This window comes from Terrabacter aeriphilus (genome assembly GCF_039542985.1).
GTDB classification, from domain to species: domain Bacteria; phylum Actinomycetota; class Actinomycetes; order Actinomycetales; family Dermatophilaceae; genus Terrabacter; species Terrabacter aeriphilus.
The window spans coordinates 57,672-114,656 of sequence record NZ_BAABIW010000001.1 but is presented as its reverse complement, the minus strand read 5'-3'; the positions used below and the strand labels follow the sequence as shown (position 1 = coordinate 114,656).

General features: G+C 73.5%; 54 protein-coding genes, 1 tRNA gene and 1 riboswitch (2 of these 56 running past the window's edge). Of the genes, 7 read left to right on the top strand and 48 right to left on the bottom strand.

What is annotated here, in order from left to right; genetic code table 11:
- The 16 genes from ABD979_RS00520 to hisI all read right to left on the bottom strand — a co-directional run.
- Positions 1–529: the start of a branched-chain amino acid ABC transporter permease gene (locus ABD979_RS00520; RefSeq protein ID WP_345505461.1), read on the bottom strand. The gene continues 578 nt to the left of window position 1, outside the view; the window shows 529 of its 1,107 coding nt (coding positions 1–529); it begins with the start codon at positions 527–529; the stop codon falls past the left edge of the window.
- Positions 526–1,515 carry a branched-chain amino acid ABC transporter permease gene (locus ABD979_RS00515; RefSeq protein WP_345505460.1) on the bottom strand — a complete coding sequence of 330 codons (990 nt, stop codon included), beginning with the start codon at positions 1,513–1,515 and terminating at the stop codon, positions 526–528. The genes ABD979_RS00520 and ABD979_RS00515 overlap by 4 nt, the downstream gene beginning before the upstream one ends.
- Positions 1,516–1,625: 110 nt before the next feature.
- Positions 1,626–2,768, bottom strand: a complete 1,143-nt coding sequence (locus tag ABD979_RS00510; protein ID WP_345505459.1) for a branched-chain amino acid ABC transporter substrate-binding protein — start codon at positions 2,766–2,768, stop codon at positions 1,626–1,628.
- Positions 2,769–2,910: 142 nt separating this feature from the next.
- The gene (locus ABD979_RS00505) at positions 2,911–3,594 is read right to left on the bottom strand and encodes an ANTAR domain-containing response regulator (protein ID WP_425583874.1); all 684 of its coding nucleotides are present in this window, start codon (positions 3,592–3,594) and stop codon (positions 2,911–2,913) included.
- Between the two features lie 65 nt (positions 3,595–3,659).
- A tRNA-Leu gene (locus ABD979_RS00500) sits at positions 3,660–3,742 on the bottom strand.
- Between the two features lie 27 nt (positions 3,743–3,769).
- Positions 3,770–5,227 (bottom strand): pyruvate kinase, encoded by a 1,458-nt coding sequence (gene pyk, locus ABD979_RS00495; protein ID WP_345505458.1) that lies wholly within the window; start codon positions 5,225–5,227, stop codon positions 3,770–3,772.
- 78 nt (positions 5,228–5,305) lie between these two features.
- Positions 5,306–6,763 (bottom strand): glutamate synthase subunit beta, encoded by a 1,458-nt coding sequence (locus tag ABD979_RS00490; RefSeq protein ID WP_345505457.1) that lies wholly within the window; start codon positions 6,761–6,763, stop codon positions 5,306–5,308.
- Positions 6,756–11,321, bottom strand: a complete 4,566-nt coding sequence (gene gltB, locus ABD979_RS00485; RefSeq protein ID WP_345505456.1) for a glutamate synthase large subunit — start codon at positions 11,319–11,321, stop codon at positions 6,756–6,758. The genes ABD979_RS00490 and gltB overlap by 8 nt, the downstream gene beginning before the upstream one ends.
- A 202-nt stretch (positions 11,322–11,523) precedes the next feature.
- Entirely contained in the window at positions 11,524–12,507 is a 984-nt protein-coding gene (gene lgt / locus ABD979_RS00480; protein WP_345505455.1) for a prolipoprotein diacylglyceryl transferase, read from the bottom strand.
- Positions 12,504–13,304: a tryptophan synthase subunit alpha gene (gene trpA, locus ABD979_RS00475; RefSeq protein ID WP_345505454.1), complete on the bottom strand. Its 801-nt coding sequence runs from the start codon at positions 13,302–13,304 to the stop codon at positions 12,504–12,506. Before trpA ends, lgt begins: the two co-directional genes overlap by 4 nt.
- Positions 13,301–14,560, bottom strand: a complete 1,260-nt coding sequence (gene trpB, locus ABD979_RS00470) for a tryptophan synthase subunit beta (protein ID WP_345505453.1) — start codon at positions 14,558–14,560, stop codon at positions 13,301–13,303. Before trpB ends, trpA begins: the two co-directional genes overlap by 4 nt.
- A 2-nt stretch (positions 14,561–14,562) precedes the next feature.
- Complete coding sequence (gene trpC / locus ABD979_RS00465) at positions 14,563–15,390, bottom strand: indole-3-glycerol phosphate synthase TrpC (protein ID WP_345505452.1); 828 nt, start codon at positions 15,388–15,390, stop codon at positions 14,563–14,565.
- Positions 15,391–15,395: 5 nt separating this feature from the next.
- Entirely contained in the window at positions 15,396–15,665 is a 270-nt protein-coding gene (locus tag ABD979_RS00460) for an HGxxPAAW family protein (protein ID WP_345505451.1), read from the bottom strand.
- Positions 15,666–15,729: 64 nt separating this feature from the next.
- Positions 15,730–16,314: a Trp biosynthesis-associated membrane protein gene (locus ABD979_RS00455; protein ID WP_345505450.1), complete on the bottom strand. Its 585-nt coding sequence runs from the start codon at positions 16,312–16,314 to the stop codon at positions 15,730–15,732.
- Positions 16,311–17,894, bottom strand: a complete 1,584-nt coding sequence (locus tag ABD979_RS00450; protein ID WP_345505449.1) for an anthranilate synthase component I — start codon at positions 17,892–17,894, stop codon at positions 16,311–16,313. The genes ABD979_RS00455 and ABD979_RS00450 overlap by 4 nt, the downstream gene beginning before the upstream one ends.
- Positions 17,895–18,171: 277 nt before the next feature.
- A complete protein-coding gene (gene hisI, locus ABD979_RS00445) occupies positions 18,172–18,564 on the bottom strand; it encodes a phosphoribosyl-AMP cyclohydrolase (protein WP_345505448.1) in 393 nt (130 codons plus the stop codon).
- Between the two features lie 31 nt (positions 18,565–18,595).
- On the opposite strand from hisI, the gene ABD979_RS00440 reads away from it, so the two are divergent.
- A complete protein-coding gene (locus ABD979_RS00440) occupies positions 18,596–19,327 on the top strand; it encodes a hypothetical protein (RefSeq protein WP_345505447.1) in 732 nt (243 codons plus the stop codon).
- Between the two features lie 87 nt (positions 19,328–19,414).
- On the opposite strand, the gene ABD979_RS00435 is transcribed toward ABD979_RS00440, so the two are convergent.
- The 3 genes from ABD979_RS00435 to ABD979_RS00425 are packed head-to-tail and all read right to left on the bottom strand — an operon-like array spanning position 19,415 to position 24,127.
- On the bottom strand, positions 19,415–21,220 hold the full coding sequence (locus ABD979_RS00435; protein ID WP_425583882.1) for an ABC transporter ATP-binding protein: 1,806 nt from the start codon (positions 21,218–21,220) through the stop codon (positions 19,415–19,417).
- Positions 21,221–21,222: 2 nt separating this feature from the next.
- On the bottom strand, positions 21,223–23,049 hold the full coding sequence (locus ABD979_RS00430) for an ABC transporter ATP-binding protein (RefSeq protein ID WP_345505445.1): 1,827 nt from the start codon (positions 23,047–23,049) through the stop codon (positions 21,223–21,225).
- Between the two features lie 52 nt (positions 23,050–23,101).
- Complete coding sequence (locus ABD979_RS00425; protein ID WP_345505444.1) at positions 23,102–24,127, bottom strand: GNAT family N-acetyltransferase; 1,026 nt, start codon at positions 24,125–24,127, stop codon at positions 23,102–23,104.
- Between the two features lie 25 nt (positions 24,128–24,152).
- Here ABD979_RS00425 and ABD979_RS00420 point away from each other — a divergent pair, with 25 nt between their 5' ends.
- Positions 24,153–24,794, top strand: a complete 642-nt coding sequence (locus ABD979_RS00420; protein ID WP_345505443.1) for a TIGR03085 family metal-binding protein — start codon at positions 24,153–24,155, stop codon at positions 24,792–24,794.
- Positions 24,795–24,832: 38 nt separating this feature from the next.
- On the opposite strand, the gene hisF is transcribed toward ABD979_RS00420, so the two are convergent.
- Entirely contained in the window at positions 24,833–25,606 is a 774-nt protein-coding gene (gene hisF / locus ABD979_RS00415) for an imidazole glycerol phosphate synthase subunit HisF (protein WP_345505442.1), read from the bottom strand.
- A gap of 55 nt (positions 25,607–25,661) precedes the next feature.
- On the opposite strand from hisF, the gene ABD979_RS00410 reads away from it, so the two are divergent.
- The 4 genes from ABD979_RS00410 (at position 25,662) to ABD979_RS00395 (ending at position 32,237) form a co-directional block, all read left to right on the top strand.
- Positions 25,662–26,249 (top strand): nucleoside/nucleotide kinase family protein, encoded by a 588-nt coding sequence (locus ABD979_RS00410; RefSeq protein ID WP_345505441.1) that lies wholly within the window; start codon positions 25,662–25,664, stop codon positions 26,247–26,249.
- Positions 26,250–26,251: 2 nt separating this feature from the next.
- A complete protein-coding gene (locus ABD979_RS00405; protein ID WP_345505440.1) occupies positions 26,252–27,448 on the top strand; it encodes an MFS transporter in 1,197 nt (398 codons plus the stop codon).
- A gap of 113 nt (positions 27,449–27,561) precedes the next feature.
- Positions 27,562–31,710, top strand: a complete 4,149-nt coding sequence (locus tag ABD979_RS00400) for an IPT/TIG domain-containing protein (RefSeq protein ID WP_345505439.1) — start codon at positions 27,562–27,564, stop codon at positions 31,708–31,710.
- Between the two features lie 47 nt (positions 31,711–31,757).
- Complete coding sequence (locus ABD979_RS00395; RefSeq protein WP_345505438.1) at positions 31,758–32,237, top strand: group II truncated hemoglobin; 480 nt, start codon at positions 31,758–31,760, stop codon at positions 32,235–32,237.
- Here the strand turns inward: ABD979_RS00395 and ABD979_RS00390 are convergent.
- From ABD979_RS00390 to pnuC, 9 genes are read right to left on the bottom strand one after another with little or no spacing between them, the layout of a single operon-like run.
- Entirely contained in the window at positions 32,225–32,803 is a 579-nt protein-coding gene (locus ABD979_RS00390) for a flavin reductase family protein (protein WP_345505437.1), read from the bottom strand. The genes ABD979_RS00395 and ABD979_RS00390 overlap by 13 nt on opposite strands.
- Before the next feature lie 5 nt (positions 32,804–32,808).
- Positions 32,809–33,324 carry a PH domain-containing protein gene (locus ABD979_RS00385; protein ID WP_345505436.1) on the bottom strand — a complete coding sequence of 172 codons (516 nt, stop codon included), beginning with the start codon at positions 33,322–33,324 and terminating at the stop codon, positions 32,809–32,811.
- Entirely contained in the window at positions 33,321–34,166 is an 846-nt protein-coding gene (gene hisG, locus ABD979_RS00380; RefSeq protein ID WP_345505435.1) for an ATP phosphoribosyltransferase, read from the bottom strand. The genes ABD979_RS00385 and hisG overlap by 4 nt, the downstream gene beginning before the upstream one ends.
- A gap of 11 nt (positions 34,167–34,177) precedes the next feature.
- On the bottom strand, positions 34,178–34,441 hold the full coding sequence (locus ABD979_RS00375) for a phosphoribosyl-ATP diphosphatase (protein WP_345505434.1): 264 nt from the start codon (positions 34,439–34,441) through the stop codon (positions 34,178–34,180).
- A 45-nt stretch (positions 34,442–34,486) separates the two neighbouring features.
- The gene (gene ribH, locus ABD979_RS00370; protein ID WP_345505433.1) at positions 34,487–34,957 is read right to left on the bottom strand and encodes a 6,7-dimethyl-8-ribityllumazine synthase; all 471 of its coding nucleotides are present in this window, start codon (positions 34,955–34,957) and stop codon (positions 34,487–34,489) included.
- Positions 34,954–36,195: a 3,4-dihydroxy-2-butanone-4-phosphate synthase gene (ribB, locus tag ABD979_RS00365; RefSeq protein ID WP_345505432.1), complete on the bottom strand. Its 1,242-nt coding sequence runs from the start codon at positions 36,193–36,195 to the stop codon at positions 34,954–34,956. The genes ribH and ribB overlap by 4 nt, the downstream gene beginning before the upstream one ends.
- Complete coding sequence (locus ABD979_RS00360) at positions 36,192–36,797, bottom strand: riboflavin synthase (RefSeq protein ID WP_345505431.1); 606 nt, start codon at positions 36,795–36,797, stop codon at positions 36,192–36,194. The genes ribB and ABD979_RS00360 overlap by 4 nt, the downstream gene beginning before the upstream one ends.
- A gap of 10 nt (positions 36,798–36,807) precedes the next feature.
- On the bottom strand, positions 36,808–37,905 hold the full coding sequence (ribD, locus tag ABD979_RS00355) for a bifunctional diaminohydroxyphosphoribosylaminopyrimidine deaminase/5-amino-6-(5-phosphoribosylamino)uracil reductase RibD (protein ID WP_425583872.1): 1,098 nt from the start codon (positions 37,903–37,905) through the stop codon (positions 36,808–36,810).
- 2 nt (positions 37,906–37,907) lie between these two features.
- Positions 37,908–38,666, bottom strand: a complete 759-nt coding sequence (pnuC, locus tag ABD979_RS00350; protein WP_345505430.1) for a nicotinamide riboside transporter PnuC — start codon at positions 38,664–38,666, stop codon at positions 37,908–37,910.
- Between the two features lie 121 nt (positions 38,667–38,787).
- Positions 38,788–38,916, bottom strand: a riboswitch (FMN riboswitch).
- Between the two features lie 142 nt (positions 38,917–39,058).
- On the opposite strand from pnuC, the gene ABD979_RS00345 reads away from it, so the two are divergent.
- On the top strand, positions 39,059–39,655 hold the full coding sequence (locus tag ABD979_RS00345) for a DUF6058 family natural product biosynthesis protein (protein ID WP_345505429.1): 597 nt from the start codon (positions 39,059–39,061) through the stop codon (positions 39,653–39,655).
- A gap of 15 nt (positions 39,656–39,670) precedes the next feature.
- On the opposite strand, the gene ABD979_RS00340 is transcribed toward ABD979_RS00345, so the two are convergent.
- The 19 genes from ABD979_RS00340 to carB form a co-directional block, all read right to left on the bottom strand.
- A complete protein-coding gene (locus ABD979_RS00340) occupies positions 39,671–40,198 on the bottom strand; it encodes a DUF4825 domain-containing protein (RefSeq protein ID WP_345505428.1) in 528 nt (175 codons plus the stop codon).
- Between the two features lie 113 nt (positions 40,199–40,311).
- Positions 40,312–40,968 carry a ribulose-phosphate 3-epimerase gene (rpe, locus tag ABD979_RS00335; protein WP_345505427.1) on the bottom strand — a complete coding sequence of 219 codons (657 nt, stop codon included), beginning with the start codon at positions 40,966–40,968 and terminating at the stop codon, positions 40,312–40,314.
- A gap of 49 nt (positions 40,969–41,017) precedes the next feature.
- Positions 41,018–42,523: an RsmB/NOP family class I SAM-dependent RNA methyltransferase gene (locus ABD979_RS00330; protein ID WP_345505426.1), complete on the bottom strand. Its 1,506-nt coding sequence runs from the start codon at positions 42,521–42,523 to the stop codon at positions 41,018–41,020.
- Positions 42,516–43,484 (bottom strand): methionyl-tRNA formyltransferase, encoded by a 969-nt coding sequence (gene fmt / locus ABD979_RS00325; RefSeq protein ID WP_345505425.1) that lies wholly within the window; start codon positions 43,482–43,484, stop codon positions 42,516–42,518. Before fmt ends, ABD979_RS00330 begins: the two co-directional genes overlap by 8 nt.
- Position 43,485: 1 nt before the next feature.
- A complete protein-coding gene (gene def, locus ABD979_RS00320) occupies positions 43,486–44,031 on the bottom strand; it encodes a peptide deformylase (RefSeq protein ID WP_345505424.1) in 546 nt (181 codons plus the stop codon).
- Between the two features lie 46 nt (positions 44,032–44,077).
- On the bottom strand, positions 44,078–45,385 hold the full coding sequence (locus ABD979_RS00315; RefSeq protein ID WP_345505423.1) for an MFS transporter: 1,308 nt from the start codon (positions 45,383–45,385) through the stop codon (positions 44,078–44,080).
- On the bottom strand, positions 45,382–45,957 hold the full coding sequence (locus ABD979_RS00310; RefSeq protein WP_345505422.1) for an ArsR/SmtB family transcription factor: 576 nt from the start codon (positions 45,955–45,957) through the stop codon (positions 45,382–45,384). Before ABD979_RS00310 ends, ABD979_RS00315 begins: the two co-directional genes overlap by 4 nt.
- A gap of 57 nt (positions 45,958–46,014) precedes the next feature.
- Positions 46,015–46,557, bottom strand: coding sequence for a dihydrofolate reductase family protein (locus ABD979_RS00305; RefSeq protein WP_345505421.1), 543 nt, complete (start codon positions 46,555–46,557; stop codon positions 46,015–46,017).
- Positions 46,558–46,625: 68 nt separating this feature from the next.
- The gene (locus tag ABD979_RS00300) at positions 46,626–47,888 is read right to left on the bottom strand and encodes a saccharopine dehydrogenase family protein (RefSeq protein WP_345505420.1); all 1,263 of its coding nucleotides are present in this window, start codon (positions 47,886–47,888) and stop codon (positions 46,626–46,628) included.
- A 37-nt stretch (positions 47,889–47,925) separates the two neighbouring features.
- Positions 47,926–49,971, bottom strand: a complete 2,046-nt coding sequence (locus tag ABD979_RS00295; RefSeq protein WP_345505419.1) for a primosomal protein N' — start codon at positions 49,969–49,971, stop codon at positions 47,926–47,928.
- Positions 49,972–49,987: 16 nt separating this feature from the next.
- The gene (metK, locus tag ABD979_RS00290; protein WP_345505418.1) at positions 49,988–51,211 is read right to left on the bottom strand and encodes a methionine adenosyltransferase; all 1,224 of its coding nucleotides are present in this window, start codon (positions 51,209–51,211) and stop codon (positions 49,988–49,990) included.
- Between the two features lie 113 nt (positions 51,212–51,324).
- Positions 51,325–52,584 (bottom strand): bifunctional phosphopantothenoylcysteine decarboxylase/phosphopantothenate--cysteine ligase CoaBC, encoded by a 1,260-nt coding sequence (gene coaBC, locus ABD979_RS00285; protein ID WP_345505417.1) that lies wholly within the window; start codon positions 52,582–52,584, stop codon positions 51,325–51,327.
- A gap of 8 nt (positions 52,585–52,592) precedes the next feature.
- On the bottom strand, positions 52,593–52,856 hold the full coding sequence (gene rpoZ / locus ABD979_RS00280) for a DNA-directed RNA polymerase subunit omega (protein WP_020143994.1): 264 nt from the start codon (positions 52,854–52,856) through the stop codon (positions 52,593–52,595).
- A 67-nt stretch (positions 52,857–52,923) separates the two neighbouring features.
- Complete coding sequence (gene gmk, locus ABD979_RS00275) at positions 52,924–53,562, bottom strand: guanylate kinase (RefSeq protein WP_345505416.1); 639 nt, start codon at positions 53,560–53,562, stop codon at positions 52,924–52,926.
- On the bottom strand, positions 53,562–53,879 hold the full coding sequence (gene mihF / locus ABD979_RS00270; RefSeq protein WP_345505415.1) for an integration host factor, actinobacterial type: 318 nt from the start codon (positions 53,877–53,879) through the stop codon (positions 53,562–53,564). Before mihF ends, gmk begins: the two co-directional genes overlap by 1 nt.
- Before the next feature lie 122 nt (positions 53,880–54,001).
- Positions 54,002–54,808 (bottom strand): orotidine-5'-phosphate decarboxylase, encoded by an 807-nt coding sequence (gene pyrF, locus ABD979_RS00265; protein ID WP_425583881.1) that lies wholly within the window; start codon positions 54,806–54,808, stop codon positions 54,002–54,004.
- Positions 54,809–54,852: 44 nt separating this feature from the next.
- On the bottom strand, positions 54,853–55,860 hold the full coding sequence (locus ABD979_RS00260) for a dihydroorotate dehydrogenase (protein ID WP_345505413.1): 1,008 nt from the start codon (positions 55,858–55,860) through the stop codon (positions 54,853–54,855).
- The gene (locus ABD979_RS00255) at positions 55,860–56,750 is read right to left on the bottom strand and encodes a dihydroorotate dehydrogenase electron transfer subunit (protein WP_345505412.1); all 891 of its coding nucleotides are present in this window, start codon (positions 56,748–56,750) and stop codon (positions 55,860–55,862) included. Before ABD979_RS00255 ends, ABD979_RS00260 begins: the two co-directional genes overlap by 1 nt.
- Positions 56,747–56,985: the end of a carbamoyl-phosphate synthase large subunit gene (carB, locus tag ABD979_RS00250; protein ID WP_345505411.1), read on the bottom strand. The gene runs 3,097 nt beyond the window's last position; only the last 239 of its 3,336 coding nucleotides appear in the window; its start codon lies off the right edge, out of view; it ends in the stop codon at positions 56,747–56,749. Before carB ends, ABD979_RS00255 begins: the two co-directional genes overlap by 4 nt.

The window sequence follows — 56,985 nt, the reverse complement described above, 5'->3', positions numbered from 1 at the left end:
TGCTCCAGTCGAGGCTCGGCACCTCGAAGAGCTCGACCCCCGGCGGCTTCGGGATGTCGGAGATGCCCTGGGCACCGCCGAGCCACTGCGAGTTGACGAGCGTCAGGCGCACGATCTCGCCGAAGCCGAGCGTCACGATGGCGAGGTAGTCGCCGCGCACGCGCAGGGTCGGGGCACCGAGGATGATGCCCGAGACCATCGCGACGACGATCGCGATGGGGACGACGACGACCCAGGACAGGCTGCCGTGCTCGGCCGTCAGGACGCCGACCGTGTAGGCGCCGACGGCGTAGAAGCCGACGTAGCCGAGGTCCAGCAGGCCCGCGTAGCCGACGACGATGTTGAGCCCGAGTGCCACGAGGACGTAGGTGGCGACCGTGAAGAGCACCCCACCGAAGTCGGAGCCCTCCGTCGTGACGAACGGGATGTTGAGCAGCGGAAGCAGGAAGAGGAAGACGGCGAAGACGACCCAGAGCAGGATCTTGACGACGCGGGGCAGGCCGTCGACGCGCTCCTTGAAGCCACTCATGCGCGTGCCTTTCCGAGGGACTCACCGAGCAGGCCGGTGGGCCGGAAGAGAAGGATGAGGACGAGCAGGACGAAGGCCACGACGTCCTTCCACTGCGATCCGACGATGGCCGAGCCGTAGTTCTCGGCCAGCCCGAGGACGAAACCGCCGAGCAGCGCGCCGCGCAGGTTGCCGATGCCACCGAGGACGGCGGCCGTGAACGCCTTGACGCCGAGGATGAAGCCGGCGTCGTAGCGCGTGATGCCGATCTTCAGCATGTAGAAGACCGCCGCCGCACCGGCCATGACACCGCCCACGAGGAAGGTCACCTGGATGACGCGGTCGCGGTTGACGCCCATCAGGGCCGCGGACTCGGGGTCCATGGCGACGGCACGGATGCCGCGGCCGAGGCGGGAGCGCTTCACGAACTGGTCGAGGATGACCATGATGGCGATGGCGCCGACGATGACGAAGATGTCGACGTTCGTCACGTTGTAGCCGCCGACGCTGAAGATCGGCTGTGGCGCGATGATCGTCGGCATGCCGGCGTTGTTGCGCGAGTTGCGCACGTAGTCACGCAGGTTGTCGTCGAGCCCCACCCAGCCGGCGATGCGGCTGCGCAGGCCCATCAGCTCGGAGAGCACGAACGAGGCACCGATGGCCGAGATCAGGGCGATGAGCGGTGGCGCGTTGCGCTTGCGGAGCGGACGGTAGGCGACCCGTTCGAGCAGGACGGCGATGAGGCCGGACATCGCCATGGCCGCGACGAACATCATTGCGACCCAGAAGATGACCTGGCCCACGCCGGCGCCGGACGCGCCGCCGAGGAACATCACGACCCAGAGGGCCGCGAACGTGCCGAACATGAACACCTCGGAGTGCGCGAAGTTGATGAGCCGCAGCACGCCGTAGACGAGGGTGTAGCCGAGCGCCACGAGCGCGTAGACCGCACCGATCGTGAGGCCCGTGATGGTGTAGGCGAAGAAGTTGTCGATCAGGTTCTGCATCCAAGACCTCCTGGGCCGGGTGCGGAGGGCGGGTCAGGGAACGCGCGTCAACCGAACGAGGGGCGGTCGGAGCGTACTGCTCCGCCCGCCCCCCGTTCTGGTCGTTCGCGTTACTTGATCTCGCCGTCGGAGACGATCTTGCCGCCCTCGACCTTGTAGGCGAAGACCTTGATGTCGGCCGACTCGCCCTTGGCGTCGAACTTGAGCTGCTTCGTCACGCCCTTCTTGTCGTAGGCCTTGACGAAGTCGACCATGCTCGCGCGGTCCTTGCCGGCGGCGATGCCGTCGAGCAGGATCGTGGCGGCGTCGTAGCCCTCACCGGAGTAGGTGTTGGGGTCCTCGTTGTACTTCGCCTTGTACGCGGCCTGGAAGTCTGGGGCGACGTCCGCGGGGACGCACGGGCAGGTGATGATGGTGCCCTCGGCGGCGTCCTTGGCGTTGTCGATGTAGGACTGGTCCTTGACGCCGTCGGCCACGACGAACGTGCCCTTCCAGCCGGCGTCACGCAGCTGCTTGATCATCGGGGCGGCCTCGGGCGAGTACCCACCGAAGAAGAGCGCGTCGGCGCCCGAGCTCGTCACCTTGGTGACGGAGGCGCTGAAGTCGGTCTGCTTCTGCTGGATCGTGTCGTTGCCGATGACCTGGCTGCCGAGGTCCTTGCGGACGATGTCGGCCAGGCCCTTGCCGTACTCGGACGCGTCGTCGATGACGAAGGTCTTCGTGGACTTGAGGGTGTCCTTGATGTACTTCGCGGCCGCGGGGCCCTGCGTGGCGTCGTTGCCGAGCGCACGGAAGAAGGTCTTCCAGCCGTTGTCGGCGAGGGCCGGGTTCGTCGCGGACGGCGTGATGGTCACGAGACCGGCCTCGTTGAAGGCGGGGTCGGCGGCCTTGGACTCACCGGAGAACGCGGGGCCGACGATGCCGACGACCTTCTTGTCGTCGATGGCCTTCTTGGCCAGGGCGGGGGCCTGCGTCGGGTCGCCCTGCGAGTCGTAGTTCTCGAGGGTGACCTTGCAGTCCGCGTGCTTCTTGTTGTAGTCGTCGAGGGCGAGGTTCACGCCGTTCTGGATGTAGATGCCCAGGTTGGCGTTCGGGCCGGTGAGGGCACCGAACATGCCGATCTTGTAGTTGCCGCAGGCCGCGGCGCCACCGCTCGCGGCCGGCGCGGCGGTGTCGCCACCCTTGGTGCCACACGCACCGAGGGCCAGCGCTGCGACCGCGAGCGGCACAGCGAACTTGAGGGTCGAACGCACGGGTGTCCTCCTGATGTCACGCATCCCTCGGTCGAGGGCTGACTCGGAGACTAGGCCAGTGCCCCCCGGCTGGTCACGGAATCCGGGCGATCGGTGACCGTGTCGTGACCTCACCGCCGCACGATTTGCGGCGCAGGGGACATCAGGAGGTCGGGAACCCGTTGATGACGGCCTCGGCGACCTCTTTCATCCCGAGCCGGCGGTCCATGGCCGTCTTCTGGATCCACCGGAAGGCGTCCGACTCGCTCAGCTTGAGCTGGGTCATGAGGACGCCCTTGGCCCGGTCGACGAGCTTGCGCGTCTCGAGCCGCTCGCCGAGGTCGGCGATCTCGGACTCGAGGGCCTTGAGCTCCTGCCAGCGGGACGTCGCGATGTCGATGGCCGGGCGCAGGTCGTCGGCCGTGAACGGCTTGACGATGTAGGCCATGACACCGGCGTCGCGGGCGCGCTCGACGAGCTCGGTCTGCGAGAAGGCGGTGAGCATGATGACCGGGCACAGCTTCGCCGCGTGCAGCTGCTCGGCGGCGCTGAGGCCGTCGAGCACCGGCATCTTGACGTCCATGATGACGAGGTCGGGCTTCAGCTCGGTGGCGAGCTCGACCGCCTGCTCGCCGTTGCTCGCCTGGCCGACGACGTCATAGCCCTGCTCGCCGAGCATCTCGACGAGGTCGAGGCGGATCAGGGCCTCGTCCTCGGCCACGAGGATGCGCGTCGCGGCGGTGGACGCGGAGGCCGGAGCGGCCGGCGTCGCGGGGGCGGTGGGGGCGGGCTTCGGGGCGGCGCCCGCCGCGGAGGTGTCGGTGCTCTCGGTGCTCTCAGTGCTCACGGGGAGAGCCTAGCCGGGCGCACGTTTCGGGCGCGTTTCGGGAGGGTTCCCGCGGGCGTCAGGAGTGCCGAGGGCGGGACTCGAACCCGCACGGCCTTGCGGCCAGAGCATTTTGAGTGCCCCGTGTCTGCCATTCCACCACCCCGGCCGGAGTGCGGCCGCCAGCATACCGGCGTCAGCCGGTGACCTCCTCCGGCCGGTAGGCGGGAGCGGCCCGGTTCACGGCGTCGCCGACGCGGTGCACGCGCAGGGCGTTGGTCGAGCCCGGGATCCCGGGGGGCGAGCCGGCGACGATGACGACGCGGTCGCCCTCGGAGACGCGGCCCTCGGGGATGAGCTTGAGGTCGACCTGCATGGCGAACTGGTCGGTGTGCTGCATGCGCGGCACGAGGTAGGTCTCGACACCCCAGACGAGGGCCAGGCGCGAGCGCACCCGCGGCTCGGACGTGAAGGCGAGCATGGGCAGCCGGGGCCGGATGCGCGCCATCCGGGTGGCCGAGCCACCGGTCTCGGTGAAGATGATGAGGAACTTCGAGCCGACCACCTCGCCGATCTCGACCGCGGCCTTGGTGACCGCGCCGCCGACCGTCTTCGGGTTCGTCGTCATGCGGACGATCTTGTCGAAGCCGTTCTCCTCGGTGGACTCGATGATGCGCGCCATGGTGCGCACCGAGTCGATCGGCCAGGCGCCGACGGAGGTCTCCCCCGACAGCATGAGCGCGTCGGCCCCGTCGAGCACCGCGTTCGCCGCGTCGGAGGCCTCGGCGCGCGTCGGGCGCGGGTTCTCGATCATCGACTCGAGGACCTGCGTGGCGACGATGACCGGCTTGGCCTCGCGGCGGCACAGCTCGATGGCGCGCTTCTGCACGAGCGGCACGTCCTCGAGCGGCATCTCGACGCCGAGGTCGCCACGGGCGACCATGACGCCGTCGAAGGCCGCGATGATGTTCTCGAGGTTGTCGACGGCCTGTGGCTTCTCGATCTTGGCGATGACGGGGATGCGGTCGCCGAACTCGTCCATGATCGCGTGCACGTCGTCGATGTCGTCGGCCGAGCGGACGAACGACAGGGCGATCATGTCGACGCCGAGGCGCATGGCGAAGCGGAGGTCCTCGCGGTCCTTCTCCGACAGGGCCGGCACGCTGACGGCGACGCCGGGCAGGTTGATCCCCTTGTTGTTGCTGACGACGCCGCCGATGACGGTCTCGGTCAGCACGTCGGTGTCGGTGACCTCGACGGCCCGCAGCATGACCTTGCCGTCGTCGATGAGCAGGACGTCGCCGGGGGTCACGTCACCCGGCAGGCCGGCATACGTCGTGCCGACGATGCTGTCGTCGCCCTCGACGTCGCGGGTCGTGATGGTGAAGCGCTGACCGGGGGTGAGCGACACCGGGCCCGACGCGAAGCGACCGGTGCGGATCTTCGGACCCTGGAGGTCGACGAGGATGCCGACGGCACGGCCGGACGCGTCACCCGCCGCCCGCACGTCGCGGTAGACCTGCTCGTGCACGGCGTGGTCGCCGTGCGAGAGGTTGAGCCGGGCGACGTCCATGCCGGCGTCGACGAGGGCCCGCAGCTGCGCGGGTGACGAGGTCTTGGGACCGATGGTGCAGACGATCTTGGCGCGGCGCATGGGTCAACCTTATGGGTGCTGTGACGTGAGTCACCACGCGGGGTGGTACCCCCGCCGTGGGGTGGGGGAAGCGGCAGGTCAGACGGTGAGCGGCCGGTCGGCGGGACCGATCGGGCGCGGCAGGGAGCTCGACCCGGTGAGCCAGGCGTCGACCCCGGCCGCAGCCGCCCGGCCCTCCGCGATCGCCCAGACGATGAGCGACTGGCCACGGCCGGCGTCGCCGGCGACGAAGACGCCGGGCACCGAGCTCATGAAGTTCTTGTCGCGCCGCACGTTGCTGCGCTCGTCGAGGTCGACGCCGAGCTGCTCGACGACCCCGGCGCCCTGCGGGCCGAGGAAGCCCATCGCGAAGAGGACGAGCTGGGCGGGGATCTCCCGCTCGGTGCCCGGCTTCGACGTGGGCCGGCCGTCGACCATCTCGACCTCGGTGAGGCGCAGCGCCGCCACGTTGCCGTCGTCGTCGCCGACGAACTCCGTCGTGCTGACGGCGTAGATGCGCTCGCCACCCTCCTCGTGCGCGCTCGCGACGCGGTAGAGCATCGGGTAGGTCGGCCAGGGCTGGCTCGAGGGGCGGTCCTCCCCCGGCTGCGGCATGATCTCGAGGCTCGTCACCGACGCCGCGCCCTGGCGGTGCGACGTGCCGATGCAGTCCGCACCGGTGTCGCCGCCGCCGATGACGACGACGTGCTTGCCGGTCGCGACGACCTGGTCCTCCACGTGCTCGCCGAGCGCGGCCCGGTTGCCCTGCGGCAGGAAGTCCATGGCCTGGTGGATGCCGCCGAGGCTGCGTCCCGGGACGTCGAGGTCGCGCGGCACGGTGGCCCCGAGCGCGAGCACGACGGCGTCGTAGCGGTCGCGCAGCTGGCGCCCGGTGATGTCGACGCCGATGTCCATGCCGTTGCGGAAGCGGGTGCCCTCGGCCTCCATCTGCGCGAGGCGGCGGTCGAGGACGGCCTTCTCCATCTTGAACTCCGGGATGCCGTAACGCAGCAGGCCGCCCGGCTTGTCGGCGCGCTCGAAGACCGCGACGGTGTGGCCGGCGCGCGTCAGCTGCTGCGCGGCCGCGAGGCCGGCCGGACCGGAGCCGACGACGGCCACGGTCTTGCCGGAGAGCCGCTCCGGCGGCAGCGGGTGCACGAGCCCCTCCTCGAAGGCGCGCTCGATCGTCGTGACCTCGATCTGCTTGATCGTCACGGCGGGCTGGTTGATCCCGAGCACGCAGGCCGTCTCGCAGGGCGCGGGGCAGAGCCGCCCGGTGAACTCCGGGAAGTTGTTCGTCGCGTGCAGCCGCTCGATGGCGTCGGTCCAGTCACCGCGCCACGCGAAGGTGTTCCACTCGGGGATGAGGTTGCCCAGGGGGCAGCCGGAGTGGCAGAAGGGGATGCCGCAGTCCATGCAGCGACCGGCCTGCCGCTGCAGCTCGCCGGCCTGCTGCTCCTCGTAGACCTCCTTCCAGTCGCGGATGCGCACCGGGACGGGTCGGCGGGTGGGCAGCTCCCGCTCGCGGGTGTTGAGAAAGCCTTGGGGGTCAGCCACGGGAAGCCTCCATGATCCGGTTCCACACGTCGGGGCCGTCGAGGTCGAGCCCTTGGGCCTCGGCCTCGGCGCGCACGTCGAGGACGCGCTGGTAGTCGCGGGGCAGCACGAGCGTGAAGCGCTCACGGGCCGCCGACCAGTCGGCGAGCAGGGCTGCGGCGACAGGGGACTCGGTCCACCGCACGTGTTCCTCGAGGAGCTCGCGCAGCGACGCGTCGTCCTCGTCGCGCAGCGCGAGCAGGTCGACCATCTCGCGGTTGACGAGGTGCTCGTCGAGGTCGAGGACGTGGGCCACGCCCCCCGACATGCCGGCTGCGAAGTTGCGGCCGGTGCGGCCCAGCACGACGGCCGCGCCGCCGGTCATGTACTCGCAGCCGTGGTCGCCGACGCCCTCGACGACGGCGAGTGCGCCGGAGTTGCGCACGCAGAAACGCTCGCCCACGATGCCGCGCAGGAAGATCCGCCCGGTCGTCGCGCCGTAGCCGATGACGTTGCCGCCGATGACGTTCTCCTCGGCGACGAGCACGGCGTCGCGGTGGGGCCGGACGACGACGCGCCCGCCCGACAGGCCCTTGCCGACGTAGTCGTTCGTGTCGCCGAAGAGCCGCAGCGTGACGCCCGCCGGGAGGAAGGCGCCGAACGACTGCCCGCCGGAGCCGGTCATCGTCAGCTCGATCGTGTTGTCGGCGAGGCCGTGGGGGTGGGCCTTGGTGACGTGGTGCCCGAGCATCGTGCCGACGGTGCGGTTGACGTTGCGCACAGCGATCTCGCTGCGCACCTGCTCGCCGCTCTCGATGGCCGGCAGGGCGCGGCTCAGCAGCTCGTTGTCGAGCGCCTTGTCGAGGCCGTGGTCCTGGGTCGCCGACTGGTGCAGGGTGCCACCGGTCGGGTTGTCGGCCACGGCGAGGATCGGGCTGAGGTCGAGCCCCGAGGCCTTCCAGTGCGCGACGGCCTTGTCGATGTCGAGGCTGCCGACCTGGCCGACGGCCTCCTCGATCGAGCGGAACCCGAGGGAGGCGAGGTGCTCGCGCACCTCCTGGGCGATGTACTCGAAGAAGGTCTCGACGAACTCCGGCTTGCCGGAGAAGCGGGCCCGCAGCTCGGGGTTCTGCGTCGCGATGCCGACCGGGCACGTGTCGAGGTGGCAGACGCGCATCATGACGCAGCCGGAGACCACGAGCGGGGCCGTGGCGAAGCCGAACTCCTCGGCGCCGAGCAGCGCCGCGACGACGACGTCGCGGCCGGTCTTCAGCTGGCCGTCGACCTGCACCACGATGCGGTCGCGCAGACCGTTGAGCACGAGCGTCTGCTGCGCCTCGGCCAGGCCGAGCTCCCACGGCGCGCCGGCGTGCTTGAGCGAGGTGAGCGGCGAGGCGCCGGTGCCGCCGTCGTGGCCGGAGATGAGCACGACGTCCGCGTGCGCCTTGGACACGCCCGCCGCCACGGTGCCGACGCCGACCTCGCTGACGAGCTTGACGTGGATGCGCGCGACCGGGTTGGCGTTCTTGAGGTCGTGGATCAGCTGCGCGAGGTCCTCGATGGAGTAGATGTCGTGGTGCGGCGGCGGCGAGATCAGCCCGACGCCGGGCGTCGAGTGCCGCGTCTTGGCCACCCAGGGGTAGACCTTGTGGCCGGGCAGCTGGCCGCCCTCGCCGGGCTTGGCGCCCTGCGCCATCTTGATCTGGATGTCGTCGGCGTGCGTGAGGTAGAGGCTCGTGACGCCGAAGCGCCCCGACGCGACCTGCTTGACGGCCGAGCGGCGCTCGGGGTCGAGCAGGCGCTCGACGTCCTCACCGCCCTCGCCCGTGTTGGAGCGGCCGCCGAGGTGGTTCATCGCGACGGCGAGCGTCTCGTGCGCCTCCTGCGAGATCGAGCCGTAGCTCATCGCGCCGGTGTTGAAGCGCTTGACGATCTCACTGACCGGCTCGACCTCCTCGATCGGCACGGGGAGCCGGCCCGTGACGCCCGTGGGACGGAAGCCCATCAGGCCGCGGAGCGTCATGAGCCGCGAGGTCTGGTCGTCGACGCGCTCGGTGTACTGCTTGAAGATGTCGTAGCGGCGCTGGCGCGTCGAGTGCTGGAGGCGGAAGACGGTGTCCGGGTCGAAGAGGTGTGGCTCGCCCTCACGGCGCCACTGGTACTCGCCGCCGACCTCGAGCACGCGGTGCGGCTGCTGCACGCCGTCCGGCGGGTAGGCCCGCGCGTGCCGCTCGGCCGTCTCGCGGGCGAGGACGTCGAGGCCCACCCCGCCGAGCTGGCTCACGGTGCCGGTGAAGTAGCGGTCGACGAGCGCCTGCGACAGGCCGATGGCCTCGAAGACCTGTGCCCCGCGGTACGACGCGACGGTGGAGATGCCCATCTTCGACATCACCTTGAGCACACCCTTGCCGAGCGCCTTGATGAGGTTGGCGACCGCCTTCTCGGGCGTGACACCCTCGATCTCGCCCGAGCGCACGAGGTCCTCGACCGTCTCCATCGCGAGGTAGGGGTTGACGGCGGCGGCGCCGAAGCCGATGAGCAGGGCCACGTGGTGCACCTCGCGGACATCGCCCGCCTCGACGAGCAGGCCGACCTGGGTGCGGGTCTTCTCGCGGATGAGGTGGTGGTGCACGGCCGCGGTCAGCAGCAGCGACGGGATGGGGGCGAGGTCACGACCCGAGTCGCGGTCGGACAGCACGACGAAGCGCGCGCCGCGGGAGATCGCCGTCGAGACCTCGGCGAAGATCTCCTCGAGCCGGTCGCGCATGGCGGCCGCTCCCCCGGTGACGTCGTAGAGCCCGCGCACCACGTGGGTCGCGTAGCCGGGCAGGTCGCCGTCGGCGTTGATGTGCACGATCTTCGCGAGCTCGTCGTTGTCGATGACCGGGAAGTCGAGCACGAGCTGGCGGGCGTGGCTCGGCGTGGCCGAGAGGGCGTTGCCCTCCGGGCCCATGTAGGTGCCGAGGGAGGTGACGAGCTCCTCGCGGAGCGCGTCGAGCGGCGGGTTCGTCACCTGCGCGAAGAGCTGGGTGAAGTAGTCGAAGAGCAGCCGCGGTCGCGCCGAGAGGACGGCGATGGGGGTGTCGGTGCCCATCGAGCCGAGCGCCTCGGCGCCGGAGCGCGCCATCGGCGTCAGCAGGATCCGCAGCTCCTCGGCGCTGTAGCCGAAGGTCTGCTGGCGGCGGACCACGGACGCCGCCGTGTGCACGATGTGCTCGCGCTCCGGGAGGTCCTCGAGGCGGATGAGACCGGCGTGCAGCCACTCGGCATACGGCTTGGCGGCGGCGAGCTGGGTCTTGATCTCCTCGTCGCCGACGATGCGGCCGTGCTCGGTGTCGACGAGGAACATCTTGCCGGGCTGGAGGCGCCCGCGGTGCACGATGGTGGCCGGGTCGAGCTCGAGCACGCCCGACTCGGACGCGAGCACGACGAGGCCGTCGTCGGTGACGGTGTAGCGACCGGGGCGCAGGCCGTTGCGGTCGAGCACGGCGCCGACGAGGGTGCCGTCGCTGAAGCAGACGTTGGCCGGGCCGTCCCACGGCTCCATGAAGGTCGAGTGGAACTCGTAGAACGCCTTGCGCGCGGGGTCCATCGTCGCGTGGTTCTCCCACGCCTCCGGGATCATCATGAGCACGGCGTGCGGCAGCGACCGGCCACCGAGGTGCAGCAGCTCGAGCACCTCGTCGAAGCTGGCCGAGTCGGACGCGTCGGGGGTGCAGATCGGGAAGACCCGCTCGAGGTCGCCGGGGATGATGTCGGAGGTCAGCAGGCTCTCGCGGGCGTGCATCCAGTTGCGGTTGCCCTTGACGGTGTTGATCTCGCCGTTGTGGGCGATGAAGCGGTAGGGGTGCGCGAGCGGCCACGACGGGAAGGTGTTCGTCGAGAAGCGCGAGTGCACGAGCGCGAGCTCGCTCGCGAAGCGCGGGTCGGACAGGTCGGGGAAGAACGGCTCGAGCTGGCCGGTCGTCAGCATCCCCTTGTAGACGATGGTGCGCGAGCTGAGCGAGGCGAAGTAGACGTCGACCTCGTGCTCCGCGCGCTTGCGCAGGCAGAACGCGAGCCGGTCGAGCCCGAGCGCGACCTGGCGCCCCATCGAGCTGCTGACGAAGAGCTGCTCGAAGAACGGCATGCACTCGCGCGCGACGGTGCCGACGAGGTCCGCCTCGACGGGCACCTCGCGCCAGCCGAGCACCTTGAGGTTCTCGGCGACGGCGAGCTCCTCGATGCGGGCCTTGGCCACGGCCCGCTCGGCGGGGTCCTGCGGGAGGAAGGCGATCCCGGCGGCATACGCCCCGTCGTTGGGCAGCGTGAAGGGCACGGTCGCGCGGAAGAACGCGTCGGGGATCTGCGTCAGGATGCCGGCGCCGTCGCCGACGAGCGGGTCGGCGCCCGTGGCGCCGCGGTGGTCGAGGTTGCGCAGCGCCGTGAGGGCGTGGTCGACGATGTCGTGGCCCGCCGTCCCCCGCATCGTCGCGATGAGGGCGACGCCGCAGGCGTCGTGCTCGAGCTCGCGCCGGTAGAGACCGGAGTTCTCCGGGTGGGCACTGAACAGGCCCCGGGTGCGGGTGTGCGGCGACATCTTCACCGTCCTTCTGCTGGGCCTGCGGCGAGGAGGCGCGCGCGACCACATGACATGACTGAGGGCATGTGGACGGCGCTGGCCACAGGCGTTGGCGACGACGATATCGGAGCGGCCGCCCGTCCTACCTGTTGATACGCCGGATTCCGCATCGTGAGACGTCGTGCTCGGGTGGTGTGCCGCTCCCCCCGTGTGGGCGATCTCAGGACTGGGCGGGACGCTCCGCGTCGGCCTCGGCCCGCGCGCCGTCGTTCGACCCGTCGGCGGCCTCGGTCACCGCAGGATCTGCGGCGGGCGGGTCGGCCGGTGCGGAGGGCGCGGGCGGCTGCGGCAGGCGCCCGAAGCGCCGCCAGAGGTAGAGCCCGAAGACGATGACGAGCAGGCTCACCCAGGTGTTGACGCGGTGGCCGAGGATGAGGTTGGCCGAGTCGCTGCGCATGCTCTCGATGACGAAGCGCCCGATCGGGTAGCCGATGACGTAGGCGGCGAAGACCTGGCCCGCCTTGAGGTCGAGACGGCGGCCCATCCAGACGAGCACGGCCGCGAGCAGGAGGCACCAGAGGGCCTCGTAGAGGAACGTCGGGTGGAAGTAGCCCTTGACCACCGGGTTGCCCGCGGCGTCGACGACGGCACGCCCGGCCGAGGTGTCCCACTCGTAGATGCGCAGCTTCCACGGCAGGTCGGTGGGGCCGCCGTAGATCTCGTTGTTGAACCAGTTGCCGAAGCGACCCATGGCCTGGGCGATCGCGAGCCCGGGGGCCGCGGCGTCGACGAAGTCGCGGAAGGAGACGCCGTTCTTGCGGCAGCCGATCCACGCGCCGAGCGCGCCGAGCATGACGGCGCCCCAGATCCCGAGCCCGCCCTCGTAGATGGCGAAGGCCTTCCACGGGTCGCCGCCCTCGCCGAAGTACGGCTGCGGCGTCGTGATGAGGTGGTAGATGCGCCCGCCGACGATGCCGAACGGCACCGCCCAGGCGGAGATGTCGATGGCGATGCCGGACCGGTGGCCGCGCGCCTCGAGGCGCCGCTGCGTCAGCCAGACGGCCACGACGATGCCGGCGAGGATGCACATGGCGTACCCGCGGATCGGCAGCGGGCCGAGGTGCCACACGCCGACGCTGGGCGACGGGATCTCGGTCGGCAGGGCGGCCGGGAGAGCGGCCGGCAGCGCGGCGAGCAGGCTCACGCCCGGCTCCGGCGCACGCCGTCGGCGAGCTCGCGGGCCAGGGCGCCGAGCGCCTCGAGCCCCTGCTCCTCGGACTCGGCCTCGGTGAGGCACCGCACGAGCGCCGAGCCGACGATGACCCCGTCGGCGTAGCGGCCGACCTCGGCCGCCTGGTCGCCGGTGGAGACGCCGAGGCCCACGCAGACGGGCAGGTCGGTGTGCTCGCGGGTGCGCGAGACGAGGGCGTCGGCGGCCGCACCGACGCTGGCGCGTGCCCCCGTGACACCCATGACGGCCGTCGCGTAGACGAAGCCACGGCACCGGGACGTCACGGCCTCGAGGCGCTCGGGCGTCGAGCTCGGCGCGACGAGGAAGACCTTGTCGAGGTCGTGCGCGTCGGCCGCCGCGATCCAGTCGGCGGCCTCGTCGGGGATGAGGTCGGGCGTGATGAGACCCGCGCCACCGGCCGCTGCGAGGTCGGCGGCGAACCGCTCGACGCCGTAGCGCATGACCGGGTTCCAGTAGGTCATGACGAGGGCGCCGGCGCCCGCGCCGGAGACCTCGCGGGCGGCCGTGAAGATGTCGGTGAGGTGCACGCCGTTCTCGAGGGCCCGCACGGCGGCGTCCTGGATGACGGGGCCGTCCATGACGGGGTCGCTGTAGGGCACCCCGATCTCGACGATGTCGACGCCGGAGTCGACGAGCACCTTCATCGCCGCGATCGAGCCCTCGACGGTCGGGAAGCCGACGGGCAGGTAGCCGACGAGGGCGGGTCGGCCCTGCTCGCGGCAGGCCTCGATGATGCCGGCGACGCTCACTGCTGGACCCCCGCGCCCTTGGCTCCGTCGTCGTCGGGCAGCTGCGGCGTCCCGTCGTCGGCGATGAGCCCGAACCACTCGGCGGCCGTGTGGACGTCCTTGTCGCCGCGCCCCGAGAGGTTGACGAGGAGCACGGCGTCGGGACCGAGCTCGCGCCCGACCTTCATGGCGCCGGCGAGGGCGTGCGCGCTCTCGATGGCGGGCAGGATGCCCTCGGTGCGCGACAGGAGCGAGAAGGCCTCCATCGCCTCGTCGTCGGTGATGGGGCGGTACTCGGCCCGGCCGGACTCGAGCAGGTGCGCGTGCTCGGGACCGACGCTGGGGTAGTCGAGACCGGCGGAGACGCTGTGCGACTCGACGGTCTGGCCGTCCTCGTCCTGCATGACGTAGGTGAAGGCCCCGTGCAGCACGCCGGGGATGCCGGCCGAGAACCGCGCGGCGTGCTTGCCGGACTCGACGCCCTCTCCCCCGGCCTCGAAGCCGATGAGGCGCACCGAGGCGTCGTCGATGAAGCGGTGGAAGATGCCCATCGCGTTGGAGCCGCCGCCGACGCAGGCGAGCACGGCGTCGGGCAGGCGGCCGACGAGGTCGAGCACCTGCTGGCGCGCCTCGACGCCGATGACGCGGTGGAAGTCGCGGACCATCTCGGGGAACGGGTGCGGCCCGGTCACGGTGCCGAGCACGTAGTGCGTCGTCGCGACGTTGGCGACCCAGTCGCGGAAGGCCTCGTTGACGGCGTCCTTGAGGGTCTTGCTGCCGTTGTCGACGGGCACGACCTCCGCGCCGAGCAGGCGCATGCGGGCGACGTTGAGCGCCTGGCGCTCGGTGTCCTTGCGGCCCATGTAGACGACGCAGTCGAGCCCGAGCAGCGCGGCCGCGGTGGCCGTCGCGACGCCGTGCTGCCCGGCGCCGGTCTCGGCGATGACGCGCGTCTTGCCCATCCGCTTGGTCAGCAGCGCCTGGCCGAGCACGTTGTTGATCTTGTGCGAGCCGGTGTGGTTGAGGTCCTCGCGCTTGAGGATGACGCGCGCGCCGCCGCAGTGCTCGGCGAACCGTGGCACCTCGGTGATGATGCTCGGCCGACCGGTGTAGGTGCGCTGCAGCCGCTCGAGCTCGCCGACGAACTCGGGGTCGACGACGGCCTTGCGCCAGACCTCCTCGAGCTGCTCGAGCGCGGGGACGAGCGCCTCCGGGACGTAGCGTCCGCCGAAGCCGCCGAAGCGGCCGTATGCCGGCACGTTGGATGTCGTGGTCATGCTCACTCTCCTGCCGCGCCGGGGCGGGCCGTGGCCCGGACCGCGGACGCGGCGTCGATGAAGGCGCGGATCGCGGCTTCGGGGGCACCGTCCTTGACGAGCGCCTCGCCGACGAGCACGGCTCCGGCGCCCGCGCGGACGTAGGTCGCCACGTCGGCGGGGCCGGTCACGCCGGACTCGGCGACGCCGACCACACCGTCGGGGATGCGGGGCAGCAGTTCGGTGACGGTGCGGGGGTCGACCTCGAGGGTCTTGAGGTTGCGCGCGTTGACGCCGACGAGGGCCGGCCCGAGCGCGAGGGCCCGCTCCAGCTCGGCGGCGTCGTGCACCTCGACGAGGGCCGTCATGCCGAGCTCGCGGGCCTGGTCGTGCAGGTCGCGCATGAGCGCGTCGTCGAGCGCCGCGACGATGAGCAGGACGAGGTCGGCGCCGTGGGCGCGCGCCTCGGTCACCTGGTAGGCGTCGACCATAAAGTCCTTGCGCAGCAAGGGAGTCCGCACGGCCGCCCGCACCTCGTCGAGGTCGGCGAGGCTGCCGGAGAACCGGCGCTCCTCGGTGAGGACGCTGATGGCGCTCGCCCCGCCGGCGGCATACGACCTCGCCAGCAGGCCGGGCTCGGGGATGTCGGCGAGCGCGCCCTTGCTCGGGCTCGACCGCTTGACCTCCGCGATCACCGCGACGCCCTCGGCGCCCCGGATGCCGGGCATCGGGTCGAGGGCCGGGGCGACGGCCGCGAGCCGGCCCTCGAGCTCGGTCAGCGGCAGTGCGGCGCGACGGCGCCCGAGATCCTCGCGGACGCCGCCGATGATCCCGTCGAGAACCGTCGCCACGGGGCTCAGCTCTTGCCGAGGGTGGGGGCGCCGGCCTCGTCGGGGGCGTCGACGAGCGAGCCCGACTGCGCGTGGCGGGCCGAGCCGCCGTAGCCGGCCATCGACATGACGCGACCCGTGACGGCGCCGGCGACGATGACGACGGCACCGACGATCCCGAGCACGACGTTGGGCAGGAGCACCGCGACGGAGGCGATGGCCGAGCCGATCAGGATGATTCCCACGGCCGTCCAGGCCGCGACGCTGTGCCCGTGGTCCTCGTGCTGCTCTTCCATGGCGTCCTCTCTGGTCCGGTCGGCGGCACGCGTGCGCGCCGACCCGTTCGTGGCCTTCATTCTGTCAGGTCGCGTGGGGGTCGTCGCGCAGGGTCGGGTCACCGCCCTCGCTCAGCTCGTCCCACGTGGTGCGCACCTCGCCCCGCGGGCCGCTCGCGGGCTTGTCGCCGCGCTCGTAGCGACTCGACAGGCCCGCCCAGGACCTGCTCGACATCGCGGTCAGCACCGCGCCGACCACGAGCAGGAGCGAGAGGACGGCGGCCGCCCACACCCAGGCGGTGCTCGAGCCGGTCGCCGCCGGTGCGGTCGTGCGGGCCAGCTCGCGCGCCACGGCGTCGGCGACGGTGGCGACCGGGCGCAGCGCGACGAGCACCGTCATGGCTGCCGCGCCGGCGGCGGCGAGCACGAGCGCCCCCGCCGCGACGGTCCGGATGACGCGGCCGCCGGTCATGACGCCGAGCAGCGCCACGACGCACACCGCGAGGAGCCCGACGACGCCGGGCGCCGCGGCGCCACCGGTCACCGACGTGGCCGCGCTGCTCAGCACGTCGCGCGACTCGCCCGTCGCCCACGGCTGGGTGCTCGCGCCGAGCAGCAGCGCGGCGGGTCCGAGGACGGCGAGCGCCGCCGCCTTCTTCGACAGCGTCATGCGCCCCGGCCCCCGAGCGGGCGCAGGCCGGCCGCGGCGGCCACCGCGCGCAGGGCCGCGGCCGCCTTGGTGACCGTCTCCTCGAACTCGAGGTGGGGCACCGAGTCGGCGACGATGCCCGCTCCCGCCTGCACGTGGGCGCGCCCGTCCTTGATGAGCGCGGTGCGGATCGCGATGGCCATGTCGAGGTCGCCGGCGAAGTCGAGGTAGCCGACGACGCCGCCGTAGAGGCCGCGCCGCAGGCCCTCGTACTCGTCGATGAGCGCCATGGCCCGCGGCTTCGGGGCGCCGCTCAGGGTGCCGGCCGGGAACGTCGCGACGAGCGCGTCGTAGGCGCTGCGGTCCTCGCGCAGCTCACCGACGACGGTCGACTCGATGTGCATGATGTGGCTGTAGCGGCGCACCGACATGAAGTCGACGGTGTCGACGGTGCCCGCCCGGCAGATCCGCTGGAGGTCGTTGCGGGCCAGGTCGACGAGCATGAGGTGCTCGGCGCGCTCCTTGGCGTCGCCGAGCAGCTCCTCCGCGAGGTGGGCGTCGTGGTCCGGCGTCTTGCCCCGGGGGCGGGAGCCGGCGATGGGGTGGGTGATGGCCTGCCGGTCGGTCACCTTGATGAGCGCCTCGGGGCTCGAGCCGACGACGTCGTAGGCCGAGCCGTCGGGGTGCGGCAGGCGCAGGAGGTACATGTACGGGCTCGGGTTGCTGACCCGCAGGGCGCGGTAGACGTCGAGCGCGTCGGCGGGGCAGGGCACTGTGAACCGCTGCGAGACGACGATCTGGAAGGCCTCGCCGGCGCGGATCGCCTCCTTGGCCTGCTCGACCATGGACTCGTACTCCGACTGCGTGTGGCTGCTCGTCGGGCTGCTCGCTGCGGGCTCGATGGTGGCGACCGTGCTCGGGGCGGGGGCGGCGAGCTGCTCGACCATCCGGTCGAGCCGGGCCACCGCGTCGGCCCACGCGTCCTCGATGCGCTCGTCGGTGGCGTCGTGGTTCACGGCGTTCGCGACGAGCAGCAGGGAGCCGTCGCTGTGGTCGAAGACGGCGAGGTCGGTGGCGAGCATCATCGCGAGCTCGGGCAGGTCGAGCTCGTCGCGGCCGCCGTCGGGCACCCGCTCCCAGCGGCGCACGGCGTCGTAGGTGATGGCCCCGACGAGGCCGCCCGTCAGCGGGGGCAGCCCCGGGATGCGCGGCGTCGCGAGCGCGGCGACGACGTCGCGCACGGCGGCCGTGGGGTCGCCGTCGGTCGGCAGCCCGACCGGCGGGTCGCCGATCCAGTGCACCCGGCCGTCCCGCTCGGTGAGGGTCGCGGCGCTACGGGCGCCGACGATCGAGTAGCGCGACCAGACACCGCCGTGCTCGGCCGACTCGAGCAGGAAGGTGCCGGGCGCGTCCTGCGCGAGCTTGCGGTACACCCCGACCGGCGTCTCGGCGTCGGCGAGCACGCGGCGCACGACGGGGATGACGCGCCGGTGCTCGAGCGCGAGCTCGGTGAACACCTCGAGACTGGGCCAGGTCTGCCCCCACGTGAGGTCCGCGTGGGGCGTCGACGCAGCGGCGAGCGAGGTGTTCGAGTCGGGCACCGCCCCATTCTGGCCCACGGCATCACCCCTCGCCGCCACCCCTCCACCGTCGAGAGGCCATTGTGTGCGGGTGCATCACCGTCGAGAGGCCATTGTGTGCGGGTGCCTGACCGTCGAGAGGCCATTGTGTGCGGGTGCGTGACCGTCGAGGGGCCAGTTGTGGCGCGACGGACCGATATCCGAGCGGAGTCGTCAATGGTGGCCCCTCGACGGGTGAAGACCCGCGAAGTCTGGCCTCTCGACGGGTGAAGGCCCGCGAAGTCTGGCCTCTCGACGGTTAAGGGGTGGGTTGGGGTTCGCCGACGGTGGCCGGGAGGACCCGCGCGTCGAAGCAGGTGCGGTCACCGGTGTGGCAGGCCGCGCCGACCTGGTCGACCGTGACGAGCAGCGCGTCACCGTCGCAGTCGAGGCGCACGCCCTTGACCCACTGCGCGTGCCCGCTCGTGTCGCCCTTGCGCCAGTACTCCTGCCGGCTGCGCGACCAGAACGTCACCCGCCCCTCGCCGAGGGTGCGGCGCAGCGCCTCGTCGTCCATCCAGCCGACCATGAGCACGTCGCCCGTGTCGTGCTGCTGGACGACGGCGGCGACGAGGCCGTGCTCGTCGCGTTTGAGCAGTCCGGCGATCTGCGGGTCGAGCACGGGGTCGGTCGCATCGGTCGCATCGGTCACAGGGCCATTCTGCCGGTCGTACGCTCGGGCCGTGACCACGAGCCGGTATGCCGACGGCGCGCTGCTGCTGCCCAGCCCGCTCCTGCCCGGGCACGTCATGGACGACCTCGCCGTGTCGCTCGGCCGGGCCGGCCTGCCGGCCACGGTGGCCGCCCCGGACCTCGCGCCGGGCGAGGGCCCGCCGGACCTCGTCGACCGGTGGGCGCGGCAGGTGCGAAGCGGCACCGTCGTCGTCGCCCACAGCAACGCGGGCTACCTCGCACCGCACGTGCGCAGGGCCGCCGGCACGGGCGGTCCCGTCGTCTTCGTCGACGCGGCCCTGCCGCCGCCGTCGGGCCACCACCGCCTCGCACCGCCCGCCCTCCGCTCGTGGCTCGGCGAGCTCGCGGAGGACGAGGGCCTGCTGCCGCCGTGGACGCGCTGGTGGCCGAGGGAGGACCTCGAGCAGGCGCTTCCCACCGGGCAGTTCGACGACCTCGACCGCACGTGCCCCCGGCTGCCGCTGCGCTGGTTCGACACCACCCTGACCGCCCCGCCGGGGTGGGCCGCGGAGCCCGACGCCTACCTGGCGTTCGGCACGACGTACGCCGACGAGCGGGCGTTCGCCGCCCGCCGGGGGTGGCCGGTCGCCGACCTCGACGGCGGGCACCTGCACCTGCTCGCCGAGCCGGATGCCGTGGCCGACGCCGTCCTCGCCCTCGTGGCGCAGCTGTCGCGGGGCGCCGGCGCCCCGACACCCCCGCCCCGGCAACACACCGAGTAGGTCGCAACACACCGGCATCCGTTCCCGGTGGGTTGTGACCTCCACGGTGTGTTGCGAGCGGGCGCGCTCCCGGGATGGCCCGGCGCGTCAGACGGCCTGCTGCTGGGCCACCCAGGACTCGTGGAGCCTGGAGTAGACACCTCCGAGGCGCACGAGCTCGGTGTGGTGGCCGCGCTCGACGATGCGACCCGCGTCGACGACGATGACCTCGTCGGCCGCCTGGGCCGTCGAGAGCCGGTGCGCGATGGCGATGGACGTGCGGCCGCGGGTCAGCGAGTCGAGGGCGCGCTGCAGGCGCACCTCGGTGCTGGGGTCGACGGCCGACGTCGCCTCGTCGAGCACGAGCAGGTCGGGGTCGGCGAGGTAGGCCCGCGCGAGGGCGACGAGCTGGCGCTCCCCCGCCGACAGCGACTCGCCGCGCTGCCCGACGTCGGTGCCGAGGCCGAGCGGTAGGGTGGACACCCAGGCGTCGAGGCCGAGCTCGGTGAGGGTGAGCCGCACGTCGTCGGCGCTCGCCTCGGGCCGGCCGAAGCGGATGTTCTCGAGCAGCGTGCCGTCGAAGAGGAACCCCTCCTGCGGCACGAGCACGACGCGCGAGCGCAGCGACGAGAAGCGGACCGTGCCGAGGTCGACGCCGTCGAGCCGGACGACGCCGCTGCTCGGGTCCATGAGTCGCGTCAGCAGCTTGGCGAGCGTCGACTTGCCCGACCCGGTCTCCCCCACGATGGCGACCCGGCTGCGCGGGGCGATCGTCAGGTCGATGTCGTGGAGCACGGGCTCCCCACCGGGGTAGGCGAACCCGACTCCGTCGAACTGCACGGTGATGGGGCCGCGCGGCAGCGTGACCCCGTCGTCGCCCGGGTCGGAGACGTCGGCGGGCGTGTCGATGATGCCGATGACGCGACGCCACCCCGCGACGGCGTTCTGCATCTCGTTGAGGATCTCGGTCGCCTGCTGCACGGGCTGCGTGAAGAGGTTGACGAGGAAGAGGAACGCGAGCAGCTCGCCGAGGGTCAGGCTGCCGCGGGCCGCGAGCACCGTGCCGACGACGAGGACGACGGCCGTCGTGAGCCCCGACACGAGCTGGCCCGACGTGAAGGCGACGACGGAGCGCGCCTGCGCGCCGATCGCGGCCTTGCGGTGGGCCTCGATGGCCGTGTCGATGCGCTCGGCCGTGCGCTCCTCGACGCCGTAGGCGCGGATCGCCTGCGCCCCGACGACCGCCTCGGAGATGGCGCCGAGCATGTCGCCGACCCGCTCGCGCACCCGGGTGTAGGCCCGCCCGACGATGCCCTGGAACTTGCGGATGATGACGAAGAGCGGCACGAAGCAGAGCCACACGACGAGGCCGAGCAGCGGGCTGTAGACGACCATGAGCACCGTCGCGAGCGTGATCTGCGCGAGGTTGATGAGCAGCATGAGCCCGCCGAACTGCACGAACATCGAGATCGTGTCGACGTCGGAGGTCACGCGGGAGACGAGCGAGCCGCGCCGCTCGGTGTTCTGGGTCAGCATCGCCAGGTCGTGGATGTGGCGGAAAGCCTTGAGCCGCAATGTGGCCAGGCCGTTCTCGGACGACCGGAAGAGACGGATGTTGACGAAGTAGGCCGAGAACGCCGTCACGACGACGCCGACGAGCGCCACCCCGATGTAGGCCGCCACGACGCCGGTGTCGGGGCCGCCCTCGGCGAGGATGCCCTCGTCGGTGATGCGCTGCACGACGAAGGGCACGAGCACGCGCCCCAGCGTCGAGAGCACCGCGAGCAGCACGGTGACCCCGATGCCCTTGCGCAGCTCCGGCGAGAGCACGACGCCGCGCTTCAGCGTCTGCCACGTCGTCATCTCGGTGCCCGTCGCGACACCGTGGTGCTCGACGACCTGCTGGGAGCGCATGCTCATCGGGAGACCTCCTCGTCCGCCGCGATCGCGTCGCGCTCGGCGGCCTCGCGGGCGTATGCCGTGACGAGCCGTTCGTAGCCGACGCACCGCCCCAGCAGCTGGGCGTGCGAGCCGTGGTCGACGACGCGCCCACCCTCGAGGTAGACGACCTCGTCGGCGAGCAGGATCGTCGCCATCCGGTAGGCGACGACGAGGACGGTGGTGCCGCTGCTCGCCTCGCGCAGCCGACCGAGGATGGCCTGCTCGACGCTGGGGTCGACGGCCGACGTCGCGTCGTCGAGGATCAGCAGCTGCGGCTGGCGGATCACCGCGCGGGCCAGGGCGATCCGCTGGCGCTGGCCGCCGGAGAGGCTGGCGCCGCGCTCCCCCACGTGGGTGTCGAGGCCCTGCGGCAGCTTCTCGACGAAGCCGGTGCCCTGCGCCACGTCGAGGGCCCGCCACACGGCGTCGTCGCCGTGCTCGGCGCCGAGCGTGATGTTGCCCCGCACGCTGTCGTCGAACATGAAGGTCTGCTGCGCCACGAGGGCGGCGACCTCGCTGACCCCGCCGTGCCGCACCTCGCGCAGGTCGACGTCGTCGACGAGCACCGCGCCGCTGTCGGGGTCGACGAGCCGCATGACGAGGTTGGTCAGCGTCGACTTGCCGCTGCCCGTGGGCCCGACGACGGCGACCGTGGCGCCCGGCGCCACGTCGAGCGTCACGTCGACGACGGCGGGGTTGAGGTCGGCGTCGCCCGCCTCGTCCTCGATCTCGTAGGCGTAGGCCAGGCGCTCGGCCTGCAGGTGGCTCGCGGCGCCGGTCGGCAGCGACCGGTCGCCGAAGGCCATGCTCCCGGTCGCGTCGAGGACCGCGGAGACGCGGTTCCACCCGACGACCGCGCGGGGCAGCTCGGCGAGCACCCAGCCGAGGGCCCGCACCGGGAAGGCGAGGATGGAGAAGAGGTAGGCGATCTGCACGACCTCCGCAGCCGAGAGCAGGCCGCTGCGCACGCGGAGGGTCCCGACGAAGAGCACGGCCAGCGTGCCGACCGTCGGGATCGCCTCGATGGCCGGGTCGAAGCGCCCGCGGGTGCGGCCGACCTCGATGTTGGCGTCGCGCAGCTCGTGCGTGACCGCCCGGAAGCGCTCGGCCTCGTGGTCCTCGCGGCCCAGCGACTTGACGATGAGGGCGGCCTCGAAGCTCTCGTGCGCGACCTCGGACACGTCGGCGCGCAGCTGCTGGGCGCGCGTCACCCGCGGCGACATGGCGCGCTGGAAGGCGACGTTGGCGAGGAAGAGCATCGGGAAGACGGTGAGGCCGACGACCGCGAGCCACGGGTCGACGACGACCATCTGGACGATGCCGAAGACGAGCATGACGATGACGCCGAGGGCCATCGGCAGCGGCGCGAAGATGTTCCACGTCGCCTCGACGTCGGCGTTCGCGTTCGACAGCAGCTGCCCGGACGGGTGCCGGTGGTGCCAGCGCAGCGGCAGCCGGAGGTACTGGCGGGTGACGCGGCGGCGGTACATCGCGCCGAGGTTGTACATCGCCACGCCGCCGGCGATGCGCCGGCCGATGACGCCGACGATGGTCGTCAGCACGACCGCCGCCATGACCCCGCCGATGAACCACAGCTGCCCGGCCGTGACGTGCCGCGCCGCGATGGCGGGGGTCACCGCCTCGCGCACGACGTAGCCGATGGCGGCCGCGGTGAGGCTCGTCATGACGCCGTAGACGACGCTGCCGAGCACGGCGAGGGAGAACCAGCGCGGCTGGCCCTTGATGCCTCGGCCGATGACGGCGAGACCCTCCCGCAGGGTCGAGGTGGGCGGGACGTTCACGGTGCGCTGCTCCCCTGGTGTCGTGCCGATGTCGTGCCCGGTGCTCGACCCCTCAGCCTCTCACGTCACGCGCCCAGAGCCACTCCGCCCCCGGCTCGCCCGATGTCCCGCTCCCGGTCTCCTCGACCCGGGTGAACCCCAGCCGGGCCAGCACCCGGTGGCTCGGCACGTTGCCCGGCTCCGTGTGCGCCACGACCGACAGGCCGGCGGCCTCGAGCGAGCGCACCATGGCGGAGAGCACGTCGGTCATGAGCCCACGGCTGCGGGCCTCCGGCACGAGGCCGTAGCCGATCTCGACGACCCCGTCCTCCGGCGGCCCGAAGCAGCCGATCGAGCCGACGGCGAGCCCGTCGCTGCGCCGCACGACGTGCCGCGGGGACCACGCGTCGGGGTCACCCCTCATCATCCCGACGGCGTCGAGGTCGTCCTCGCGGGGGTAGCCCTCCGCCCAGTCGGCGCGCCGTTCACCCGCCCGCATGGCCACGGCCTCCGGGCCCGTGATCGGGACCAGCCGCGCCTGCCTCGTCTCGACCGGCCCCGCACCGATGGGCTGCGCGGGTGCGCCCGTGCGCACCCAGTGGCGCAGCACGCCGTCGCGCTCGTCCTCCAGCATGCCCCCGCGCGAGCGGATGGTGCGCGTGGACGCCGTGTTCTCGGCGTCGCACGTCACGAGCACCGGGTCGATGCCCCGGGAGGCGGCGAGCGCGAGCGCGAGACCCAGCGCCTCGCCCGCGACGCCCTGACGGCGCGACCCGGGCGCGACGGCATACCCGATGTGCCCGCCCTCGACGAGGAGCGAGGGGGTGAGCCCGTGGCGGACCGCGATGGTGCCGACGACCCGACCGTCGCGCACGATCCACCGGTTCGACGACGGCACGCGCCCCTCGGGCAGGGCCTCGTCGGGCCGCTCCATCCGGCCCAGCCAGTCGACCCACTCCTCGAACGCCTCCGGGTCGCGCAGGACGTCGCGGTCGCCCGGCCGGTAGCTCGACCCGTGCATGGTCTCGTCGCCGAAGTCGTCGACCATCGCCCACCACGAGTCGGCGAGGTCGACGGTCGGACGCACGAGCTCGATCACCGGGCGATCCTGACAGGATGGGCCCATGACGCGCCACGCCCTTTCCGAACGCCTCCTGCTCTGCGACGAGCTCGACCGGCTCGGCCCCGACGCGCCGACGATGTGCGAGGGCTGGGCGACCGGTGACCTCGCCGCGCACCTCTACGTCCGGGAGCACCGCCCCGACCTCGCCGCGGGCGTGCTGCTGCCCTTCCTGTCGGGACGGCTCGAACGCGAGCAGCGCCGGCTGGCGCACGGTGACCACGCCGCGCTCGTCCAGCGCGTGCGCGGTGGGGCGCCCGCGTGGAACCCGATGGCCCTGCCGAAGGTCGACGAGCTGGCCAACCTCGTGGAGTACTTCGTGCACCACGAGGACGTGCGCCGCGCGCAGCCGGACTGGCGCCCGCGCGACCTCGACCCCCGCCTGCAGGCCGCGCTGTGGTCGGCACTGCGGCGCACGGCCCGGCTGATGTTCCGCCGGTCGGCCACCGGCATCGTGCTCATCGCCGAGGGCCACGGCCGGTATGCCGCCAAGCTGCCCGACGAGCACGGCACCGTCGTGCTCCGCGGCACGCCGGCCGAGCTCGTGCTCTACGCGTACGGTCGCACGTCGGTGGCCCGGGTCGAGCTCGAGGGCGACGCCGACGACGTCGCCGCCCTGCACGACGCCGAGCTCGGCCTCGGCTGAGCTCCCGGAGCGCGCGTCCGCCCGCTCCGGCGCGGCGGTCAGCGCACGGTGATGCCGGCCGCGCGCAGCGCGTCCTTGACCTCGCCGACCGTCAGCTCGCGGAAGTGGAAGACGCTCGCGGCCAGCACCGCGTCGGCACCGGCCTCGACGGCGGGGGCGAAGTGCTCCACCCGGCCGGCGCCGCCGCTGGCGATGACGGGCACCGAGACGGCCGCGCGCACCCGGCGGATCAGCTCGAGGTCGAAGCCGTCCTTGGTGCCGTCGGCGTCCATCGAGTTGAGCAGGATCTCCCCCGCGCCGAGCTCCGCGGCCCGCGCGCACCACTCGACGGCGTCGAGGTCGACCGGCGTGCGCCCGCCGTGGGTCGTCATGACGAAGTCGTCGGTCGGCGTGCCGTCGTCGGCGCGACGGCGCCGCACGTCGGCCGACAGCACGAGCACCTGCGCGCCGAAGCGCGCCGCGATCTCGGCGACGAGCTCGGGGCGGGCGATGGCCGCCGTGTTGACCCCGACCTTGTCGGCGCCGGCCCGGAGCAGCCGGTCGACGTCGTCGACGGTGCGCACGCCGCCGCCGACGGTGAGCGGGATGAAGACCTGCTCGGCCGTGCGGCGCACGACGTCGTAGGTGGTCTCGCGGTCGCCGCTGCTCGCCGTCACGTCGAGGAAGGTCAGCTCGTCGACGCCCTGCTCGTCGTAGAGCTTGGCGAGCTCGACCGGGTCGCCGGCGTCGCGCAGGTTCTCGAAGTTGACGCCCTTGACGACGCGCCCGGCGTCGACGTCGAGGCAGGCGATGACTCTCGTGGCGACCGGCATGCCGACAAATCTAGGGCAGCGCCCGGGGCGCCCCCGGGTGGGTAGGGTCGCGCGCATGTGGGACGAGGTGACGCGGGAGCCCCGCCGGGAGCACGTCGAGGCGGTCGTGGCGCACGCCCTGCGGTCGGTTCCGCGGTGCGGCGACGTCGTCGTCGTCGCCCTCGACGGCCCGAGCGGTGCCGGCAAGACGACCCTGGCCCGCGGCGTCGAGCTCGCGCTCGCCGCCCACGGGCCGGTCTCCGTCGTCCACATGGACCACCTGTACCCCGGCTGGGACGGGCTGTCCGAGGCGCCGGGGCTGCTCACCACCGAGGTGCTCGAGCCCCTCTCGCGGGGGGAGCGCGCGGCATACCGGATCTGGAGCTGGGTGCGCGAGGAGTGGGCGGGCACGCGCGACGTGCCGCCGTGCCGCTTCCTCGTCGTCGAGGGGTGCGGCTCGAGCGTCGGCCCCGCGCGGCCGTATGCGGCGCTCGCCGTCTTCGTCGACGCCGACGTCGCGCTGCGGCACCGTCGCGGCGTCGACCGCGACGGCCCGGCGTACGAGCCCCAGTGGCAGCGGTGGGCCGACCAGGAGACGGCGCTCTTCGGTGCCGACTCGACGAGGGCGCGCGCCGACCTCGTGCTCGACACATCTAGTCTCTGAGAGTGCTGCGCCGAGACCGCGTCCTCCGCCCCCTGCCGCCCGTCTGGGTCATGGCGGTGGCCCTCGTGGCCGTCGCCGCCAACCTGCGGGTGGCGATCACGAGCGTGCCGCCGCTCCTCGACGCCATCTCGGCCGACCTCGGCCTCAGCCACGCGGCGGCCGGCGCCCTGACGACGCTGCCGGTCCTTTGCATGGGCCTCTTCGCGCCGGTCGCGAGCCGCATCGCGCACCACACGGGCGCGGCCGGGGCGGTGCTGCTCGCGGTGCTCAGCATCCTCGCCGGCACGCTGAGCCGCTTCGCCGGTGGCCACGTCGTCGTGCTCTACGCCGGCACCTTCCTCTGCGGCGTGGGCATCGCCGTGGCGGGCACGCTGCTGCCGCGGCTCGTCAAGACCTACTTCCCGCCCGAGCGCACGGGCCTCGTGACCGGCCTCTACATGCTGGCGATGATGGGCGGCGCCGCGCTCAGCTCGGCCGTGGCCGTGCCGCTCGCCGACCGGCTCGGCAGCTGGCAGGCCTCGCTCGGGTCGTGGAGCGTGCTGGCGCTCGTCGGCGCCCTGGCCTGGGGCCCGTTCACGGTGCGCGCCAACCCGCACCACACGCCGGGCGAGGAGGGGCCCGGCCGGCTGCCGTGGCGCTCGTCGACGGCGTGGCTCGTGGCGGGCTACCTCGCCCTGCAGTCCTGGTGCTTCTACTCCGCCGTGACGTGGCTCGCGCCGACCTACGTCGAGCAGGGCTGGTCGCGCGCGTCGGCCGGCTACCTCGCCGCGGCCTTCAGCGGCGCGCAGATCGTCTCGGGCCTGCTCGGGCCCGTGCTGAGCGACCGCGCGAGCGACATGCGCCGGCTGCTCCTGCCGGCCGCGGTGCTCGGCGTCATCGGCTCCGTCGGCATCTGGCTCGCCCCGACGGCCGCCCCGTGGCTCTGGGCCGTCGTCACCGGCCTCGGCCAGGGTGCCGCGTTCTCGCTCGCGCTCGTGCTCCTCGTGCGCTACGCCCGCACCCCCGAGGCGAGCGGTCGCCTCACCGGCATGGCCTTCCTCATCTCCTACGGCATCGCGTCGGTGGGGCCACTCGCGATGGGCCTGCTCCGTGACGTTACCGGCGGGCTCTCGCCCGTGTGGGGCGTGCTCGCGGTGATCGGCGTCGTGCAGGCCCTCGTCCTGCTCCGCCTGCGGCCGGACCTCCGCCGCGTCGAGTAGGCCGGTGACGCCGGACCTCTGAAACAGAGCAATTCGGACGAAAGCGCATACAAGGGACGATTTTCCTGGGCACAATGCTCGCCGGACGTGCGAACCTGCCTAGGAGACGACGGATGCTGCCCCGCCCCACCCGATCCACCGCCCCCGCCCCGGGAGGCCACCGACGAGCGGCAGGGCGCACCCTCTCCGTGCTGCTCGCGCTCGCGATGATCGCCGGGGTGCCCGGTCTCGTCGGGGCACCGACGGCCACGGCCGCCGTCCCGGCCCCCGAAGGCGTCAGCCTCTCGGTCGTCGCCGGTCCCGTGCGCGGCGGCACGAGCGTCGACCTCTCCGGCCCCGGCGTCGGCGCGACGACGCGGGTCTGGTTCGGCGCCGCGAGCGTCACCGAAGTGACGCGGGTCTCGGCGACCCGCGTGCGCGTCAAGACCCCCGTGCACGCCGCCGCGCTCGTCAACGTCCGCGTCACGACCCCGGCGGGCACCTCGCCGCTCACGCTGCGCTCGACGTTCGCCTACGAGGCGGTCCCGTCGGTCACCGGCCTGTCGACCCGCACGTCGTCCACGGCGGGCCAGGCCACGGTGACGATCACCGGCTCCGGGCTCTACCGCGCGAGCTCCGTCCACTTCGGCACCACCCCGGCATCCGGCCTGACGCGCGTGTCGAGGACCCAGGTGCGCGTCACGGCCCCCGCCCACGCGGCCGGCGTCGTCGACGTGCGGGTCACCACTCCGGGTGGCACGTCGCCCGTCGTCGCCGCCGGACGCTTCAGGTATGCCGCTCCCGCGCAGCCTGCGCCGCTGACTCCCGTCGTCACCGGCCTGTCGACCCGCTCCGGCTCGACCGCCGGCGGCACCGTCGTCACGCTCACCGGCCAGCGCCTCACCGGCGCCACCCGCGTCCTCTTCGGCGCGACCACCGGCACCCGCCTCGTCCGCGTCTCCGCCACCCAGGTCCGCGTCACGAGCCCGCGCCACTCCGCCGGCACCGTCGACGTCCGCGTCACGACCTCCGCCGGCGGCAACTCCGCCGTCAGCACCCGCGCACGCTTCCTCTACGTCGCGCCCAAGCCCGTCCCGGCCCCGCTGCCCCCCGTCGTCACCGGCCTGTCGACCCGCTCCGGCTCGACCGCCGGCGGCACCGTCGTCACGCTCACCGGCCAGCGCCTCACCGGCGCCACCCGCGTCCTCTTCGGCGCGACCACCGGCACCCGCCTCGTCCGCGTCTCCGCCACCCAGGTCCGCGTCACAAGCCCGCGCCACTCCGCCGGCACCGTCGACGTCCGCGTCACGACCTCCGCCGGCGGCAACTCCGCCGTCAGCACCCGCGCCCGCTTCCTCTACGTCGCGCCCAAGCCGGTGCCGGTGCCCACCGCGCCGGTCGTGGCAGGGCTCGCCCCGTCGTCCGGCCCGGTCAAGGGCGGCACCGTCGTCACCGTCACGGGCGTGCGGCTCACCGGAGCGACGCGCGTCACCTTCGACGGCGTCGCCGCGACGAAGCTCGTCCGCGTCTCCGCCACCCGGGTGCGAGCCACCGCGCCGGCCCACGGCGCCGGCTCCGCCGACGTGCGCGTCACGACGCCGCACGGCACCTCCCCGGCCGTCGCCACCGGCCGATTCACCTACGTCGGCGCCCCGGTCGTCACCTCGCTCTCCGTCGTCGCGGGTCCCCTCGCGGGCGGATCCGTCGTCGTCATCGGCGGACGCGACCTCGCCGGCGCCACGTCGGTCACCTTCGGCTCGACCCGCGCCACCTTCACCGTCCTGTCGGCGACGAGCGTGCGCGCCACCGTGCCCGCCCACGCCGCCGGGCTCGTCAACGTCCACGTCGCCACCGCGTCGGGCAGCTCGAAGGGGTATGCCGCGAACGCGTACGCCTACGTCGAGACGCCGACCCTGACGTCCGTGTCGCCGACGGTCGGGTCCGCCACCGGCGGCACCGTCGTGACGCTGACCGGGACCGACCTCTCCCGGGCCTCCGAGGTCCGCTTCGGCGACACGCCGGCCCGGTCGGTCGTGCGCGTGTCGGCGACGACGGTGCGGGCGACGACGCCCGCCCACGACGCCGGTCCGGTCGACGTCCGGGTCGTGACGCCGGGCGGCACGTCGCCCGCCACCTCGCGGGCGCGCTTCCTCTTCGGCTTCCCGCCGGTCCTCAGGGCCATGTCGGCGACCGCGGGACCCGTGGCCGGCGGCACCGTCGTCACCCTGACCGGCGCCCACCTCGGCAACGCGACGCAGGTGCGCTTCGGCGGCTCCACCGCCACCGGGCTGACGCGGGTGTCGGACTCGACGATCCGGGTCACGACACCGGCGCACGCCGGGAGCACCGTCACCGTGACCGTCACGACGCCGAGCGGCACGAGCCCCGTCGGCCCCGCCACGCTCTTCCGCTACGTCGCCGTACCGGTCGTCGCCTCGCTCTCCGCGCCCGCCGGCCCGATCGCGGGCGGCACCGTCCTCGTCGTGCGCGGCTCGGGCCTCGCGCTCGCGACGCAGGTCGAGCTCGACGGCGCCGACGGCAGCGCCCTGACCGTCGTCTCCGACCGCGAGCTGCGGGTCACGACACCTGCGCACGCCGCGGGCCCGACCGCGCTCCGCGTCACGACGCCGGGCGGGGTCTCGGCCACCGGCCCGTCGGCCACGTTCGAGTACCAGCCGGTGCCGACCCTCCGCACGGTCTCGCCGGGCCTGGCACGCACCGACGGCGGCACCATCGTCACGGTGACCGGCACCGGGTTCACCCGCGTCTCGGCCGTCTCCTTCGGCGGCACCGACGCCCCGGCGGTGACGACGGTGTCGGACACGACGCTGCGCGTCACCCTGCCGGCGCACGCCGAGCAGGACGTCGACGTCCGCGTCACGACACCGGGCGGCACCTCGCCCGTCGTCGCAGCGGGCCGCTTCACCTTCCAGGACCCGCCCGCCGTCGCCGCGGTCTCCCCCGCATCGGGTCCGCTCGCCGGCGGCACCGTCGTCACCCTCCGCGGCACGTCGTTCACCGACGTCACGGGCGTCTGGTTCAACGGCGTCGCGGCTCAGTCGTTCACCCGCGTGTCGGCGACGACCCTGACGGCGGTCGCGCCGCCCCGTGTCGCCACCGGCGCGGTGCCCATGCGCGTCTCGACGCGAGCCGGCACCGTCGTCGAGTGGGATGCCTTCACCTTCGTCTCCGGCGCCACCCTCCGGACCGGTCAGGTGCTCTCGTCCGGCACCGCCCTGCGTTCACCCAACGGGGCCTACTTCGCGACGATGCAGCCCGACGGCAACCTCGTCATCACGACCGCCGCCGGGGCGCGCCGCTGGGCGAGCGGCTCGAAGGGTGCCCAGAGCCGCCTCGTGGTCGGAGCCGACGGCGACATCGACATCGTCCGCCCCGACCGCTCGGTCGCGTGGTCGAGCGGCACCTCGGGGTGGACCGGCGGCCTCGTCACCCTGACGAACGACGGAATCCTCCAGGTCCGCTCCGGCACGACGACCGTCTGGGACCACCGGGGCAACCGCTACGACCGGATGCTCCCCGGCCAGGTCCTCCGCGGCGGCGAGTCGATCGTCTCGGCCAACGGCGCCTACCGCCTCACGATGGGCACCGACGGCGGGCTCGAGCTGCGCTCGAGCACCGGCGCGCGCCAGTGGACGGCGTACACGAGCGGCGCGGGCAACTACGCCAAGATGCTGACGGGCGGCAACTTCGTCGTCCGCAACGCGAGCGGGACGACGATCTGGTCGACGCGCACCAGCACGCCGGGGTCGGTCATCCGCGTCCTCAACAACGCGAACGCCGCGGTCTACGGGCCATCGTCCGTCCTCTGGACCGCCGTCGGCGCGGCCGCCCCGTCGGGGTGGACGTGCTACTCCCGCGCGACGCAGGACTGCATCGAGCGCTTCGGCTACTACGGCCAGCGCGCCTGGAACTACCCCGTCGACGCGTGGGGCAACAACTGCACGAACTACTCGGCCTTCCGCCTCTCGCAGGACGGCGTCAGGAACCCGGGCAACCTCGGCAACGCGACGTCGTGGGACGACAACGCCCGCTCGAAGGGCTTCGCCGTCGACCAACGGCCCCGGGTCGGCGACATCGCGCAGTGGAACTCCAACCACGTCGCCTACGTCGACTGGGTCAGCTCCGACGGCGACCAGGTCGCCATCTCCGAGAGCGGCTACGGCGGCTACGTGCTCGGCAAGACCTACACCTCGATGAGCGGTCGCCGGATCATCAGCCGCGGCAGCTCCTCGTGGCCGTCGAACTTCATCCACTTCCGCTGACGACGGGGGCCCTTGTCGCGGGACCGGTCGGCTGGGACCCTGCCCGGGTGACCGAGACCGTCTACGAGGCCGTCGGCGGCCTGCCCGCCCTCGAGTCGCTGGCCCACGCCTGGCACGAACGCTGCATCGCCGATCCCGTGGTGGCACACGCCTTCTCGCACGGGCACCACCCCGACCACTCGCACCGCCTCGCCCTCTACTGGGCCGAGGCGCTCGGCGGGCCCCGGGACTACACCGAAACGATCGCGAGCGAGAGCGACGTCGTCCGGATGCACGCGGGCAACGGTGACCACCACGAGATGGACGAGCGCGCCGTCGACTGCTTCGCCGCGGCGGTGGACGACGTCGGGCTCACGGCCGACCCGGCGCTCGCCGCAGTCCTCGTCGCCTACTTCCGGTGGGCGACCGACCGCCTGGGGATCCACCACGACTCGGCGAGCGACGTCCCCGACGGCCTCGACGTCCCGCGCTGGTCGTGGGACGGGCTCGTCGACGGCGATGGCACCGCGGCGGCTCAGCCCCAGTAGTCGTCCATCGGCTCGACGCCGGACTCGTCGGAGGTGTCGGCGGCGACGGCCGAGCCGCGGCGCTCGGTCACCGTGAACCGTCCGCGGTAGAAGAGCATCGGGCGGCCCGACGAACCGTCGTCGAGGCCACGGACCCGACCGACGACGACGTCGTGGTCGCCGGCGACGTGCACCTGCTCGACGGTGCAGTGCACGCGGACCAGCGCGCCGGGCAGGCTCGGGCCGCCGGGCCCGGAGCGCTCCCAGTCGAGCCCGTCGAAGCGGGCCCCCGCGGCGGAGCCGAAACGCTGGACGACGTCGCGCTGGCCGTGGCCGAGCACGTTGACGGTGAAGACGCCCTGGTCGCGCATCCGGGGCCACGACCGGCCGCGGTGGTCGGCGCAGAAGAGCACGAGCGGCGGGTGGAGCGAGACCGAGGTGAACGACTGGCAGGCGAAGCCGACGGGCTCGCCCTCGGGCCCGAAGCCGGTGACGACGGTGACGCCCGTCGCGAAGTGCCCGAGGGCGTGGCGCATCCGCTCGGGGGTGGGCTCGGCGCCTGGTTCGGGGGTGGGCTCGCCGGTCACGTCCGTCACTGCGCCGACCGCCCCGGTTCCCCCGACTCCCCCGACCGCCCGGGCTCCGGCGACTCGCCGAAGGCCTGCACGAGCGCCGCGAGGCGCGAGGCCTCCCGGCCCGACACCGGCCCGTCGGCCTTCTGGATCGCCATGACCGCCATCGTGTCGCCCTCCTCGAGGTCGAGCGTCACCCAGGGCTCGCCGCCACCGAACTGGATGCCGACGATCTCGGGCCAGGTGAGCGTGCGGGTGACGACGAGGTTGCGCACGACGAGCCCCGACCGGCTCGGCACGGCCACGATCGAGGCGTAGCGCCACGCCGTCAGGGCCACGACCACCCCGAGGCCGAAGAACATGAGCCGGTCGCCGATGCCCCACCGGCCGCCCTCGCTGGGCATGAGCACGGCGATGATGCCGAAGACGAGCAGCGAGGACCACACGACGCCGAGCGCCACGGCGCGCCCGCGGCGCGGCCGGAACGGCGCCAGGGCAGCGGTGGCCGGCGGCGGCACGGGCGGGTCGGCGGTCACAAGCGGCAGGCGGCGATGTCGGTGACGAGGATCGCGCGGGCGCCGAGGTCGTAGAGCTCGTCCATGAGGCGGTTGCGGCCGATGCGCGGCACCATGGCGCGCACGGCGACCCAGGCCTCGTCCTGCATGGGCGAGACCGTCGGGGACTCGAGGCCCGGCGTCAGCGCGCACGCCTCGTCGACGAGGGCCCGGGGGCAGTCGTAGTCGAGCATGACGTAGGTACGGGCCGTGATGACGCCGGCGATGCGGCGCTGCAGCACCTCGACGGCCTGGTCCTCACCGGGGCGGTCGCCGCGGATGAGGACGGCCTCGGAGCGCAGGATCGGCTCGCCGAAGACCTCGAGGCCCTGCTGGCGCAGCGTCGTGCCGGTCTCGACGACGTCGGCGATGCAGTCGGCCACCCCGAGGGTGATGGCCGTCTCGACGGCGCCGTCGAGGCGCACCACCTCGGCCGAGAGGCCGCGCGCGCCGAGGTCGGCGCGCACGAGGCCGGCGTACGAGGTGGCGACCCGCTTGCCGGCGATCTCCTCGACCGTGCCGACGGTGCCGGGCCGGCCGGCATACCGGAACGTCGACGCACCGAAGCCCAGCGACATCACCTCGACCGCGGTGGACCCGGAGTCGAGGAGCAGGTCGCGGCCGGTGACGCCGGCGTCGACCGTGCCCGAGCCGACGTAGACCGCGATGTCCCGGGGGCGCAGGTAGAAGAACTCGACGTCGTTCTCGGCGTCGTTGACGACGAGCTCCTTGCTGTCGCGGCGGGTGCGGTAGCCCGCCTCACGCAGCAGCTCGACGGTCGCATCGGACAGGGAGCCCTTGTTGGGCACGGCGATTCGCAGCATGGATCGGGTCCTCAGAGGTGTGAGTAGACGTCGTCGAGCGAGATGCCCTTGGCGAGCATGAGGACCTGCAGGTGGTAGATCAGCTGGCTGATCTCCTCCGCTGCCTCGGCCTTCGACTCGTACTCGGCGGCCATCCACACCTCGGCGGCCTCCTCGACGATCTTCTTCCCGATCGCGTGCACCCCGGCGTCGAGCTGCGCGACGGTGCCCGACCCCTCGGGTCGCGTCTGCGCCTTCTCGGCCAGCTCGGCGTACAGCTGCTCAAAGCTCTTCACGATGCCCCAGCCTACGGGCCGGTGCGGGCTGCTCTCGACGCCGGTTCACGACGGGACCGCGGCGCGCAGCGCGGCGACCGTGGCGACCGCCGCCGTCGCGGCCTCGTGGCCCTTGTCCTCCGCCGAGCCGGGGAGCCCCGCGCGGTCGAGCGCCTGGGCCTCGTCGTCGCACGTGAGCACACCGAAGCCGATCGGCGTGGCCGTGCGCACCGACACCTCCGTGATGCCGGTCGTCGCCGCGTGGCAGACGTAGTCGAAGTGCGGGGTGCCGCCGCGGATCACGACGCCGAGGGCCACGAGCGCGTCGTAGCGCTGCGCGAGCGTCGCGCACGCGACGGAGAGCTCGAAGGTGCCGGGCACGCGCACCACGTCGACGCGCGCGACGTGGGCGTCCGCGAGCCCGCGCAGGGCGCCGTCGACGAGGCCGTCCATGACCTGCTGGTGCCAGCTGGCCGCGACGACCGCGACGCGCAGGCCGCTGCCGTCGGTCTCGATGGTGGGTGCGCCGTGCTTCATGCCGTCTCCTCGCCGTGCCGGTCACCAAGGACCGGGATGTCGTGACCGAGCTTCTGTCGCTTGGTCGTCAGGTACCGCTCGTTGTCGGACCCCACCGGCCCGTGCAGCCGCTCGACGGCGACGACGTCGATCCCGAGGCCGCGCAGCGCGGCGACCTTGGCGGGGTTGTTGGTCAGCAGCACGACCTGGCTCACGTCGAGGTCGTGCAGGATCGCGGCGCCCGCGGCGTACTCCCGCGCGTCGACCGGGAGCCCGAGCGCGGTCTGCGCGTCGACGGTGTCGGCACCGCCGTCCTGCTCGGCGTAGGCGCGCAGCTTGTCGACCAGCCCCACCCCGCGGCCCTCGTGGCCACCGAGGTAGACGACGACGCCGCCCTCCCGGCCCACCCGCGCGAGCGACGCCTGCAGCTGGGGGCCGCAGTCGCAGCGCAGCGACCCGAACGCGTCGCCGGTCAGGCACTCGGAGTGCAGCCGGGTCAGCACCGGCCCGGTGTCCGCCCGGCCCCGCAGACCCCGCGGGCTGACGAGCGCGACGTGCTCCTCTCCGGAGAGGGTGTCGCGGTAGCCGTGCGCGGTGAACGTGCCGTGCCCCGTGGGGATGCGGGTCGTGGCGAGGCGCTCGACGCGGTCGAGGCGCTGGCGCCAGTCGATGAGCTGCTCGATGGTGACGACCGGCAGGTCGAACTCCCGCCCGAGCTCGACGACCGCGTCGAGCCGCATCATCGTGCCGTCGTCGTGCACGAGCTCGCCGATGACGCCCACGGGTGAGAGGCCCGCGAGGCGGACGAGGTCGACGGCGGCCTCCGTGTGTCCCGGACGCGTCAGCACCCCGCCGTGGCGGGCCCGGAGCGGCAGCACGTGGCCCGGGCGGATGAGGTCGGCGGGCGTCGCGCCCGGGTCGGCAAGAACCTGCACGGTGCGCAGGCGGTCGGCGGCGCTGATGCCGGTCGTGACGCCCGACGCGGCGTCCACCGAGACGGTGTAGGCCGTGCGCAGCGGGTCGCGGTTCTCGGAGACCATGAGCGGCAGCGCGAGGTGGTCGGCGACCTCGTCGGGCATCGGCGCGCAGAGGTAGCCCGACGAGTGGCGGATCGTCCAGGCCATCCACTCCTCGGTCGCGGTCTGCGCCGCCAGCACGAGGTCGCCCTCGTTCTCGCGCCCCTCGTCGTCGAGGACGAGCACCGGCCGCCCGGCTCGGAGGGTTTCGAGGGCTGCCTCGATGGTCGACAGGGCGGTCATGAGAGGACCTCCGTGCGGTGGCTGAGCAGTCGTTCGACGTACTTCGCGATGACGTCGACCTCGAGGTTGACGACGTCACCGATCCCCTTGTGCCCCAGTGTGGTCAGCTCGAGCGTGGTCGGGATGAGCGAGACCCCGAACGCGTCGTCCCCGACGTGCGACACCGTGAGCGAGACGCCGTCGACGGTGATCGAGCCCTTCTCGACGACGTATGCCGCGAGGCCCGTCGGGAGCGTGAAGTCGACGGTCTCCCAGCGGTCCCCCGGCGTGCGTCCCGTGATGGTCGCGGTGCCGTCGACGTGGCCCTGCACGACGTGGCCGCCGAAGCGCCCGTCGGCCCGCATCGCCCGCTCGAGGTTGACGCGGTCGCCCGCGGCGAGCGTCCCGAGGCTGCTGCGCCGGAGCGTCTCGGCCATGACGTCGACGGCGAAGCCCGACGCGTCGTGCGCCGTCACGGTGAGGCACACGCCGTTGACGGCGATCGAGGCCCCGTGGGTGGCGTCGGCGACGACGAGCGGGCCGTCGATGCGCAGGACGGCCGACTCGGGGCCGTGCTCGACCGCGACGACGGTGCCGAGCTCCTCGACGATTCCGGTGAACATGGCTCTCTCCTCAGGCTTTCGCTGGTGCTGGTGCTGGTGTGGACGCGGTGGTGTCGGCGACGGTGGCGGTACCGGTGGCGGAGGGTGTGACGGGCGACGGCGGCGCCACGGCGTGGATGCGCACGGCGCCCCCGACGACCGCCGCGTCGGCGAGCTCGAGCCGCCTGGCGTCCGCGAGCGTGCCGATGCCGAGGTCGTCGACGGCCGCACGACCGGCCCCGAGCAGGGTGGGGGCGACGTAGGCGTAGACGTCGTCGACCAGGCCGGCGCGCAGGAAGGCCGCGGCGAGCGTCGGGCCGCCCTCCAGCCAGACGTCGCGGACTCCCCTGTGCCACAGCCGGTCGAGCGCCTCGCCGGGATTGCGGGTGGTGAGGCGGACGACGGTGCCGGCTGCGTCGTCGACGCGCGCGCCGGCGGGCACTTCGCGCAGCCCCATCACCGCGCGGAGGGGCTGGCGCGGGGCGAGCGACCCGTCCGGCAGCCGGACGGTGAGCCGCGGGTCGTCCGCGAGGACGGTGCCGGTGCCGACGAGCACCGCGTCGCGCGTGGCGCGCAGCCGGTGCACGTCGGCCCGCGCCACCTCGTCGGTGATCCACTGGCTCGTGCCGTCGGCGGCGGCGCTCCGACCGTCGAGGGTCGTCGCCAGCTTCCACGTGACGAGCGGGCGCCCGAGGGCGACGGTGCGGGCCCAGCGGTCGTTGAGGGCGCCGGCCTCGTCGGCCAGCACCCCGCCCGTCACGTGCAGCCCGGCCGCGTGCAACCGCTCGGCACCACCGGCGGCGTCGGGGTTCGGGTCCGACTGGGCGAAGACGACCCGGGCGACGCCGGCCTCGACGAGGGCGTCGGCGCACGGGCCGGTGCGCCCCCGGTGCGAGCAGGGTTCCAGCGTGACGTAGGCCGTGGCTCCGCGGGCGGCGAGGCCGGCCGCGCCCAGGGCCTCGGCCTCGGCGTGCGGTGTGCCGGCGCCCCGGTGGAAGCCCTCCCCCACGACGGTGCCGTCGGGGGCTACGACGACACAGCCGACGCGCGGGTTGGGGTCGGGCCACGGCCCGGCCGCGGCGAGCTGGAGCGCTCGCCGCATCCAGGCCGACGCTGACGTGTCGCCCACGGTCAGCTCGACGCCCGCACGAGCTCGGGCTCGACGTCGGGCCGCTCGGCCCGGGTCACCTTGACCCACTGGGTGAAGCCGTAGAGGACGAACAGGCCGTAGAAGGTGTAGAGCACCCCGGTCGGCACGTAGTCCGTGGCGAAGGCGAACGGCACCCCGACGAGGTCGACGGCGATCCAGGCGAGCCAGAACTCGTTCCAGCCGCGGGCCATCGCGTAGGTGGCGACGATGGAGCCGACGAAGATCCACGCGTCGCACCAGTAGAACCACCACTCGGGCGTGAAGAACGGGTTCGGCGACAGGTTCCAGAGCCAGACGAAGGCCTGGTGCACGACGACAGTCCCGACGAGCCAGAAGGCGACGACGGCGACGCGCTCGCGGGTGCTGGCCCAGCGCGGCGTGATGGCGACCCCGCTCGCGTCGTCGGCGTGGTTGAGCCGGCGCACCTGCGACCACCGCCACCAGCCGTAGATGCTCGTGATGATGAAGAAGACCTGGCGCCCGGCCTGGCCGAAGAGCGGGATGCGCTCGTCGGCACCGAAGACCGCGCCGAGGTAGACGAAGAAGAGCATGACGTTCGCGAGGATGCCCACGGGCCAGGCCCACACCCAGCGGCGCATGCCGAGGTAGGCGGACGCGAGCCCGATGAGCACGCCGACGAGCTCGAGCCAGTGCAGCTGGTAGGGCCCGATGGGGATCGTCGCGTCGATGGCCTGCTGGAAGACGTTCTTCGCCTGGTCGGCCAGAGCTGGAGCCTGCATGTGGTGGTCGTCCTTGGATGGTTCGTCGTGGGTCGGACGAACTCCGGGGGTACTCCACACGCCCACGTGGTCCGGAACCGGTCGACAGGCAACGCCGACGGCCCAGGCCACGACGGCCTGTCTCGTGCTGCCTCCCATCCGGACTTTCACCGTCGGTCCTGGAGTTCCACCAGGTCAACCGGTCGCTGGAGGCGATCGGGTCGCGGACTGTCACCGCCGGCTCGGAATTACACCGACCCCGGAGCACGTAGGGCCAGTATGCACCCGACCGCCCGCCGCCTGCATGCCACGGCCACGTGACGACCCCCACCAGGTGCTCGTCCTCACCGTGATCGCGAGCAGGCTCGGCTGCCACCGGAGGAGGTGTCGGTGCACATCCCTACCCTGGAGCCATGACCCTCGAGCGCGTCCAGCGGTTGTACGTGGAGGTCAACGGCAGGCACCCGATGAGTGCGGCCGACGACGCCTACGTACGCCGGCACTTCGTCCCGGTCCCGGCCACGGGCGAGCACTCGCGTGACGAGCTGCTCACCCGGATGGCTCGCCGCGAGCTCCCACTCCCCTCCTACCTGCTCTCGGACGGCACTCCGATGGTGCATCCCGACTACCTCGAGCCCCTGCGCCGGGCAGGTTCGTTCGGAGGCCTCAAGGCGTGGTTCGTCGGCCACTGGTCCGAGGGCGAGCAAGACGTCGCCGAGGGCGAGTGGACGCACGGGTACCTGTCCGGCCAGTACGTCTGCCTGTGGTCCGTGACCCCCGAGACCATCAAGGCCAAGACCGAGGCCATCGAGTCCATCCAGGCCGAGATCGCCGCCCTGGGGCGGGGACGAGGGTCGCGGTCCCGCCTCGCTGCGGCCGTGGACCGCCTCGACGCCCTCGAACCTCCGTTCACGGGCTACGACGAGGCCCGCTTCGGGGGCCCGACCTCGCGCCAGGTGTGGATCGACGAGGTCCGCGCCACCCATTTGTCCGCGGCGAGGGTCCGCTGACCACGGACGACGCGCTCAGCGCCCCTCGCGGAGGTAGGCCTCGAGGGCGCTCCGGTCCTGGCCGAGTCGCTTGACGTCGTAGCCGAGCGCCCGTGTGGCGTCCGCTGCGGAGAGGGTGAAGGTCGTCCCGTCCGCCTCGACCCGGACGCGGCCGAGGTTGCCGATGGTGCCGAGCAGCAGGGTGGCGGGGCGCGTGAGCTCGGTGGGGTCCGCGTGCACGCCGTCGGCATACCGGATCGTCACGCCGTAGGGACGGGCGCTCGTCTGGAGCTCGAGGGTGGGCCGGCCGGGGGCCGCGAGGCCGACGTCGGCGACGAGCGCGATGACCTTGCTGTTGTCGCCGACGTGCTTGCTGCGGTCGACCCAGAGGGTGTCGGCCAGCTGTCCCGTCGAGGTGGGTGTCGCAGCGACCGGGTGGGGTCCGTCGCCGTCGGCGCCGTCGGTGCCGGAGCAGGCCCCGAGGGCCGTGGCGACCACGCCCAGGACGACGAGGCGCAGGAGGCGCGGTGGCAGCTGGCGTCGTGGCAGCGGGTGGAATGGCATGGGCTCCCCTGGTGTCGAGTACGTCGTGGACGCCCCTGCGCCGCTGACGGTTCCACACCCTCGCACAGGGGCGACCCGCACGCCCGCGAACGCGCCGATCCAGGGGGCTGGCGTCAGTGGCGGTGTCGGGAGGCGAGGGACCGCAGCTCGTCGACCGCGGCGGCTGCGTCCTCCGCGCCGTAGACCGCGGAGCCGGCCACGAAGACGTCCGCACCGGCCTCGGCGCACGCCTCGATGGTGTCGGCGCTGACGCCGCCGTCGACCTGGATCCAGATCTCGCCGCCGTGCCGCTTCACCGCCTCGCGGACCTGACGCACCTTGGGCATCTGGTCGGCCATGAACGACTGGCCGCCGAAACCCGGCTCGACGGTCATCACGAGCACCATGTCGAGCTCGGGCAGCAGGTCGGCGTACGGCGCGAAGTCGGTGCCGGGCTTGATGGCCATCGACGCGCGGGAACCGGCGGCGCGCAGGGCCCGGGCGAGGGCGCGGGGGTCGCGGGCCGCCTCGACGTGGAAGGTCACCGACTGGCAGCCGGCCTCCGCGTACTGCGGCGCCCAGCGGTCGGGGTCCTCGATCATCAGGTGCGCGTCGATCGGGACGGGGCTGACCTTGAGCAGGGCCTCCACGACCGGCAGGCCGAGGGTCAGGTTGGGCACGAAGTGCGCGTCCATGACGTCGACGTGGGCCCAGTCGGCGTTGGCGATGCGGCCCAGCTCCGACTCGAGGTTCGCGAAGTCGGCGGAGAGGATGCTCGGTGAGATCTGCACGCCGTCAGCCTAGGGCCGCTGCCCTCGAGGCCCGGCGGGGGCCGGCGACCTAGTGCTTGCGCAGGAGGGCGAAGAACATCGCGTCCGTGCCGTGCACGTGCGGCCACAGCTGCACGTAGGGACCGTCACCGAGCCCCTCGAGCTCGTGACCTGCGGCGTCGACGAACCAGGGGCGCGCGTCGACGACCTCGACGTCGTCGCGCTGCTTGAGCAGGTCGGCCACGACGAACCGGGTCTCGTTGAGGTGAGGGCTGCACGTGGCGTAGCCGACGAGGCCACCCGACGCCGTGGCGTCGACGGCGGAGGCCAGCAGCTCGCGCTGCAGCCCGGCGAGCGCGGCGACGTCGCCGGCGCTCCGGCGCCAGCGCGCCTCGGGTCGCCGACGGAGCGCGCCGAGGCCGGTGCAGGGCGCGTCGACGAGCACCCGGCTGAAGCCGCCCGGCTCCACCTCGCCGAGGTCGCGGCCGTCGCCGTGGCGCACCTTGAGGCTGACGTCCTCCTCGCGGGCCACGACGCGCGCCGCCGCGAGCGTCTGCCACACGAGGTCGGCACGGTGCTCGCTGATCTCGTTGGCCACGAACGGGATCCGTCGCTCGATGGCGAGAGAGGCGAGCAGGCCCGCCTTGCCGCCAGGGCCCGCGCAGAGGTCGAGCCACCGCTCGTCGGTGGCCGCCTGACCCTGCGCGTCGGCTGCCGCGAGGGCGAGCACGAGCAGCTGCGAGCCCTCGTCCTGCACGGCCGCCCGACCGTCACGCACGGCCGCGATGGCGCCGGGGTCGCCCTCGGGAAGCGTCGCGCCGACAGGGCTCAGGCCGGACCGCTCGGCGCCGGCGTCCTCGAGCTCGTCGAGCGTGGTGAGTCCCGGCCGCGCGACGAGCGAGACCTTCGCCGGGGCGTTGTCGCTCTCGAGCAGCGCGGTCAGCGAGGCCTCCACGTCGTCGGCCGACGCCGTGCCGTGGCCGATGAGGGCGGCCCGGAGGGCCTTGGCGATCCACACCGGGTGCGACGTGCGCGCCGCGAGCCGCTCGACCGGGTCGGCGATGCCCTCGGTGACGAGCTCGACCCACGCGTCGGCGTCGCGTTCGCTGACGCGCCGCATGACGGCGTTGACGAAGCCGGCCGCGCCGGCGCCGTTGACCTGGCGCGCCAGCGCGACGGTCTCGTCGACGGCGGCGTGGCTGGGCACCCGCATCCCGAGCAGCTGGTGCGTTCCCAGGCGGAGCGTGTCGAGCACGTTGGCGTCGATCTTCTCGACGGGGCGACCGGCTGCGACGGCGATCACGCGGTCGTAGAGCCCGGAGAGGCGGGTGGCGCCGTAGACGAGCTCCGTCGCGAAGCCGGCGTCGCGGCCGCTGATCTTCTTGTCGCGCAACAGCTTCGGCAGCACGAGGTTGGCGTATCCACCGTCGGCGACGTCGCGCATCGCCGTGTAGGCGGCGAGGCGCGCGGGGTCGGTGCGGCGCGCCCGCTCCGAGGGCCGCTGGTCGGAGCGGTGCCGGGCCGACCGCTCCCGCGCCGGCGGCCGCTGACGTTCTCCGCGTCGCCCGTCACTCATCGCCGACCCGTTCTCCCTCGCTGATGCGGATGCCGCGCGCCCAGTCGGCCGCGGCCATCGCCTTCTTGCCGTGCGCCTGCACGGTGCCGAGGCGCACCGGCACGGTGCCCGTGCCCACGAGCACGGCGCGCTTGGTGACGTGCAGCTCCCCCGGCGCGAGCGCGCCATCACCGTCGTCGAAACCACCGTCGTCGAAGCCACCGTCGGCCCTCACCACGGCCACCGGCGACACCTTGAGCCGCTCGCCGCGGAACGTCGTCCACGCCCCGGGCGCCGGCGTGCAGCCGCGCACCCGTCGGTCGACGGCCGAGGCCGGGTGCCGCCAGTCGATGCGCGCGTCGTCGACCTCGATCTTCGGGGCGAGCGACACCCCCTCGGCCGGCTGCGGCCGTGCGACGAGCTCGCCGGCCTCGAGGCCGTCGAGCGTCGCGACGAGCAGCCCCGCGCCGGCCGTGGCGAGGCGTCCCAGGAGGTCGCCCGCGGTGTCGGTCGCACGGATCGTCTCCGTCATCACCCCGAGCACGGGGCCGGTGTCGAGGCCGCGCTCGAGCAGGAAGGTCGAGGCGCCGGTGACCTCGTCGCCGGCCATGATCGCGTGCTGCACGGGCGCGGCGCCCCGCCAGGCCGGCAGGAGCGAGAAGTGCAGGTTGACCCACCCGAGGCGGGGGATCTCGAGCGCCTCGGGTGGCACGAGGTTGCCGTAGGCCACGACGGGGCAGGCGTCCGGGGCCAGGGCGCGCAGCGCGTCGAGGAACTCCGGCTCCCGCACGCGGGCCGGCGTCAGCACGGGGACGCCGAGCTCCTCGGCGCGCCGGCGCACGGGCGAGGCCTCGAGGCGACGCCCCCGCCCGGACGGCGCGTCCGGGCGGGTGACGACACCGACGAGCTCGTGGCTCGAGGAGGCGACCGCGTCGAGGCTCGGCACCGCGGCCTCGGGGGTGCCCGCGAAGACGACCCTCATCTCACATCGCCCGGCCGAAGGTGGAGTGCGGGCTGATCCGCACCTCCGGCGGGTTGTCGGCGAACCACTCGGCCTCGCGGATCGCCCGCATCGCGGCGCGGCGCGCCTCGGGGTCGAGGCGGTCGACGAAGAGGATGCCGTCGAGGTGGTCGGTCTCGTGCTGCACGCAGCGCGCGAGCAGCTGCGTGCCCTCGAGCACGACCGGCTCACCGAACATGTTCTGCCCCCTGGCGACGACGTGCAGCGAGCGCTTCGTGTCGAACGCCAGCCCGGGGATCGACAGGCACCCCTCCGGGCCGTCCTGCTCCTCGTCGGAGAGGTCGAGGAGCGGGTTGACGAGGTGGCCGAGCACGCCGTCGACCCAGTAGGTGAAGACCCGGAGGCCGACCCCGATCTGCGGCGCCGCGAGGCCCGCACCCGGCGCGTCGAGCATGGTGTCCTCGAGGTCCTTGACGAGGACGCGCAGCTGCTTGTCGAAGTCGACGACCTCGGCGGCCGCGGTGCGCAGGACCGGGTCACCGAAGAGTCGGATGTCCTGGATCGACACGGATCTCCTGGGGACGGACGGGGACGAACGGGATTCGACCGACAGTCTAGGGCCGCGCCGTGGACTCGGCGCCCGCGCTCCCGGCGGCCGCCTCGCCCGCGGGGTCCACCGCGGGGTCGACCGCGGGATCCTCGACCGACCGGCCGAGGTCGCGCACCGACCGCGACGCCAGCGCGCTGAGCGCGACGAGGACGTAGACCGCGGCGCTGACGAGCACGAGCGTCTCGATGTCGACGGACGTCGCGAGCCAGCCGTAGAGGAAGGTGCCGATGGGCATCGCCACGAAGGAGCCGAGCGCGTCGTAGCTCGACACCCGCGAGAGCACGGCCACCGGGATGTGCTCGTGCAGGGCGGTGCTCCAGCCGACGCCGAAGACCTCGACGGCCGCCCCCGCGAGCAGGAAGCCGACAGCCACCGGCACGAGCGCGGGCGCCGCCCCGAGCAGCACCATCGGCACCGCGAGCACGCCCATCGCGAGCATGCCGGCCCGGAGCGGGTGGGCGAGGCGCAGCCGCAGCATGACGAGCGTCATGAGCACGGTGCCGAGCGCCTCGGCGCTGAGCACGAGCCCCCAGCCGGCCTCACCGATGGCCTCGGTGGAGCTCGCGATGAGCGGTCCGAGCACCCCCACGACACCGACGTGGATCGCGTTCATGACGCCGAAGACGAGCACGACGACCCAGAGCCACTCGCGGCTCGTGAACTCGGTCCACCCCTCGCGCAGCTCCGCGACCATCGAGTGCCGCGCCTCGGCGCCCTCCTGGCGCCGGGGCAGCCCGACGCGGGCGAGGCAGACGATGGCGACGGCATACGTGAGCGCGTCGACCGCGAGCGCCCAGCCCGGACCGACCCCGACGACGAGCAGCCCGGCGACGGCCGGCCCGACGATGGCGAGCCCGCTGCGGCTGAACGACAGCAGGGCGTTGGCCTGCTGGAGCCGGCGGCGGTCGACGACGAGCGGGACGACACCCATCATCGCCGGCATCGTGAAGGCCGACACCGCGCCGTTGACGCCCTCGATGACCGTCAGCTGGGTCAGCGTCGCGTGCCCGCTGATGATGAGGCCGGCCGCGAGCGCCTGGGTGACGCCGGTGAGCACGTGCGAGACCTGGAGCACGACGATGCGCGAGAACCGGTCGGCCACCACCCCGCCGACGAGCAGGAACACGACCATCGTCAGCGTGCGCACCCCGAGCACCTGCGCGAGCGCGCCCGCCGACTGGTCGATGTGCAGCACCGCGAAGGCGAGCGCGACGGGCACCATGACCGAGCCCGCGGTCGAGACCGTGCGGGCCGTGAAGTACCACGCGAAGCGACGGTCGCCGAGCGCCCCGAGCGACTCGCGGGGCCTCACCGCGCACCCCCGCCCGAGCCGCCGCTCGTCGCGCCGGAGCCGGGGTCCATGCGGAACGCCGCGACGGAGAGGTTGGCGCGCACCGTCCCTTCCGTACGCGGGGGGCGGGCGCTCGCGTGCAGCAGCCGGCTCGCCTCGCTGACGAGGTCGAACACGCGCTCCCACGCCTCCGGCTCGACCCAGAGCTCCGCGTCGGTGAAGAGTGCCTTCGCACGTCCCGGCCGCCGCTCGCGCTCGGCGTAGCGGCGAGGGATGGCTTCGGCGAGCACGCGTGCGTAGGCGAGGCTCTCGTCGTCGCTCGAGGGCCGGTCACCGCTCGGACGCTCGGCGTCCCAGACGTGTCGGTACTTCTTGGCCTTCCCGCCCCGGACGCTCTCCTCCCCCGCGACCTCGAGGAGCCCGGCCGCGTGCAGCAGCCGCAGGTGGTAGCTCGCGTTGGCCTGCGTCACGTCGAGCTCACGGGCGACCTCCGCGGCGCTCAGCTCGGCGCCCGTCAGCAGCGAGAGCATCTGCAGGCGCAACGGGTGGGCCGTCGCACGCAGCTCGCTGATCCGCTCTTCTCCCAAAGACATGTTTGGGAGTATGCCGTCACCTCCCGACGACCGTCAAGCACTTCTTTGGAGGTTCGGTCAGGACTGGCTGTAGGCGAGGTGCACGACGCCGCTGTCGTAGGCCTCGGTCTCGGCCAGCCGCAGCCCACCGACGCGCTCGGACGTGAAGAGCCGCTCGCCCGAGCCGAGCACGACGGGGAAGACGAAGAGGTGCAGGCCGTCGACGAGCCCGTCGCGCAGCAGGGCGCGCACGAGCGTGCCGCTGCCGCTGACGTAGAGCGAGCCCTCCACCTCGTCGCGCAGCGCGGCGATGCGCTCGGGGTCGTAGCCGCCGATGGCCCGGGAGTTGTTCCAGTCGGGGTCGCGCAGCGTCGTCGAGACGACGTTCTTGCGGGCGCCGTTGAAGAACGTCGCGCCCGGGTCGTCGTCGTCCGCCCGCGAGGACCACGCCGGGGCGAACATCTCGTAGGTGCGGCGGCCGAGCAGCAGCTCCGAGCCCGGCTCGGTCAGGCGACCGATCGCCGCACCCATGAGCGGGTCGAAGGGGAAGTCCGCGGTCCAGCTCGGTTCCTCGAAGACCCCGTCGAGCGAGATGAACTCGTGCACCTCGATGCGTCCCACAGCGTGCCTCCCCGTCGGGCCGGCCCGGTGCACGTCGCACCGGGAGTGACCGGTGCGGTCATCCTGCCTCAGTCCGCCGACACCCGCTCGGCCTCGAACGTGAAGCCCTGGGCTCGGAGGCGCTCGACGAGGGCGTCGCCGAGCGCCGTCGCCGGCGTGCCGACACCGGCCCGCAGCGGCAGCCCGTCGTCGGCCGCCAGCGCGAGCACCGTCTGCCCGAGCATGACGGCGGTGCCCCCGTAGCCAGGGTCGAGGTCGGCGCCGACCCGCGTGCGGTAGCGGGCACCCGTCGTCGTCGTGGCCCGGACGTCGAGGCGGAAGCGACCGGCGGCCTGGGTCTGGGGCGACGGCCCCTCCCCCGGCTTCGGCAGGAACCGGTCGAGCACCGCGCGGGTCGGGGCGAAGGACAGCCCGGCGAGCACGCCGCCGAGGCCGATCGCCATGCCACCGGCCAGGACCGGCGACATCGGCCCGGAGCCGAAGTCCGTGACCTCCCGGTAGCGCAGCCCGCGCCCGTAGGACCAGTCGGTGATCGCGTTCGACAGCCGCACGATGCGGGTGTTGTAGGAGGCCATGACGAATGGGCCGGTCCAGCGCCCCGTCGCCGGGTCGCGGTCGACTGGCACCGACCGGCGCACCCGCTCGAGCAGCCCGCGGGCCGGGGCGCGCCCCGACGACGGCTCCTCCGACCGGCGGGGGCTGAGGCCGTAGGGGTCGCCGATGACGCGGCGGGCCGCCGCGTCGGACCGAGCCGCGATGGCCTGCTGCCGCCCGGAGTCGATGGTGCCGCCCGAGATGCCGCCCTTGAGCGAGCGCACGAGCAGCGTCGTGTCGGTGAGCGTGCCCTCGTCGTCGGCCGCCGCGCGGTGCGCCGTCGTCAGCACGCCGAGGTCGGAGGGGATCGAGTCGAACCCGCAGCTGTGCACGATAGCGGCACCCGACCCACGGGCGAGCGCGTCGAGCTCGTCCAGCGACCACCGGACGAAAAGCACCTCACCGGTGAGGTCGGCGTAGTGCGTGCCGGCCTCGGCGCAGGCACGGGCGACGTGCTTGCCGTGCACGGCATACGGCCCCACCGTCGTGGCGAGCACCCGGGTGCGCTCGGCGAGCGCCCGCAGGCCCGCGGCGTCGCTCGCGTCGACCGTCACGACCTCCCAGCCGGCGGCGGCGCGACCGAGCTCGACGCGCAGCGCCTCGAGCTTCTCGCGGGACCGGCCGGCGAGGGCCACCCGCAGCTCGGGACCGGCCTGCGCGGCGACGTGAGCGGCCGTCAGGGCACCGACGAACCCGGAGGCGCCGTAGAGGACGATGTCGAGGTCTCGTTCAGCCATGCCGCCACTCTGTCACGGGCCGGTCCGCGACCCGGCCTCAGAAGGTGTCGAGCGGGTCGACGCGCACCGCGACGGCGGCCGGCTCCTTGCGTGCCGACCGGAACGCCTTGAGCGCGATGAGCGCCCGCGTCAGCTCGAGGGTGCCCTCGGGCGGCACGCGGACGAGCACGTGGTGGTCGGCCGGCGCGCGCTCGCCGTCCGGGTCGGGCTGCCCACCGCGCCGCGGCTGCGTGCCGGGCTGCGAGAGCGGCACCGGACCGAGCACCTGGGCGTGGGCGGGCAGGTCGGCCTGCCCGAGCGCCTCCTCGAGGGCACGTCGCCCCCCGGTCAGCTGGGCCACCCGGACCGCCGGGGGCAGCCCGAGCTCGCGGCGCTCGAGCAGCTCACGCTCGGCGAGCCAGGCGGGGTCCCACCGCACGAGCGCCTCGACGGCCGGCAGCGCGACGGCCTCGGGCGCACCGCACAGCACGACCGCCCGGCCCTGGCGCGCCAGCGCGGCCGCTGACATCCACCGGCGCAGCGCCTCGATCGGGGCGTCGAGCACCGGCAGGTCGAGGCTGGCCCAGGCGTCGAGCAGCAGCACGCCCGTGTAGCCGCCCTCCGCCACCGGCTCGGCGCCCGGCGTCGCGATGACGAGCGCCGGCTCACGGCCCACCGTGGCGAGCACCTCCCCGGACCCCGAGGTGTGCACCGGCACGCCGGGCAGGGCGCGGCCGATCTCCTCGGCCGTGCGGCGCGCACCGGTGATCGACGAGCGGAGCCGGCGCGAGCCGCAGTGGCCGCACTCGAAGCCGTGGGCCGACAGGGCGAGGCCGCACCACCGGCACGTCGGGGCCGCGCCGGACGCGCCGAGCGCGACCGGTCCCTGGCAGCGCGTGCACCGCACCGGGGTGCGGCACTCGGCGCAGCTGAGCGAGGGGAGGTAGCCGCGCCGGGGCACCTGGACGAGCACCGGCCCGTCGACGAGGGCGTCCTTGGCCACGCGCCACGCGCGGGAGGGCAGGTGTGCCCGGGCGGCCGGGCCGTCGCGCTCCTCGTCGACGCCCTCGCCGGCGATCGTGACCCGGGGCGCGGCCGCGCGCAGGGTCGGCCCGTCTGCCTCGACGGGCACGAGGGCGCCGGACTCGACACCGACCTGCACGCGCAGGCTGCGGGCGAAGCCGCCGGCGAGCAGGGCCGCGCCGGTCGCCTCGGCGCGCAGTCCGAGCACGACGCCGACGTGGTGGTAGGGGGCCCGCGGCTCGGCGAGCAGGTCGTCGCCGTCGTCCCACCACGCGACGAGCCCGAGGTCGCGCACCGGGGCGAAGGCCGCGGCGCGGGTGCCGATGACGACGTCGACGTGGCCGCGCAGCACCTTGAGCCACGCCGTGTAGCGCGCCTGCGGGCCCTGGTCGGCCGTGAGCCGCACGTGGCGCCCCTTGCCGAGCAGGCCGGTCAGGGCGGCGTCGAGGCGGTCGACGTCGCGGTGGTCGGGCACGACGACGAGCGCGCCGCGTCCTGCGGCCTGGGCGGTGGCGACGGCCACGGCGATGGCCTCGGGCCAGTCGGCGTCGGGCGCGCGCCCCGGCAGCGCCGCCCACGCGGCGGCCGGGCCCTCACCCGCCGTGACGCGGCGCAGCCACGCCGGACCGGCCGGGTAGGCCGCCCAGGGCCCGGGGTCGGGCGTCGTGACCTCCTCGCGGGGTGGGGCCTCGGAGGCGAGGTTGCGCTCGGCCGTCGCGTGGCGCTTCGGCACGGCGAGGCGCAGCACGTCGCTCAGCGTGCCGGCATACCGGTCGGCGACGGCGCGGCAGAGCGCGAGCACCTCGGCGGTCAGCACCGGTTCGGGGCTGACCACGCGGCGCAGCGGGGTCAGCCGGCCGTCGTGCTCGGGCGCCTCGCGCCGCTCGACGACGAAGCCGTCGAGCTCGCGCCCGGAGAACCGCACCCGCACCCGGGCGCCCGGAACGGCGTCGTCGGCCAGCTCGCCCGGAACCGCGTACTCGAAGACGCGGTCGAGGTGCGCGAGCGGGGTCTCCACGACGACGGCAGCGACCGGCCGCCCGGCCGGTCGCTGCGTCGTCGTCGTGCTCTGCTCGCCCACGGGGGCGAATCTAGCCTCAGCCGGAGACGGCCGAGCGCAGGGCCTCCACGCGGTCGGTGCGCTCCCACGTGAACGGGTGCTCGACGCCCTCGGCGCTCGTGCGGCCGAAGTGGCCGTAGGCGGCCGTCGGGCGGTAGATCGGGCGGAGCAGGTCGAGGGCGTCGACGATCGCGGCCGGGCGCAGGTCGAAGACGTCGCCGATGGCCTGCTGGATCTTGTCGACGGGCACGGTCTCGGTGCCGAAGGTCTCGACGTAGAGGCCGACGGGCTGCGCCTTGCCGATGGCGTAGGCGATCTGGACCTCGCAGCGACGGGCCAGCCCGGCCGCCACGATGTTCTTGGCCACCCAGCGCATCGCGTAGGCGCCGGAGCGGTCGACCTTGCTCGGGTCCTTGCCGGAGAAGGCGCCGCCGCCGTGGCGGGCCATGCCGCCGTAGGTGTCGACGATGATCTTGCGGCCGGTGAGGCCGGCGTCGCCCATCGGGCCGCCGATCTCGAAGCGGCCGGTGGGGTTGATGAGCGCGCGGTAGCCGCTGATGTCGAGGTCGGTGCCGCTCTCGCGCAGCTCCGCGAGCACGGGGTCGATGACGTGCTGGCGGATGTCGGGCTCGAGCATGCCCTCGAGCGAGACGTCGGGCGCGTGCTGGGTCGAGAGCACGACGGTGTCGAGCGCGACGGCGCGGTCGCCCTCGTAGGAGATCGTGACCTGCGTCTTGCCGTCGGGGCGCAGGTAGGCCAGCTGCTCGTTCTTGCGCACCTGCGTCAGACGCTCGGAGAGGCGGTGCGCGAGGTGGATCGGCAGCGGCATGAGCTCGGCCGTGTCGTCGCACGCGTAGCCGAACATCAGGCCCTGGTCGCCGGCGCCCTGCTTGTCGAGCAGGTCGTCGACGTCGCCCGAACGGTGCTCGTGGGCGGTGTCGACGCCCTGGGCGATGTCGGGCGACTGGGCGCCGATCGAGATCGAGACGCCACAGGTGCGCCCGTCGAAGCCCTTCTGGGAGCCGTCGTAGCCGACCTCGAGGATCGTCTCGCGCACGATGCGCGGGATCTCCACGTATGCCGTCGTCGACACCTCGCCCGCGACGTGGACGAGACCGGTCGTGACCATCGTCTCGACGGCGACGCGCGCCTGCGGGTCCTCCGCGAGGAGGGCGTCGAGGATGGAGTCGCTGATCTGGTCGCAGATCTTGTCCGGGTGTCCCTCGGTGACGGACTCGGACGTGAACAGGCGTGCGGACACGTGCTCTCCCTAGCTTCGGTGCGGGGTGGGTGCGTGGTGGCTGGGTGTGGTTCGGTGGCCGGGCGCCGGTGGATGGCTCGGCGGCGGGTCACGTCGCTGCGCGAGTCTAGTGCTCAGCCCAGCAGCGGCGAGAGGGTGTCCCAGAGCACGTCGGCGACGGCGTCCTTCGACGTCGGGCCCACGGTCGTGACCTCGTCGGTACCGCGGCGCAGCAGGTGCACCGTCGTGTCGTCCTTGCCGAAGGTGAGGTCGGTGCCCACCTCGTTGACGACCTGCAGGTCGCTGCCCTTGCGGGCGAACTTGGCCCGGGCGTGCTCCATCACGGTGCCGTCGGCGTCGCCCGTCTCGGCCGCGAAGCTGACGATGTAGGGGCCGCTCGACCCGCGCGCCACACGGGCGGCCACGAGGCCGCGCACGATGTCGGGGTTCTCGACGAGCTCGACCCGGAGGCCGGCGCCGGGGTCGGCGGACTTCTTGATCTTGCTGCCGCTCACGGCGGCGGGCCGGAAGTCCGCGGGGGCGGCGGCCATGACGACGACGTCGGCCCCCTCGGCGGCCTCCTCGACGGCCCGCTGCAGCTCGAGGGTCGTGCCGACCGGCACGACGTCGACGCCGGCGGGCAGCGGAACGGAGACGTTCGCGGCGACGAGGGTCACGTGCGCGCCGCGCGCGACGGCCGCCCGGGCGATCGCCACGCCCTGCTTGCCCGAGGACCGGTTGCCGAGGTAGCGCACGGGGTCGAGCGGCTCGCGCGTGCCACCGGCGGAGACGACGACGCGGCGCCCCTCGAGGTCGCGCCGCGGATGCCCCGCCGCCGCGGGGCCGTCGACGGCCGCTGCGGCGCCGGCACCCGCGACGATCTCGAGGCACGCGGCATACAACTCGTCGGGCTCGGGGAGGCGGCCGGCGCCGGTGTCCTTGCCGGTCAGGCGGCCGACGGCCGGCTCCACGACGTGGGCACCGCGCGAGCGCAACGTCGCGACGTTGGCGCGGGTGGCCGCGTGCTCCCACATCTCGGTGTGCATGGCGGGCGCGAAGACGACCGGGCACCGGGCGGTGAGCAGGGTCGTCGTCAGCAGGTCGTCGGCGAGGCCGGCCGCGGCCTTGGCGAGCAGGTCGGCCGTGGCCGGCGCGACGACGACGAGGTCGGCCGCCTGGCCGATGCGCACGTGCGGCACCTCGTGCACCGACGTCCAGACGTCGGTGCTGACGGGCTGGCCCGAGAGGGCCGACCACGTCGGCGCGCCCACGAACTGCAGGGCGGCCGCTGTGGGCACGACGCGGACCTCGTGCCCGCCCTCGGTGAAGAGGCGCAGGAGCGACGCGGCCTTGTAGGCGGCGATGCCCCCACCGACACCGAGGACGACCCGCATCGCGTCGCTCAGGCCTCGGTGGGCGTCGAGGTGAGCAGGCCCTCGTTGATCTCGCGCAGGGCGATCGACAGCGGCTTCTCGTGGACCTCGGTCTCGACGAGCGGGCCGACGTAGTCGAGCAGGCCCTCCTGCAGCTGGGAGTAGTAGGCGTTGATCTGGCGCGCGCGCTTGGCGGAGTAGATGACGAGCGCGTACTTCGAGTCGGCGGCGGTCAGGAGGTCGTCGATCGGCGGGTTGGTGATGCCGATGGGAGCAGCCTGGGTACCGGACACAGTGATCTCGTTTCGTTGGTTTCAGCAGGGTCACGCTCGCGTGCGAGCACGCGAACGGGATCGGGACTCACCGTTCGGCGCGTCCCGATCTCATCAATGATACGAGTTCTTCGCTGGCCCGCCGAACATCGTCGTTGACGACGACCTCGTCGAACTCGCTCTGGGCGGCCAGCTCGGCCCGCGCGGTCGAGAGGCGGCGCTCCCGCTCGGCCTCGTCCTCGGTGCCCCGGCCGACGAGCCGGCGCACCAGCTCGTCCCAGCTCGGGGGCGCGAGGAAGACGAAGAGCGCCTCGGGCCAGGTCTCGCGCACCTGGCGCGCGCCCTGCAGGTCGATCTCGAGCAGGGCGTCGCGGCCCTCGCGGATGACCCGCTCCACCGGGCCGCGCGGCGTGCCGTACTTGGCGGCGCCGTGCACGACGGCGTACTCGAGGAACTCCCCCGCCTCGACGAGCCGGTCGAACTCGGCGTCGTCGACGAAGTGGTAGTGCACGCCGTCGACCTCGCCCGGGCGGGGGCGGCGGGTCGTCATCGACACCGAGAACCACACGCCGGGGAAGTGCGTGCGCACGTAGGCGGCGATGGTGCCCTTGCCGACCGCGGTGGGCCCGGCCAGCACCGTGAGGCGCCCGCGCGGCCGCTCCTGCGCGTCGGGGCCGGTGGGGCCGGTCGGGTCGCTCGGGTCGGTCGGGGTGGTCGCAGCGGCCATCACGGCTTCTCGAAGCGGCGCAGCAGGGCGGCGACCTGGTTGGCCCCGAGGCCGCGCACGCGCCGGGACTCGGCGATGCCGACCTCGTCCATGATCGCCCGGGCCCGCACCCGCCCGACGCCGGGCATCGACTCGAGCAGCTCGGTGACCTTCATCTTGCCGATGACCGGGTCGGCCTTGCCGTCCTCGAGCACCTCGGCGAGCGAGCCGCTCGAGTACTTGAGGCGGTTCTTGACCGCTGCCCGCTCCCGTCGAGCGGCCGCGGCCTTCTCGAGGGCTGCGGCCCGTTGCTCCGGGGTGAGCGGTGGAAGCGCCACGGTGGTCGGTCTCCTCGATGCCTGCGGGAGCGCCGCGCGCCCCCCGTCCTGTTCGGTCATGTGTATCCGCCGAACCTAGCGAGCCGCGCGTCCGCGCCGCAACGCGGGCCCCCCGCCGGTGCTCAGACGGGCAGCGACTCGGCGATGCGCAGCGCCTGCGCGGCGAGCCGGCTCGGCTCCGGGCCGGCCGAGAGCACCTCACGGCTCGAGGCCGCGAGCACCTGCCCCCGGGCCGCGCCGAAGGTGGTCCCGAGCGATGCGACGGTGCCGCCCTGCGTCCCGAAGCCGGGGGCGAGGACGGGCGTGGCGGCTGCGACGAGGTCGAGCCCGAGGTCGGCCACGGCGGTGCCGACCGTGGCGCCGACGACGAGGCCGACGCTGCCGAGCTCGCCCCGCGCGCGGGCCGGGGCGTTGTCGCCCGCCGCCCCGCGCACGATCGAGGCCGCGACCGCCTCCCCGTCGCGGCGCGCGTGCTGCACCTGCGCGCCCTCGGGGTTCGAGGTGAGCGCGAGCACGAAGAGCCCCCTGCCCGTGCGCGTGGCGAGGTCGATGGCGGGCCGCAGCGACTCGTAGCCGAGGTAGGGGCTCAACGTCAGCGCGTCGGGCGGTGCCACGGCGTCGTCGGCGAGGTAGGCGTGGGCGTATGCCGTCATCGTCGACCCGATGTCGCCGCGCTTCGCGTCGAGGATCGTCAGCGTGCCCGCCTCGCGCAACTCGGTGAGCACGCGCTCGAGCACGGCGATGCCGCGGCTGCCGAAGACCTCGAAGAACGCCGACTGCGGCTTGACGGCGGCCACCCGGCCGGCGAACGCCTCGACGCAGGTGAGCGCGAAACGCTCGAGACCCGCGACGTCGTAGGTGAGCCCCCACGACTCGACGAGCGCGCGGTGCGGGTCGATCCCGGCGCAGAGCGCCCCGCGCTCTCGCATCGCCGCCTGCAGGCGCGCGCCGAACGGTGCGCCGGACCCGGCGCTCACGGGCGTCCCCGTCCGTGGGCCGCTCCGACGGCGTCGGTGAACCGGGCGTAGCCCCGCTCGCCGAGCAGCTCGGTCAGCTCGGCGAGCACCCGCACGGGCGCCGACGGGTCGTTGAAGACGGCCGTGCCGACCTGGATCGCGCTCGCGCCCGCCGCGACGAGCTCGAGGGCGTCGCGCCCGGTGCGCACGCCGCCGACGCCGATGATCGGCACGGTGGGGATGCGGCCCTCGAACATGGCCTGGCGCACCTGCCAGACGGCGCGCACCGCCACCGGCCGGATGCCGGGGCCGGAGAGGCCGCCGGTGACGCCGCCGAGGTGCGGCTGCATCCGGTCGGTGTCGATCGACATGCCGAGCAGGGTGTTGATCATCGTGAGGCCGTCGGCGCCGGCCTTGACGCACGCCGCGGCGATCGCGGTGATGTCGGTGACGTCGGGGCTGAGCTTGGCGAAGACGGGGATGTTGCGGGGCAGCTGCTCGCGCACGAGGGCGACGACCTTGGCCGAGGCCATCGGGTCGCAGGCGAAGACGAGGCCGCGGTTGGCGACGTTGGGGCACGAGATGTTCACCTCGACGCCGATGACGGCGTCGAAGGCACGGCTCGCGCGCAGCGTCGCCGCCACGTGCGCGTACTCCGTGCTCGACCCGCCCGCGATGGAGGGCAGCACGCGCGCCCCGACCGAGTGCAGCCACGGCAGGTCGTCGTCGACGAACGCGGCGATGCCGGGCCCCTGCAGGCCGATCGAGTTCAGCATGCCCGAGGGCGTCTCGGCCATGCGGGGCGTGCCCCGGCCCGAGCGCGGGTCGGCCATGACCGACTTCGTGACGAACGCGCCGAGGTCGGCGACGTCGAAGAAGCGGTGCAGCTCGCGGCCGTTGGCTGCGCAGCCCGACGCGGTCATGAGCGGGTTGGGCAGGCGGTGCCCGCCGCCGAGGTCGACGGCCATGTCGACGGTCGCCGTCGGGGCGACCGGGTGCCGTGTCGTGTCGTGCGTCGTCGTCATCAGTGACCTCCCACCTTCGGCGCCCCGACCGCGTCGTCGGGCACCCGGGCCCGCCCGCCGTCGAAGGCGTCCCAGCGCACGCGGTCGCCCCGGAAGACGGGGCCCTCGACGCACGAGCGGACCATCCGCGTGCGCCCGTCGCCGCCGACGACCGGCATGACGCAGGTCATGCAGACGCCGACGCCGCAGGCCATGGCCTCCTCGACGGCGACCTGGGCCACCGCGCCGTGGGCCTCGGCGATGCGGGTGATCGAGCCGAGCATCCCCATCGGCCCGCAGCCGTAGACGACCCCGGCCCCGGTGCGGCCGATGATGCCGGGGAGCACGTCGCTGACCCAGCCCTGCTGTCCCGCGGAGCCGTCGTCGGTCGTCACCGTCACCCCGTCGCAGCTGCGTCGGGCCTCGACGACGCCGAAGAGGCGGTCCTCGCTCGCCGCGCCGAGCACCATCTCGACGTGGCAGCCGCGCTCGCGCAGCTCGCTCGCGAGCCAGAAGAGCGGGGCGCTGCCGTAGCCGCCGCCGACGAGGACGCACGGCACCGCCTCGGTGGGCAGGGGGAACGCCTTGCCGAGCGGCCCGACGACGTCGATCGTGTCGTGCGGCACGCGCTCGACGATCCAGCGCGTGCCGGCGCCCACCGCCGAGACGACGATCTCGACGGTGCCTCCGTAGGTGCCGCTCGGGCTCACCTTGTGGATCGAGAACGACCGGCGCAGCAGCGTGCCCGACGTCTCGCCGCCCACCGCGAGGGCGACGAACTGTCCCGGCCGGGCCAGCTCGGCCACCCCGGGCGCGACGAGCGTCAGGTGCTGGTAGGCGCCCACCCGCTTCGTGGCGATGACCTCGGCGACCTCCTGCGTGACGCGGGCGCGCAGCGGGGCGGGGCTCATGCCTGCACCTCCGCCCCGGCGACCGCCGCGTGCCGACCGTAGAGGTCGAGGGCGCGGGCGTGGTCCTGCAGCGAGGTGACGCGGATCTCCTCGGTCATGTGCGACTCGATCCCGAGCACCGCGGCCGCGAGCGTCGCGATCGTCGTGATGATCGGCTTGTCCGCGCTCGTCGTCGCCGCGCGGATGGCGTAGCCGTCGGCGCGGGCGTCCTGGCCGGAGGGCGTGTTGACGACCA

What these genes read in the sequence shown, in the direction of transcription:
- coaBC (WP_345505417.1), bottom strand. Translation starts at nt 52,584, where the DNA reads ATGCGGGTCGTCCTCGGTGTCGGTGGGGGCATCGCCGCCTACAAGGCC.
- ABD979_RS00360 (WP_345505431.1), bottom strand. Translation starts at nt 36,797, where the DNA reads ATGTTCACCGGAATCGTCGAGGAGCTCGGCACCGTCGTCGCGGTCGAG.
- ABD979_RS00330 (WP_345505426.1), bottom strand. Translation starts at nt 42,523, where the DNA reads ATGAGTGACGGGCGACGCGGAGAACGTCAGCGGCCGCCGGCGCGGGAG.
- trpB (WP_345505453.1), bottom strand. Translation starts at nt 14,560, where the DNA reads ATGACCACGACATCCAACGTGCCGGCATACGGCCGCTTCGGCGGCTTC.
- ABD979_RS00345 (WP_345505429.1), top strand. Translation starts at nt 39,059, where the DNA reads ATGACCCTCGAGCGCGTCCAGCGGTTGTACGTGGAGGTCAACGGCAGG.
- pyk (WP_345505458.1), bottom strand. Translation starts at nt 5,227, where the DNA reads ATGCGCCGCGCCAAGATCGTCTGCACCATCGGTCCCAAGACCTCGTCA.
- hisG (WP_345505435.1), bottom strand. Translation starts at nt 34,166, where the DNA reads ATGCTGCGAATCGCCGTGCCCAACAAGGGCTCCCTGTCCGATGCGACC.
- ribH (WP_345505433.1), bottom strand. Translation starts at nt 34,957, where the DNA reads ATGAAGCACGGCGCACCCACCATCGAGACCGACGGCAGCGGCCTGCGC.
- gmk (WP_345505416.1), bottom strand. Translation starts at nt 53,562, where the DNA reads ATGGCCGCTGCGACCACCCCGACCGACCCGAGCGACCCGACCGGCCCC.
- ABD979_RS00420 (WP_345505443.1), top strand. Translation starts at nt 24,153, where the DNA reads ATGACGCGCCACGCCCTTTCCGAACGCCTCCTGCTCTGCGACGAGCTC.
- ABD979_RS00515 (WP_345505460.1), bottom strand. Translation starts at nt 1,515, where the DNA reads ATGCAGAACCTGATCGACAACTTCTTCGCCTACACCATCACGGGCCTC.
- hisF (WP_345505442.1), bottom strand. Translation starts at nt 25,606, where the DNA reads ATGCCGGTCGCCACGAGAGTCATCGCCTGCCTCGACGTCGACGCCGGG.
- ABD979_RS00455 (WP_345505450.1), bottom strand. Translation starts at nt 16,314, where the DNA reads ATGACGCTGTCGAAGAAGGCGGCGGCGCTCGCCGTCCTCGGACCCGCC.
- ABD979_RS00460 (WP_345505451.1), bottom strand. Translation starts at nt 15,665, where the DNA reads ATGGAAGAGCAGCACGAGGACCACGGGCACAGCGTCGCGGCCTGGACG.
- fmt (WP_345505425.1), bottom strand. Translation starts at nt 43,484, where the DNA reads ATGAGGGTCGTCTTCGCGGGCACCCCCGAGGCCGCGGTGCCGAGCCTC.
- ribB (WP_345505432.1), bottom strand. Translation starts at nt 36,195, where the DNA reads ATGACCGCCCTGTCGACCATCGAGGCAGCCCTCGAAACCCTCCGAGCC.
- ABD979_RS00435 (WP_425583882.1), bottom strand. Translation starts at nt 21,220, where the DNA reads ATGCGCTCCCAGCAGGTCGTCGAGCACCACGGTGTCGCGACGGGCACC.
- ABD979_RS00340 (WP_345505428.1), bottom strand. Translation starts at nt 40,198, where the DNA reads ATGCCATTCCACCCGCTGCCACGACGCCAGCTGCCACCGCGCCTCCTG.
- gltB (WP_345505456.1), bottom strand. Translation starts at nt 11,321, where the DNA reads ATGTCGCCGCACACCCGCACCCGGGGCCTGTTCAGTGCCCACCCGGAG.
- ABD979_RS00410 (WP_345505441.1), top strand. Translation starts at nt 25,662, where the DNA reads ATGTGGGACGAGGTGACGCGGGAGCCCCGCCGGGAGCACGTCGAGGCG.
- ABD979_RS00260 (WP_345505413.1), bottom strand. Translation starts at nt 55,860, where the DNA reads ATGACGACGACGCACGACACGACACGGCACCCGGTCGCCCCGACGGCG.
- pyrF (WP_425583881.1), bottom strand. Translation starts at nt 54,808, where the DNA reads ATGCGAGAGCGCGGGGCGCTCTGCGCCGGGATCGACCCGCACCGCGCG.
- ABD979_RS00310 (WP_345505422.1), bottom strand. Translation starts at nt 45,957, where the DNA reads ATGTCTTTGGGAGAAGAGCGGATCAGCGAGCTGCGTGCGACGGCCCAC.
- ABD979_RS00400 (WP_345505439.1), top strand. Translation starts at nt 27,562, where the DNA reads ATGCTGCCCCGCCCCACCCGATCCACCGCCCCCGCCCCGGGAGGCCAC.
- ABD979_RS00300 (WP_345505420.1), bottom strand. Translation starts at nt 47,888, where the DNA reads ATGGCTGAACGAGACCTCGACATCGTCCTCTACGGCGCCTCCGGGTTC.
- pnuC (WP_345505430.1), bottom strand. Translation starts at nt 38,666, where the DNA reads ATGCAGGCTCCAGCTCTGGCCGACCAGGCGAAGAACGTCTTCCAGCAG.
- ABD979_RS00255 (WP_345505412.1), bottom strand. Translation starts at nt 56,750, where the DNA reads ATGAGCCCCGCCCCGCTGCGCGCCCGCGTCACGCAGGAGGTCGCCGAG.